Consider the following 42,952-nt stretch of genomic DNA (forward strand, 5'->3'; position numbering starts at 1 on the left):
CTGTGGCTCTACCGCCGGGTGATCTTCGGCGCGCTGACCAAGGACAGCCTGAAGGGCCTGCTGGATCTGTCGCCGCGCGAGAAGGCGATCATCTACCCGCTGGTGGTGCTGGTCATCTTCTTCGGCGTCTATCCCGCACCCGTCTTCGACGCGACGGCTGAATCAGTCAAGTCGCTCGTCACCAATGTCACTGCATCCATCGGCGCCGCGCAGACCGCGGCGGCGAACTGACCAGAGGTTTTGCGAACCATGACGCCGGACCTTCTCTCCAGCCTGTCGCTCTCGACGCCAGAGCTGATCCTTGCCATCGGTGCACTGGCGCTGCTGATGGTCGGCGCCTATTCGCGCGCCAACACCGCCAACACGGTGACCGGCCTTGCCGTCGCCGTGCTGGTGATGTCAGGCGCCTGGCTGATCTTCCACACCGGGCAGGGCAGCGCCTATGGCAACGCCTTCATCCAGGATTCCTTCGCCCACTTCATGAAGGTGCTGGCGCTGATCGGTTCGGCGGTGACGCTGGTGATGTCGATGCGCTTTGCCAAGGCGGAGCATTTCGACAAGTTCGAATATCCGGTGCTGATCCTGCTTTGCACGCTCGGCATGATGCTGATGATCTCGGCCAACAGCATGATCGGGCTCTATCTCGGCCTCGAACTGCAGTCGCTGGCGATCTACGTGCTGGCGGCGATCAACCGCGACAATCTGCGTTCGACCGAGGCTGGCCTGAAATATTTCGTCCTCGGCGCGCTGTCGTCGGGCATGCTGCTCTACGGCATCAGCCTGGTCTACGGCTACACCGGCAACACCGGCTTCCAGGAGATCGCCTCGGCGCTGGGCAGCGGCGAGCGCCAGCTTGGCCTGGTCTTCGGCCTCGTCTTCGTGCTGGCCGGCCTTGCCTTCAAGATCTCGGCGGTGCCGTTCCACATGTGGACGCCCGACGTCTATGAGGGCGCGCCGACCCCGGTGACGGCCTTTCTGGCGGCCGCACCCAAGATGGCGGCGATGGCGCTGATCGTGCGTGTCACCATGGGCGCGTTCAAGCCGATCGCCGCCGACTGGCAGCAGATCATCGTCTTCATCTCGATCGCCTCGATGGCGCTTGGCGCCTTCGCCGCCATCGGCCAGACCAACATAAAGCGACTGATGGCCTATTCCTCGATCGGCCACATGGGCTACGCGCTGGTCGGCCTTGCCGCCAACAGCCAAGCCGGCGTGCGTGGCGTTGCCATCTACATGCTGATCTACCTGGTGATGACGCTCGGCACCTTCGCCTTCATCCTCGCCATGCGGCGCAAGGAAGGCAATGTCGAACAGATCAGCGACCTGGCCGGCCTGTCGTCGACCAACCCGATCATGGCGACGATCCTGACCATCCTGATGTTCTCGCTGGCCGGCATTCCGCCGCTCGCCGGCTTCTGGGGGAAATGGTACGTCTTCCTTGCCGCCATCAAAGCCAATCTCTACGCGCTGGCGATCATCGGCGTGCTGGCCTCGGTGGTGGGCGCCTATTATTATCTGCGCATCATCAAGATCATGTGGTTCGACGAGCCGGTCGGCGGCTTTGTGCCGATGGCGACGGAACTGCGCCTGGTGCTCGGCGTCAGTGGCGCCTTCGTGCTGTTCTATGTGCTGATCGGCGGGCCGATCGGCACCTACGCCGAAGCCGCCGCCAAGACATTTTTCTAGACGGCATGGCATTTCGGCTGGCTCCAACCTCGGCGTCGGAAGGGTTCCGGCTCGAGGCGCATGATAGCGTCGGCTCCACCAATGCGCTGGCGCTGGACCATGCCCGGGCAGGCGATCCGGGCAGATTGTGGGTCGTTTCCAAGAAGCAGGAAAGCGGGCGCGGACGGCGAGGCCGCGTCTGGGCGACGCCCGAAGGCAATCTGGCGGCGACGCTGCTTGTCATGACCACTGCCGAGCTTCGCCTAGCCGCAACGCTGGGCTTCGTCGCCGGACTGGCGCTGGCCGATGCACTGGACGCGGTCGTGCCGAAGGGCCGGATCGCCATCGGCCTCGATGGTGCAAGCGCGGGCAAAAGCCGTTTCGAGCTGAAATGGCCGAACGACGTGCTTGCCTCCGGCGCCAAGTTGGCCGGCATCCTGCTGGAATCGGCGATCCTGGACGGTGGCCGCTTCGCGGTGGCGGTCGGCATCGGCGTCAATGTTGTGGCTTATCCCGAGGATTTGCCTTATCCGGCAACATCATTGCGCGCGCTTGGCGCGACATGCGATGCGGAAACACTGTTTCTGGCGCTGTCGGATGCCTGGAGCGAGAATGCCCGGCTGTGGGACGAAGGGCGCGGACTTGCCGCCGTCAGGCAACGCTGGCTGGCACGTGCAGCAGGGCTCGGCGGCGAGGTTGCTGTCAGAATTGACGGTAATGTGGTGCGTGGGGTGTTTGAAACCATTGACGAGGACTGCCGTTTCGTGATCCGCGACGATGAAGGTTCGGTTCTGACGATCGCCGCCGGCGACGTGCATTTCGGCGCGGTCGCATCGGCCAGGGTCTAAAGGGCTTGGCCTGAGGGCCAGGAAGGGAAAAATCATGGCGAAAGCGGAAAACGCCGAACTCGTCTTCGTGCCGCTCGGCGGCGTCGGCGAGATCGGCATGAACTTCGCCCTCTATGGCTACGGCCCGCCAAGCGCGCGCGAGTGGATCGTCATCGATGTCGGCGTGACCTTTCCCGACGCGGCGCATCCGGGCGTCGATCTGATCTTGCCCGATACGCGTTTCATCGAGGAGAACCTCGCCAATCTGCGCGGCATCATCATTACGCACGCGCATGAAGACCATTATGGCGCGCTGCTCGACACCTGGCCGAAGCTGAAGGCTCCGGTGTGGATGACGCCGTTCAGCGCCGGCCTGCTGGAGGCCAAGCGACAGGGCGAGCAGGGCGCACCGAAGATCCCGCTGACGATCTACCGGGCAGGCGAGAAATTCACCGTCGGTCCGTTCGAGATCGAAGCTATCCCGGTCGCACACTCGATTCCCGAGCCGATGTCGCTGGCAATCACCTCACCGGCCGGCACCGTCATCCACACCGGCGACTGGAAGATCGATCCGGAACCGACGATCGGCCCGAAAACCGACGAGGCGCGTTTCCGCGCCTATGGCGACAAGGGCGTTCTGGCGCTGATCTGCGATTCGACCAATGCGCTGCGCGAAGGCGAGTCACCCTCGGAAGTCGCCGTCGGCGAAGGACTGAAGGGCGTCATCCAGGCCGCCAAGGGCCGCGTCGCCGTCACCACATTCTCCTCCAATGTCGGACGCATCGTCTCCATTGCCAAAGCGGCGCGTGATGCCGGCCGCCAGTGCCTGGTGCTCGGGCGCTCGCTGAAGCGGGTCATCGATGTCGCCGATGAACTCGGCTACATGGACGGTCTGCCGGAGTTCATCGCAGAGGAGGATTTTGGCTTCATCCCGCGCGAAAACTTGGTGATCATCTGCACCGGCAGCCAGGGCGAGCCTTTGGCGGCGCTTGCCAAGCTGTCGCGCGAAGAGATGAAGTCGGTGTCGCTGACGGCCGGTGACACGGTGGTGTTCTCCTCGCGCACGATTCCCGGCAACGAGAAGGCGATCCTCGAAATCAAGAACCGCCTGATCGACCTCGGCATCAAGATCATCGAGGACGGCGACGCTCTGGTGCATGTCTCCGGCCATCCGCGGCGCAGCGAATTGCGCAAGATGTACGAATGGGTGCGCCCGCAGATCGGCGTGCCGGTGCATGGCGAGGCCGCGCATCTGGTGGCGCAGGGGTCGCTGATGTCGACCTCTGGCATCGGCCAGGTCGCGCAGGTGCGGGACGGCGACATGCTGCGGCTCGCTCCCGGCCCGGCCACGATCATCGACCAGGTGCCGTTCGGACGCGTCTACAAGGACGGCAATCTGATCGGCACCGATCAGGCGATGGGCATCCGCGACCGGCGCAAACTGTCCTTTGCCGGCCATGTCGCGGTCAATGTCGTGCTCGACGACAAATATGAACTCGCCGGTGATCCCGATCTGGTCGCCATCGGCGTCGCCGAGGCAGATGCCAGCGGTGAGACGCTCGAGGATCTGATGATTGATGCGGCAGTCGGCGCGGTGGATTCTATTCCCCGCCAACGTCGAAAAGATCTCGACCTGGTGCAAGAGGCGGTACGGCGCGCCGTACGCGGCGCCGCCAACGAAGCCTGGGGCAAGAAACCGCTGGTGACTGTATTCGTCACAAGGTGAGGGCGGCAGCGTTCGCTACGCGTTCAGCTGATAGCTGACGGGAAGCCAGCGAAAAGAACCGTTCACCGGCTCGATGTAACCCAGGCCTGGAAATGGCATGTGATGGCCAGCGATCAGCAGACGCCGCTTTGCGGCCATCGTTAACAGTCGCTTGCGGGTCTCGACGGCTTGCTCCTTGTCATCATCGAGATCGGCACGCCACTCCGGCCGTTGGATGGACACGACATAGTGCAGGAAGGCGTCCGACCAGATGAGCAATTGCTGCCCGTCACTTTCGACGAGAAACGCCAAGAGTCCTGGGGAATGACCGGCCGCGTCGATGGCGGTAATGCCTGGCACAACCTCATCTCCGGGCGCTATGAATGTTGCCTGGTCAGCCAGGTTGCTGCAAATTTGCCTGAATAGATCACGGTTCTTCAATCTGGCCTCGCGCACCGCATTTCCCTTGGTCCAGAAGCTGAATTCCGCCGCGCCGAATACATGGCGTGCCCGCCTGAAAACGGGTTCGCCATTCTTCACAAGCCCTCCGATGTGATCCGGGTGCCCGTGGGTGATAATCACAAAGTCAATGTCATCAGGCCCGAGCCCAAGGTCCTGCAGACACTCCAGAAGTAAACTATCCTCGTCTCCGCATCCTGTGTCGAACAGGATTTTTTCGGAACCGGTGTCGATTAGCGTTGGGATGAAGCAGTGCTCGTAACGATCGCGGTCGATAAAGTTCGAGATTGCGAGTTCGTGCACTGCGGTTGGCGACTGTCCAGGCGCCAGGGCCGACGCAAGGTTGTCGCGAACATCGACGGCATCGAGCAAAGCGGCAACTTTGAACGACCCAAGACCAAATGTGAAAACGCGTGGGCGAGCAGGGTGGGTGTCGAACATTGCCGTTTGTACTTCGCAGCTGTCGATAGGAACAGCCTGGGTCGTAATTTTGAATCCCTCTGCTTGTCCGAGGGAGGTCGAAGATCGCTCATCAAAGTGCGACAGTGCGCGCCTCGTGAAAGGCTGTTGATATCAGTCGATTTGACGTATGACGCCAGCCATTGGACCCGGGAGGGAAAGCTCGGATATGCTCGGACGCCTGAACCATGTCGCGCTTGCGGTGCCGGACCTGACCGCTGCCGTTGCCGCCTACCGCAACACGCTCGGCGCCGAAGTGACGGAGCCGCAGGCACTGCCGGAGCATGGCGTCACCGTGGTGTTCGTCAATGTCGGCAACACCAAGATCGAACTTCTCGAGCCGTTGGGCGAGGGCTCGCCGATCGCGGCCTTCCTGGCGAAAAATCCTTCCGGCGGCATGCATCATCTCTGCTATGAGGTCGACAATATCCTGGCCGCGCGCGACCAGCTCAAGGCTGCCGGCGCGCGCGTGCTGGGCGACGGCAACCCGAAGCTGGGCGCTCATGGCAAGCCGGTGCTGTTCCTGCATCCGAAGGATTTCTTCGGCACGCTGATCGAACTGGAGCAATCATGAGCTGGGTTTCGTTCACCGCACTTTTCTTCGCCACCTGGTGGATCGTCCTGTTCGTCGTGCTGCCGTTCAGCGTCAGGACACAGGACGACGATCACGATGTGACGCTGGGCACGGTTCCAAGTGCGCCGCGCGGCCCGCATATGCTGCGCGCTATCCTGCGAACCACCGTCGCGACGGCGGTTCTGATGGGCATTTTCTATGGCCTGACGAAGGGGTTGGGGTACAGCCTCGACGAGGTCCCGCACATCATTCCGGAATTCAGTCAGACCCCGGGGAAATAGACCGTCTTCAGGCCCGCGCTTCAGCGCATTCGAGGTCGACACGATATCGCCTGAAGGCCCGCGGCTATGCCTTGCGCCGGCTGACGTTAGGTCAAGTGGTTTGTCAATCTCCGGTGCTAACTAGATGTTTGCACAAAAAAAATGCAAGGCACGAGGCCTTGCAATTTAAACGCGTCCGATCTGTTTCCGGTTTCCGGCGGCAGCGAATAACCGCGCCTAGATCGCATCCTCCCAAGACTTTGACCGCGTAGGAGAGCAGATTTTTCTCTACCCTCTCGGTTATCGGGGCACACTAGCCCAAGGCGAATGAAAATGTCACGAAGAATTTTGCCTTGAAACGGGCATTCTCGTGCTGCAGTGCACAATAGTGTGGCAGGCTATGCTTGGGAAACAACCAGTAAGACGCGCGCGGGCACCGCGGCGCCTTGGAGCGCCGCGCGTCAGTGGGACGCGCGAAGGAAGCCCCGACAGTTTCGACCCCACGCATCGTGCTTTTCCGAAAACCGACTCCCGATTTTCAGGCCGATGCGTCCGGGTTTCCATTCCGCCATGAAATGGCTATGAAGCCGGGGCAAGCAGCCCGTGTCGCGCCGATTCCCGCGCGGCATCCTCACTCACGGACCAGTCCATGCGTTTGTCGCGCTATTTCCTGCCTATCCTCAAAGAAAATCCGCGCGAGGCCGAAATCGTCTCGCACCGGCTGATGCTGCGCGCCGGCATGATACGCCAGCAGGGGCAGGGTAGCTTCTCGTGGCTGCCACTCGGCAAGCGGGTGCTGGACAAGGTTTGCCGGATCATCCGCGAAGAGCAGAATCGCGCCGGTGCGCTGGAAATCCTGATGCCGACCATTCAGTCGGCGGATCTGTGGCGCGAAAGCGGCCGCTATGACGATTACGGCAAGGAGATGCTGCGCATTAAGGACCGGCAGGACCGCGACATGCTCTACGGCCCGACCAATGAGGAAGTGGTCACCGAGATCGTCCGCGCCTATGTGAAGTCCTACAAGGACCTGCCGCTCAATCTCTATCACATCCAGTGGAAGTTCCGCGACGAGGTGCGGCCGCGCTTCGGCGTCATGCGTTCGCGCGAATTCCTGATGAAGGACGCCTATTCCTTCGACCTCGACTTCGAGGGCGCCAAGGCGGCCTACAACAGGATGTTCGTGTCCTATCTCAGGACGTTCACCCGCATGGGCCTGCAAGCGATTCCGATGCGGGCCGACACCGGACCGATCGGCGGCGATCTCAGCCATGAATTCATCATCCTCGCCGACACTGGCGAGAGCCAGGTCTACTGCCATCGCGACTATCTTTCGCTCAATGTACCCGGAGAGACCACCGACTTCGCCAACGACGCCGAGATCGGCGACATCGTCAAGACATGGACGACGCCCTACGCGGCCACCGACGAGATGCATGACGAGGCGGCGTGGGAGAAGATCGGCGACAACGACAAGGTTTCGGCGCGCGGCATCGAAGTTGGTCACATCTTCCATTTCGGCGACAAATATTCCAAGCCGATGGGCGCCAAGGTGACCGGGCCCGACGGCAAGGATCATTTCGTCTCCGGCGGCTCCTACGGCATCGGTCCGTCGCGGCTGGTCGCGGCGATCATCGAGGCCAGCCATGACGACAACGGCATCATCTGGCCGGAAGCGGTGGCGCCGTTCGACATCGGGCTGATCAACATGAAGGCGGGCGATGCCGATTGCGACCGCGTCTGCAATGAGCTGCATGCCGCTTTCATCGCCGCCGACAAGGACGTGCTTTACGACGACACCGAACAGCGGCCCGGCGGCAAGTTCGCCACCGCCGACCTGATCGGCCTGCCGTGGCAAGTGATCGTCGGGCCACGCGGTGTGGCTAGCGGCGAGATCGAGATCAAGAATCGCAAGACCGGCGAGCGCGAGACGCTGCCGATCGCCGATGCGAAAAAGCGCTTCGGTGTCGCCGCATGAGCGAACTGGCGGCGGCAAGATCGGCGGGCGCCGGACCCTTTTCCATGTTCGAGCGCATGGTTGCCTGGCGCTATTTGCGCTCGCGGCGCAAGGAGACGGTGATCTCGGTGATCGCCTCGATCTCCTTCCTCGGCATCATGCTGGGGGTCGCCACGCTGATCGTGGTGATGGCGGTGATGAACGGCTTCCGGGCGGAACTGTTGACGCGCATCCTCGGCGTCAACGGCCATCTGATCGTGCAGCCGCTCGATTCGCCGCTTGAGGACTACGCGCAGGTCGCCAGCCGCATCAACGGTGTGCCCGGCGTCAAATACGCCATCCCGCTGATCGACGGCCAGGTGCTGGCGCAAGGCAATGTCGGCGGCGGAACCGGCGCGCTGGTGCGCGGCATACGCGGTGAGGATCTCGGCAAGATCGCCATCGTTGCCAGCAACGTCAAACAGGGCTCGATCGCCGGTTTCGACACCGGCGAGGGCGTCGCCATCGGCAAGCGCATGGCCGAGAATCTCGGCCTGGCGCTCGGCGACACCATCACCTTGATTTCGCCCGACGGCGACGTGACGCCGCTTGGCACGACACCGCGCATGAAGGGCTACAAGATCGCGGCGATCTTCGAGGTCGGCATGTCGGAATATGACAGTTCCATCGTCTACATGCCGTTCTCGGAGGCACAGCTCTATTTCAACATGGACGGCCGCGCGCAGACGATCGAAATCTATGTCGATAATCCCGACGACGTCGACGCGCTGAAACCGAAGGTGGAGGAGGCGGCGCAGCGGCCGATCGATCTCGTCGACTGGCGCCAGCGTAACGAGACCTTCTTCTCCGCGCTGCAGGTCGAGCGCAACGTCATGTTCATGATCTTGACGCTGATCGTGCTGGTGGCGGCGCTGAACATCATTTCCGGCCTGATCATGCTGGTGAAGGACAAGGGGCATGACATCGCCATCCTGCGCACCATGGGGGCGTCGCGCAGCGCTATCCTGCGCATCTTCCTGATGACGGGCGCGGCGATCGGCGTGACCGGCACGATCGCCGGCGTGCTGCTCGGCGTGCTGATCTGCACCAACATCGAATCCATCCGCCAGTTCTTCTCCTGGATGACCGGCAAGGTGCTGTTCAACCCGGAGCTCTATTTCCTCAGCCAGCTGCCGGCGAAGATGGACCCGCGCGAGACGACCTATGTCATCCTGATGGCGCTCGGGCTTTCCTTCCTGGCGACGGTGTTTCCGGCGTGGCGGGCCGCCCGCCTCGATCCCGTCGAAGCCTTGAGGTATGAATGATGGCCGAGGCCATTATCGAGCTGAAGAGCGTCGAGCGGCACTACGTCCAGGGGCCGCGCAAGCTCACCATCCTCAATGGCGCCGATTTCTCGCTGAAACGCGGCGAGATGGTGGCGCTGGTGGCGCCGTCGGGCACCGGCAAGTCGACGCTCTTGCATACCGCCGGCCTGCTGGAGCGTCCCGACGCCGGCGACGTGATTCTGGCCGGCCGTGCCTGCGGACGGCTCTCCGATGACGAGCGCACGGCGATCCGCCGCAACGATGTCGGCTTCGTTTACCAGTTCCATCACCTGCTGCCGGAGTTCTCGGCGCTGGAAAACATAATGATGCCGCAGCTGATCAAAGGGCTGAGCCGCAAGGAGGCGGCCGAACGCGCGGCGCAACTGCTCGACTACATGCAGATCGGCAAGCGCGCGTCGCACCGTCCGTCCGAGCTTTCCGGCGGCGAGCAGCAGCGCGTCGCCATTGCCCGTGCGGTTGCCAATGCGCCGCTGGTGCTGCTGGCCGACGAGCCGACCGGCAATCTCGACCCTGTCACCGCGTCTTATGTGTTCGAGGCGCTGGCGGCGCTGGTCAAGCAATCGGGCCTCGCGGCGCTGATCGCCACCCACAATCACGAACTGGCATCGCGCATGGACAGGCGCGTTACGCTGGCCGACGGCAAAGTGGTGCCGCTCGGTTCGAGCTGATCTTGGCCTCGACAGATCTGGCGGGCTGGCGGGACAGTCCGCCACCAGAGCGTGTCGTCGCTCCATTGACGGCTGTCGCACGCCCGTCAACCTTTCCTTAACCCTGCCGATTTGATCGCCCGGAAATCCCGGACGCGGCCGGATTCTGGTCGTTGACATTCGAACAAACTTAGAACAAATTACGAACATATCAACAACAGGAGAGAGTTATGACCGATCTGGTTCAGGATGTCATCTCACTGGTTTGCATGAGCACCTTTCTCATTTCCATGGCGATCTGGATCGGTGCCATGTGATTTCGCGTTGAGGTAGGGTGCCGCCGTCCGCGTCCCTCCGTCGCGCGCCGCTCCTCACGCCTACCCTCTCCCCGTTACGAGAACGGGGAGAGGCTTAACATCGGCGCCATGCCTTTCATTGGGCGCTGGCGCGGAGGGTTTGCTGCCGCGAATCCGAGTTTTCCCGTTAAGCCTTTCTTGCCGCCGCGACGTTAGGGTGTGCCTCCAAGGCAGGGAGCAACGTCGCGTGTCGCCCATCGTCACGGCCATCCTCGTGGCCAGCAATCTCGGGCTGATCTTTCTCTTGATGACCGCGCCGCTCGGTTTGCGCACGGTCCGTCTCAGCCGCGTGATCGCGATGGACCGGCAACGCCTGTGGCAGGCGCTGTGGCCGCTGGGCAGCGATGCCGGCTGGTCCGGTGAGATCCTTTCGGCACAGCCGCTGGGCGGGGAGGGCACGGCCCGCATTGTGCTGTCCTGGGAAGGCCGCGACGGCAAGCCGATCGAGCGCAAGTCCCGGTTCGAGGACGTTGTCGAGGGCAGCCGCTTCTCGATGCGCGTCATCGAGGATACCGCACTCGACACCTCGTTCTGGAAGGATTTTCGCGAGACCACTGAGCTCGTTTCCGAGGGCAGCGGCACGTGGGTGACCCTCAGCCAGACCGATCGCTATCGCGGCTTCGCCTTCCTGGTGTTCCGCTACTTCGCCATGCGCCGCGAACTCGGCAAGCTGCAGCGCTGGGCAAGGACCGGACAGTACCGCAAGGGCGGCTGGTTCGAGCATCCGCTCAGCCAGGTGGGCTTCGCCGCGCTGTCGGCATTGATCCTGTGGCCGTTCTTCGGTCTTCATCTCGGCGGGCTGGCGCTGGCCGCGATCCTGACGTCGGTCGTGGCCTTGCACGAGCTCGGCCATATGGCGGCATTTCGCCTGATGGGTCACAGCAAGGCGCGCATGATCTTCATTCCGCTGCTCGGCGGCATCGCGATTGGCGGGCGGCCGTATGACAGCTGTTTCGAAGTCGCCTTCGTGGCGTTGATGGGCGCCGGCTTCTCGGCCTTCCTGGTGCCGATCGCAATCGCCGCCAGCACCTTTGCCGGCGCGGAAGGGCACCGGCTGGCAGCAGCGCTGCTGGCGGTGCTGGCGGGCTTTGCCGCCCTGTTCAACATCGCCAATCTGGTCCCGGTGTGGAAGTTCGACGGCGGCCAGGTGCTGCGCCAGATCTGCCCGGGGCCGATCGTGCTGGCGGTGGCCTCGTTCTCCCTGCTTTCGGCCTTCCTGGCACTTGGCCGGCAGGCCGGCTTTTCGCCGGGCTTCCTGCTCGCCGCGGGCGCGGTCTTTTCAATCCTCAGCCTGCTGACGATGCGCAGCGGGGTCAAGCCGCGCCACGAGCTGAAACCAATCCGTACCATCGACCGCTTCGTCATCGCCGGCGCGCTGCTGGCGGTGTTCGCCATCCATGGCTACGGCGTCCTGTGGGCATCCGCGCAGCTCATCTAAGATGTGTTGATATTGAGCCGGCCTGCGAATGGCGGCTTCCTGCGCTTCCGGTGCTCACGTACCAAAAGTAGCGCCGCTCCGGTTCTCGGAATCCATCATTCTCGGCGCGGCCTGACCTGAATCTCAATACACCTTGAGCCGTTCCCGGGCCCGAAACTTCAACCGGCCTTGCGGGCCGCTTCGACGGGCAAAGTCGTGGCAGGACCGAACACGTCCTCGAAGGCGGACTTCAGCGCCAGGTCGAGATCAGCCATGGTCAGGGGTAGGCCGAGGTCGACAAGGCTGGTGACGCCATGGTCCTGTACGCCGCACGGCACGATGCCGCTGAAATGGTCGAGGTCCGGCTCGACATTGATGGCGATGCCGTGAAAGCTCACCCAACGCCGCAGCCGGATGCCTATTGCCGCGATCTTGTCCTCGGCCGGCGAGCCGTCCGGCAAGGCGGGGCGATCCGGCCGCACCACCCAGACGCCGACCCGGTCCTCGCGGCGTTCGCCGTGCACGTTGAAGGCGGCGAGCGTGCCGATGATCCACTGTTCGAGCGCGGCGACAAAGGCACGGACATCCTCGCGCCGCCGCTTCAGATCGAGCATCACATAGGCGACCCGCTGGCCCGGGCCATGATAGGTGTATTCGCCGCCGCGTCCGGCCGCGAACACCGGAAAACGGCTCGCGTCGATCAAATCCTCGCCGCGGGCGCTGGTGCCGGCCGTGTAAAGCGGCGGATGTTCGACCAGCCAGACCATTTCGCCGGCGGCGCCGCTTCGGATCGCCTCGGCGCGCGCCTCCATGAAGGCCAGCGCATCGGGATAGGCGGTGAGGCCGGGCTCGATGCGCCATTCGACCGGTGCCGAACCGGGGAGCGGCAGGAACGACGTGGCGATCTGGCTGCGTTCTGGCATGGCTTTTCGTTTTTTCGTTGATGTACGTCGTGATCCCAAACCGACTTGCACTTTTGGGCGACATGCATTCGCCTTCCATATGGCAATATCGGGCCGAAACGTCCAGTTCCGGCCCTGCATCCCAACCCCGTGGAGCATTATGCCAATCGCTGGCGATTATTGCTCGCCGCGCACTTGTTTCGCCGGAAACGATTTGCTACACGCCGCGAGCCGGTCGGTTCCGGCTCCTACCACGTGCGGTCGTGGCGGAATTGGTAGACGCGCAGCGTTGAGGTCGCTGTGGGGCAACCCGTGGAAGTTCGAGTCTTCTCGACCGCACCAAAATTTCCCTGACAGATTGCTTCTGGCGAGCTCTGACGGCAAGCGATGACACCATCGCGGCCACGGGGCTTCCCAGGGGGTAAAACGGCAGCGGCGCGTCATTCAGACCACGCCGCAGCTTCGCTTTCGCCAGCCTCTTTCAGGATCTCGACCTCTCCTGCGCCGACTTGTAGGGCGCTCGGCAAAAGCCGGGCCTATCCCGTCCAGCCAAGGCCAGCCGAGATACAATTGATCGATACAAGCAGGGCGTCGGTCGCCCGCTTTTGATCCGCCGCGCCGGTATTTGCCCGAACTTCACGCAGCAGATCGACCTGCAGTCGGTGAATGTCATCCATCTGTCGCCGCAGATTGTCGAAACGCCGCTTGAACATCGGAAAGCGCGCGGAAAGATCGCCTCCCGTGAGGTCACCAATCAGGCGTCGCGTCAACTCGTATTCGGCGGCGATGCGGGCGTAGATTCGTCGAGCCGCATCGCTGTCGGACACCAGGCGGGCGTAGAGCCCCGCGATTTCCATGTCGGACTGGTAAAGCGTCTTCTCGGCCTCGTCGACGATCAAGCGGAAGAAGCGCGAGTGCTCGAACATGCGAGCCAGAAGTTCGCGCCCGGCCTCGCCGCGCACGGCGACGAAAGAGCTAAGCGCGCTGCCGATGCCATACCAGCCGGTCAGCAGATGACGGTTTTGGCTCCAGGCGAACACCCATGGAATGGCGCGCAGGTCAGCAATGCCGCTGGCGCCGAAACGGCGCTCCGGCCTTGACCCCATTTTCAGGAGCGCCAGCTCCGCGACCGGGCTCGCCTGGTTGAAATAATGGAGGAAACCGGGCTCGGCCATCAACCTGGCGTAGGATGCCTGCGACATGCCTGCCAGTGCTTCCAGCGCTTCGTCGAACTCCGGCGTTTCCTTCGGCTCGACATCACCGGGCGATCCGACACCGTGGGCCAGCACGCCAGCGGCGAGAACCTCGAGCTGGTTGAGGCCGGTGCCGCGATTGGCGAATTTCGACGATACGACCTCGCCCTGCTCCGTGACCCGCATGGTTCTGGCGACGGTGCCTTCCGGTTGTGCCGCGATCGCCCGGCCGGTCGGCGCGCCGCCACGGCTGACTGAGCCGCCGCGACCGTGAAAGAAACTGATCCTGACGTTGTGCTTGCGCCCGACGGCAGCGAGGCGCTTCTGCGCTTTTGCCAGTTCCCAATTGGAAGCCAGGAAACCGCCGTCCTTGTTGGAATCTGAATAACCGAGCATGATTTCCTGGCGCGCGCCGAAATCTCGCACCGTCCGCCTCACCAGCGAAACGCCGAGCAATCCATTCAGGATGCCCGGTGCGGCCTGTAGATCGGCGATGGTCTCGAACAGTGGCACGATCCGCAGCCTGATTGTGCCGCCGCCACCGGGCGCGGTTGAAAGTCCGCAATATTGCGCCAGCAGATAGACCGCGAGGAGATCGTCGGCCGAGCGGGTCATGCTGAGAACGAAAGAGCCGACAGCGTCGGCATCCGAGCTGGCGATGTGCTCGCGGATGACGGAGAATGTCGAAAGCAGTTCACCTGCTTCAGGCGACAGCCGGCCTGCGTCGATCTCCAGCCGCTCGCCCTGGCTGACGGCTGCGCGAATGCGCGCCGACCATTGCGGCGTGCCGGCTGCGACCGGATCGGCCGGATTTGCCAGCGCAAACAGCTGGGCCAGCACCCGGTTGACGACCGTGGAGTTCTGCCGGATGTCGAGCGAGACCGTGCGGAAGCCGAAGCTTCCGACTTGCCAAACCAGAGGCTGGATGAAACGCCTGGCTACCGAGCGCCCGCCGATCGCTTCGAGAACGGAAGACAGCCCGTTCAGATCAGCACAAAACGCCTCTGCCGAGAGATACGCCGCCGTACCGCCGTCTCGCGTGGCCTCCAGCCGGGCAAACAGGGCCGAAGCGAACTGGCGAAGCGGTTCGTCAGGGTTGCGGGCCGCGATCTCGTGCGCCAGTCCGCTTTTATCAAGCGCTGTTTGCAGCACCGGCTTGAAGGTGGCCGGCAGGTCGATGACGTTAGAGCTGGCGCTGAGCACCGTCACCAGCCGCTGCACCTGCGTCAGATACCAGCCTATGGCGGTATTGCGGTATTCGGCCATGGCATGGGCGGTGACCGCGGCGGTCACATTTGGATTGCCATCGCGGTCGCCGCCGATCCACGAGGCATAGCGCATGAATGGGGGAATTCTGATCGGCTCTCCCGGATAGTGACGCTCGAAGGCGCCCTGAAGCTTGCCATAGAGCTGCGGCGTTGCCTCGAAGATGACTTCGCGAAAGAAATGCAGACCCCAGGCGATTTCGCGTTCGACCGTCGGACGCTCAAGCCGCAGCTCGCCCGTCATCCACAGAAGCTCGATCTCGCTTTCCAGATCGGCGACCAACAGAGAGCGTTCGCGTGGCGCCCAGCGCGGCTGGTCGAGCTCGGTCAGCTTGCGATAGATACGACGGTGGATCTCCAGCACCGTGACGCGTTTGGCCTCCGTCGGGTGCGCGGTCATGGTCGGGCCGACGCAAAGCTCATCGAGCGTCGCTTGGACTTCCTGCGCGGAGTGGCCGTTTGCTGCCATCTGCGCGATCACGCTGGCGAAGGACCCGGGCACTTCATCGACACCCGCGCCTTGTTCGAGTTCGCGGCGCGCCCGCATGGCAAGCAACTCGTCTGCTATCGCCAGCAACTGGAACCATACGCCGCTCGCCTGAAGCGCCGGGATGCGCTGCTCCGCGGCGAGGGAGACAAGCGACCTGCGTCCGGCCAGAACGGCGGCGATCTCGGGCTCACGCGCGCTTGCGACCTGAAGCAGCAAGCGCAACAAAAGGCTGCGCTCGTCCTCACGAAAGTTGATGCGTCTGCTCTGTTCCAACCGCTTTGCTGACTCGTCCGCATCGATCGCCGCTGTAGCCGCGCCCTGAAGCGAGGCGGCGCCTGCTGTCAGGCGACCCGGTCGGGGACCGGGCGACCCTCGAAGAAGGCGGTCAGGTTCTCCACCACCTTCATGCCCATTGCCACCCGCGTTTCCTCGGTCGCACTCCCGAGATGCGGCAACAGCACTACGTTCTCCAACCGCTTCAGCGCCTCTGGAACGGCCGGCTCGTCGGCAAAGACGTCGAGACCCGCTCCCGCGATCTCGCGCCTTTGCAGCGCCCCGATCAGGGCATCCTGGTCGACGACGTCGCCGCGTGCCGTGTTGATCAGGAACGCGTCGCCTTTCATCAACCGCAAGCTTCGAGCGTTGATGAGATGGTGGTTTTCCGCGCCGCCCGGACAGTGCAGCGACACGAAATCGGATGCTGCGAGCACATCATCCAAAGTTGGCGTCTGCACCGCGCCCATGGCGCGCGTCTCTTCATCATCGACCGGCGACCGATTGAAGAACACGATCTTCATACCGAAGCCGAAATGCGCGCGCCTGGCTGTCGCCTTGCCGATGCGCCCCATGCCGACAATACCCAAGGTTTTGCCCGACACCTTCGCGCCGGCCATATGGGTTGGCGACCAGCCCCGCCACTCTCCGGCCCGCAGCTGCCGCTCGCCCTCACCGGTCCGGCGCGCGACAGCCAGCAGCAAGCTGAGGGCGAGGTCGGCGGTGCAATCGGTCAGCACGCCTGGGGTGTTGGTCACCACGATGTCGCGGTCGCGGGCCGCCGCGACATCGATATGGCTGAAGCCGACGCCGAAATTGGCGATGATCCGGGTGCGGGTGGCGCTCTCGGGAAACACCGCACCAGGCAAGCGGTCGCTGACCGTTGCCAGGATCGCGTCAAAATGCGCGAATGCCGATGTCATCGCGGCAGGGCTCAACGGCGTATCGCTGGCGTTGAGCGTCGTGTCGAAGCGTTCGGCGAGGATCGCTTCAACGGGGGCCGGCCATCTCCGGGTGACAATCAAACGCGGTTTCATCGAATTTCCTGCCGATCGATGGGCCGCGATGCATCCGCCAACCCGAAACAGACTTCACATTTTGCGCTATGCGCCCTTCGCTCGGTCGGCCATCACGCCGCCTTCTTCATCCGCGCCAGGGTATCGGCCACGACCTCGCCGAAGGACGATGGCGTCGGCACGATGACGACGCCGGCCTCTTTGAGGATTTCAACCTTTTCCTGCGCCGACTCGCCGAAGGCCGAGATGATGGCGCCGGCATGGCCCATGCGCCGGCCTTTCGGCGCGGAAAGCCCGGCAATGTAGGCGATCAGCGGCTTGCGCATGTTGTCACGAGCCCAGATCGCGGCTTCCGCCTCCTGCGGTCCGCCAATCTCGCCGATCATCACCACGGCGTCGGTTTCGTCGTCCTGTTCGAACAGCTTCAGCATGTCCTTGAAGGACGAGCCGTTGATCGGATCGCCGCCGATGCCGACGCTGGTCGAGACGCCGATGCCAAGTGCCTTCATCTGCGAGGCCGCCTCGTAGCCGAGCGTGCCCGAGCGCCCGACGATGCCGATGCGGCCGGGGAGATAGATGTTGCCCGGCATGATGCCCATCAGGGCCTGCCCGGGCGTGATCACGCCGGCGCAGTTCGGCCCGATCAGCCGCATGCGGTCCTCGAAACGGTAGCGAAGCATGTAGCGCTTCACCTGCATCATGTCCTGCGAGGGAATGCCGTCGGTGATGCAGACGCATAGTTTTATGCCGGCGTCAGCCGCTTCCATGATCGAGTCGGCGGCGAAAGGCGGCGGTACGAAGACGATGCTGGCCTCGGCGCGGGTTTCGCGAACGGCGCCCTTGACGGTGTTGAAGATCGGCAGGCCGAGATGCGTCTGCCCGCCCTTGCCGGGCGTCACGCCGCCGACGAGCTTGGTGCCATAGCGCTTCATGTCCTCGGCATGGAAACTGCCGATCTTGCCGGTGAAGCCCTGGACGATGACCCGCGTGTTGCGGGTGAGCAGGATTGCCATTTTTTCGACCCCCTCAGTTTGCTTTTTTCTTGGCGGCCGAGCGCCATGCGGCGACGGCTTTTTCGGCGGCTTCCGCCAGCGTTTCGGCGACGATCACCGCCTCGCCGGAATCGGCCAGGATGCGGCGTCCCTCCTCGACCTTGGTGCCGGCAAGCCGCACCACCAGGGGCACGTTGACACCGACTTCGCGGATTGCCTTGACGACGCCCTCGGCGACCCAGTCGCAACGGTTGATGCCGGCGAAGATGTTGACCAGGATGGTCTCGACATTCTTGTCGCCAAGCACGGCGCGGAAAGATTTGGCGACCCGCTCGGGCGAGGCGCCACCGCCGATGTCGAGGAAGTTCGCCGGCTCGCCGCCAGCGATCTTGATCATGTCCATCGTCGCCATGGCGAGGCCGGCGCCGTTGATGATGCAGCCGATATTGCCGTCGAGGCCGACATAGGAGAGGCCGCGGTCGCTGGCGAAGGTCTCGCGCGGGTCTTCCTGGCTCTTGTCGCGCAGCTCGGAGATTTCCGGCCGCCGGAACAACGCGTTCTCGTCGAACGACATCTTGGCGTCGAGCGCGACGAGGTTGCCGTCGCGGGTCACTACCAGCGGATTGATCTCCAGCATCGAGGCGTCGTAGTCGCGGAACACCTGGTAGCAGCTGAAGATGGTTTCGGTCGCCTTGCCGATCAGGTTTTGATCCAGGCCGAGCCCGAAAGCGATTTCGCGCGCCTGGAAGCGCTGCATGCCGACGCCCGGATCGACCGTGGTCCGGATGATGGAATCTGGCGCCCTCTCGACGATATCCTCGATCTCCATGCCGCCGGCGGCCGACGCCACGATCATGACGCGCTCCTCCTTGCGGTCGAGAACGAAGCCGACATAGAGCTCCTGCGCGATGTCGACGGCCTCCTCGAGATAGAGCCGCGATATCAGCTTGCCGCGCGGGCCGGTCTGCTGGGTCACCAGCTTGCGGCCGAGCATTGCCTCGGCCGCGTTGGAGATCTCCTCGTCATTGGCGCAGAGCTTGATGCCGCCGGCCTTGCCGCGGGCACCGGAATGAACCTGCGCCTTGAGAACCCATTTGCCGCCGCCGATCTCGCGCGCCCGATAGGTTGCCTGCTCGGGGCTGTAGGCCAGGCCGCCGCGCGGGACATGAATCCCGTGGCGGGCAAGCAGTTCCTTGGCCTGGTATTCGTGAATGTCCATCTTGTCCTCCCAAAAACCTTCAGTGCGTGGCGAGTGCCTGGCCGGCGCGCTCGATGGCCTCGTTGACCACCAGCACATTGCGCGCCATGCGTTCCGACGCCGCGTCGATCATTTTGCCGTCGAGTGCCGCCGCGCCCTTGCCGAGCGCCTCCGCTTCCTTGAGTACTTCCAGGATGCGCCTGGCGCGGACGACTTCCTTTTCCGGCGGCGAGAACACGCTGTTGGCAAGCGCGATCTGCGAGGGGTGGATCGCCCATTTGCCTTCGATGCCAAGGGCCGCGGCGCGCCTTGCCGCCGCCGTGTAGCCCTCGGGGTCCGAGAAATCGCCGAACGGCCCGTCGATGGCGCGCAGGCCGTAGGCCCTGCAGGCGACCGTCATCCTCGACAGGGCGAAATGCCACTGGTCGCCCGGATAGTCGGGATTGAGGCCGCCGATGTTGACGGTGCGCGCCTTGTTCGAGGCGGCATAGTCGGCGACGCCGAAATGCATCGCCTCCAGGCGGCCGGGCGTGGCGGCGATCGCCTCGACATTGGCCATGCCGAGCGCCGTCTCGATGAGGGCTTCGAGGCCGACGCGGGTCTTGTAGCCTTTCGCCATCTCGATCTGGTTGACCAGGGCCTCGACCATATAGAGGTCGGCCGGAACGCCGACTTTCGGCACCAGGATGGTGTCCAGCCGGTCGCCGGCCTGTTCCATCACGTCGACCACGTCGCGGTACATGTAGTGCGTGTCGAGGCCGTTGATGCGCACCGAAACGGTCTTGCCCCTGGCGCGCCAGTCGATGTCGTTGAGCGCCTGGATGATGTTCTTGCGGGCGCGTTCCTTGTCCGGCGGCGCCACCGCGTCCTCGATATCGAGGAAGACAAAGTCGGCGGCGCTGTTGGCCGCCTTTTCGATCATCTCGGGACTGGAGCCGGGAACCGCCAGTTCGCTGCGCTGCAGCCGGAGTTTCTTCAGGTGGTTGATCGTGTGGCTCATGGTCGCGTTCCTCTCACGCCGCTTCTGCGACAGGCACCTCGGCCGAGGCACAGAAGTGCTGGATGGCGGCGCCGACGCCCGAGCCCGGCGCCAGCCGGACGCCGCAATCGAGCAGCGCCATTTCCGCCGCCGACAGCGAGGCGAGCACCATGACCTCGTTCAGCCAGCCGAGATGGCCGATGCGGAAGACCTTGCCGAGCACCTTGTTGAGACCGCCTCCGAGCGAGGTCCGGTAGGTCTGGTAGGCGCGCTTGACGACGTCGGCACTGTCGATGCCTTCCGGCACCAGGATGGCGCTGACGGTGTCGGAGTGCCATTTCGGCGCCTTCGCGCAAAGCTTCAGGCCCCAGGCGTCGACCGCCTTGCGCACGCCTTCGGCGAGGCGGTGGTGACGGACGAAGACGTTGTCCAGCCCTTCCTCGGCGATCAGATCGAGCGAGGCGCGCAGGCCGCGCAGCAACTGCGTCGCCGGCGTATAGGGGAAATAACCGGAGTCGTTGGCGCGGATCATGTCCTCGAACGAGAAGAAGCAGCGCCGGTGGGTCGCGACCCTGGAAGCGACGAGCGCCTTCTTGCTGACCGAGAGGAAGCCGAGGCCGGCCGGCAGCATGAAGCCTTTCTGCGAGCCGCTGACGGCGCAGTCGACCCCCCATTCTTCCTGCCGGAAGTCGATCGAGCCGATCGACGACACGCCGTCGACAAAGAGGAGGGCAGGGTGATCGGCGGCGTCGAGCACGGCGCGACAGCCGGCAACGTCGCTGGTGACGCCGGTCGCGGTCTCGTTCTGCGTGCAGAAGACAGCCTTGATGCGGTGTGCCTTGTCCGCCTTCAGTCTTTCCGCGTAGAGGTCGAGCGGCACGCCGGTTCCCCACTCGCAGTCGATCACGTCGACCTCGAAGCCGAGGCGCTCGGCCATGTCGACCCACAGATGCGAGAACTGGCCGAAGCGTGACATCAGCACGCGATCGCCGGGGCTGAGCACATTGGTCATGGCCGCCTCCCAGGCGCCGGTGCCCGACGACGGGTAGATGAAGACGCGGCCGGTTTCGTTCTTGAAGACTTTTTTGATGTCCGCGAACAGCGGCAGCGTGAAATCTGGGAAGGATCCGGCGCGCATGTCCTCCATCGGGAGGTTCATCGCTTGCCGGACCTGCTCCGGAATGTTGGTGGGTCCTGGAATAAAAAGGTGGGTGAACCCAGCCATGCGCGAACTCCTCCGAGGTTAGAGATTTGTGGAGGGAGTGTCGTTTGGAAGGCGAGGGGCAACAACACCTTGGTGGGTAAGTTCTCGCCGCGCGCGGGTGGGGCTCGCCTACCCACTTGGCCTACCCGCTCGGCCTACCCGGCCGTCCTACCCGAAAGGCTGTTTGGGACTGCGACGCTTCTCGCTCGAATAGAGGGCGACGGCCATCGCCCGATTGCGCACGTCAAGCTTGTCATAGAGATTCTTGAGGTGGTATTTCACCGTATTCTCGGAAATTCCCGTGCGCGTCGCGATCTGAAGGTTGGTCCAGCCGTCGGAAAGCACCGCCAGCAGCTCGCGCTCGCGAACCGTGAGCTGCGCCAAGGGCGTGTCGTTGACCTTGTTGATGTCGATGTAGGGGATGCAGATGCGGCCGTGCGCGACCGCCAGGATCGTCTCGAAGATGATATGCGGGTCGTCGAACTGGAAGCAGTAGCCTTGCGCGCCAAGCCGCACGCACTGCTTCAGGATGCCGATGTCATGGTCGTTGGAAAACACCGTGACGCGCACATCGAGCTTGCGGCCCTGGACTTCGGCCAGGACATCCGCGCCGTCCATGTCGGCGAGCCTCCAGCCGATGACAGCGACATCGAACTTGGTCTTCGCCGCCAGTTCCAGGAGTTGTTTGCCGCTCTGCACGGCGCTCAGCAATTCGAAACGTCCGTCGCATTCGAGCATTTCGCGCAGTGCCGATATGACAAGCGGATTGCGCTCGGCGACAACGACGCGAACGCGTTGCTGTCCTGATGGTGCCTCGTTCGTTCTCGCCGACCTTGCGTTCAAGGGCTTCCGTTCTGGACTGGTTGCGGACATGGGCGGATCCGGCTGATATCCGGACCTGTGCCATGACAATCGCCGCAACCGCACAAGGGTGCTCTTTCCCCAGCGACATGCGCTGTCGCGCCACCTGAACCGGTATCCTGTGGTTTTGACGGGATCGGCATGTCAGCCCGGGGCTCGGCGATGTCCGCCTTCCGGCAAAGTCAACCTGGCGGGAGAGCGCGCATTTCGTTTGATATTCCGTGCGTTAGAGCGACAGGTTCGCACATCGAATCGTGCTGCCGCGCTATCTCTGGATTGAACATCGGATTTCCCCAAAAGCGGTTTCCACTTTTGCGTCCGATGCTCTAGACCTGAGACGCACCTTTACCGGGATTGCGATGGCGGGAGGCGCTGGTGGAAGGCCAGGACGAACGGACGACCGGCGCCAGGGCCGCCGAAGACGCCCACGCCGATATCTATGGCGAGGACGGCGCTGTCCTTTCGACCTTCCTTGCCCAGATCGGCGCGGCGATCGCCGACCGCGACACGCTCACGCTCAAGCACGAAGTCGACCACCTGCACCAGTCGGAACTCGGCGACCTGCTCGAGGCGCTGCATCCCGAACAGCGCCGCGCGCTGGTCGAATTGTTGGGCGCCGATTTCGACTTCTCCGCGCTGACCGAGGTCGACGAGGCGATCCGCATGGAGATCGTCGATCACCTGCCCAATGCGCAGATCGCGCAGGCGGTGCAGGAGCTTGATTCCGACGACGCGGTCTACATTCTCGAAGACCTCGAAAAGGAAGATCAGGACGAGATCCTGTCGCAACTGCCGTTCACCGAGCGGATCAGGCTGCGCCGCTCGCTCGACTATCCGGAAGAGACGGCCGGCCGCCGCATGCAGACCGAGTTCGTCGCGGTGCCGCCGTTCTGGACGATCGGCCAGACCATCGACTACATGCGCGAGGACAAGAACCTGCCTGAGCGCTTCAGCCAGATTTTCGTCATCGATCCGACCTTCAAGCTGCTCGGCGCCATCGACCTCGACCAGATCCTGCGCACCAGGCGGGCGGTCAAGGTCGAGGAGGTCATGCACGAGACGCGGCACGCCATTCCCGCCACCATGGACCAGGAAGAGGCGGCGCGGGAATTCGAGCAGTATGACTTGCTTTCCGCGGCCGTCGTCGACGAGAACGAGCGGCTGGTCGGCGTGCTGACCATCGACGACGTCGTCGACGTCATCCAGCAGGAAGCGGAAGAAGATCTCCTGCGCATGGGCGGCGTCGGCGACGAAGAGCTTTCCGACAGCATCTTTTCGACCTCGCGCTCGCGCGTTCCCTGGCTGCTGGTCAACCTTTTGACCGCATTCCTGGCGGCGTCGGTGATCGGCCTGTTCGACCGCACGATCGAGCATATCGTCGCGCTGGCGGTGCTGATGCCGATCGTGGCCGGCATGGGTGGCAATGCCGGCTCGCAGACCATGACCGTCACCGTGCGGGCGCTGGCGACGAAGGATATCGACATCTACAATGCCGGCCGCATCATTCGCCGCGAGATGGGTGTCGGCTTCATCAACGGCATCGTCTTTGCCATCCTGATCGGCATTGTCGCCGCGACCTGGTTCCACGACAGCAATTTGGGCGGCATCATCGCGGCGGCGATGATCATCAACATGTTCGCGGCCGCCCTGGCCGGCATCCTGATCCCGCTGCTGCTCGACCGTTTCAAGATCGATCCGGCGGTCGCTTCGGCGGTCTTCGTCACCACGGTCACCGATGTCGTCGGCTTCTTTGCCTTTCTCGGCATTGCGACGTGGTGGTTCGGGGTGCCCTGAAGGTGCGCCCTCAATTGACTTTTACGTAAACGCCGTGCGAGGCTTGCGCGCGGGGCGTCATGTCGATTCCGGCATGGCAATGGGTTTGGTTCGGGACGGAAGGGCGACGCCGCAGGGCGATCGCCCGGGATTCCGGCGTGTGGGAGTGACAATGCGGGAATATTATTCGATCACCGAGCTGACCCGCGAATTCGACGTGTCGACGCGGACGCTGCGCTTCTATGAGGATGAAGGGTTGGTGCAGCCGGTGCGGCGTGGCCGCACGCGGCTGTTTCGCCCCTCCGACCGCCACCTCATCCGCCAGATCATGCGCGGTAAGAGACTCGGCTTCTCGATCAACGAGATCCGCGAAATCATCCAGATGTACAAGGAGCCGCCCGGCGAGGTCGGCCAACTCAAACTGATGATCAAGCGCATCGAGGAAAAGCGCGAGGACCTCCGGCAGAAGCGCCGCGACCTCGAGGAGACGCTGGCCGAACTCGACCAGGCCGAGGAATCTTGTGTGGAGCGGCTGGTGGAACTCGGCGTCAATACATAGCGCGGCTCAAATCCAGCGACGCACTCTTTTCGCGTAGTCCCGGTATTTCTTGCCGAACTTCGCCGCTAGCACCTTTTCCTCGCCCTCGATGGCGACCTTCTGCGTGGCGAAGGCCGCGATGAACGCCAGCGGCAGGAACCATGCGATCCCCGAGACAAAGGCGACGCCGATCAACAGCAGCGTGTTAGCCAGATACATCGGATTGCGGGTGATGCCGAAGGGGCCCGTGGTGACCAGGTGATCGGGCACCGCATTGGGGTTGAGCGTGGTCTTGGCCCGGATCATGGTGCGGATCGCGGTGAACCAGAGTGCCGCGACGCCGAACAGAGCCACCCAGCCGGCGGCGAAAAGCAGGTCGCCCAGAAGGTCGCCTATCCAGGGCAGGGGATAGATGAGGCCAAGCCCGATGCTGATGGCGATGGCTGCGACGTAGATCACCGGTGGCCACGGTATGAGCCCCGGTTTGGGCTGGCTGTCAGTCATTGTGTCCCTCCCTCCGTCATCTTGTCGTCGATCTTGGCGGTGCACATGCCGGCGAGATCGCCCAGATGCGCCCTCCATTCCGCAGTCTGGTCGTTGTTGTAGAGCCGATCAAGCGTGGCCTCGCTCTCGAGTGTATCGAGCATGCAGACACAGTAGCTCGAACAGAATTCGGTGTCGCGCGACTGCTCGCAGGACAGCTGGCAGGTTTTCAGGAAGTTCACCTGCGGGGTTTCGACCTTGGCCGGCATGACTTGCGATAACAGCCACACACTGCCGATCAGCAGCGGCTGGTGGATCAGGTAGAAGGCCAGGCTGTGGCGGCCGATGAAGACCAGCGGGTTGGCCCAGCGACCGGGCTTGAGGTTCGCCAGCCACGTCAAAACACCCGCGGCCGCGCCAAGCTTTGTGACGCCGATGCCGAGAAGCACAGCGCCGAACCACGGAAACAGCGGCACATAATCATTGGAGCGCGGATTGACCGCCGACAGGCCGACCCACCACAGCCACGGATGGTCGAAGGCCTCGAAGCGCAGATAGATGGGCGCCGCGATGACCAGCGCTGCGACAAGCAATGTCAGCAGCGCCGGCAGTCGCAGGAAGGCGAGGCCGAGCAGGCTGGCCAGCGCGATCTCGTGCAATATGCCGAAGAAGATGAAGCCGTCAGGCGTGGCGACGCGGGTGACGACTGAAATGGCGATCGCTGCTCCGGCGACCATGGCGAAACGCTTCCAGAAGCCATTCCAGCGGATTTTTCGGCAATGGGCGAGGTACAGGCTGACGCCGACAAGGAACAGGAAGGTCGATGCGATGCAGCGCGCGTAGATTTTCCACCAGCCGAAGGCGGTGAGGCCGGGATCGGTGTAGCCGAAAAATTCCAGGTCCCAGGTGAAATGGTAGCTCGCCATGGCGATGAGCGCGATGCCGCGCACGATGTCGATGGCGACGATGCGCTTCGATTGATCCTGAACGGATGCGGTCGGCGTGTGGATGCTCATGGTCTCGCATTCTGATTCAGCCCCGCAAGACGATTATCACGGTTGCCCCGGACAAAAGAAGACCGGCAGCTTCGGGATGGGCCGTGCTGCGGACGCTGGATCAGGCGCCGCTTTAGGCCAGTGCCGGAAAGCCTTTGGCCGACTTCGCTTTTTGCCGGGTAGGCGTCGGTTTCCTGTTACCGGCCAAGCAATCACCACGGCAGATTTGACTGGTGATTCTGCTTTGGGGAAGCGATGTCCACCCATGTGCGCCATCCGATCTGGCTACCGGCCCTGCGGCCGGCCGACGCGCGCACCTTCGCTTCGCTCTATGCGGTCGAATCCTTCGCCCGCGCCACGGTGTCGAGCGTCATCCCGATCCAGGCCTACGAGATCCTCCACAACGAGCAGATCGTCTCGATCCTCTACACTGTCGTGGCGATGCTCGGCCTGTCGGTGACGCTGTTCATGCCGATGCTGATCCGCCGCTTTGCCCGGCGCTGGGTCTACACGGCGGGCGCCTGCCTGCTGGCCATCGGCTCGCTGTTCTTCGTCACCCATACGCTCGCCGGACAACTGGCCGGCATGCTGTGCCGCGTCATGGGCGCCAGCGCGCTGTCGATAACGCTCAACCTCTACATCATGGACCACATCCGCAAGACCGACTTCATGCAGGCCGAATCGCTGCGCATGGCGTGGTCGATGTTCGCCTGGACCGGCGGGCCGACGCTCGGCATTTTTCTCTACACACGCTTTGGCATCTATGCCGCGCATGGCGCGGTGGCGGTGTTCGCGGTTGCCCTGCTGGCGCTGTTCTGGACCTACCGGCTGGGCGACAACCCGTCGATCCGCCCGGGCAAGGCGCGTCCGGCCAATCCGCTCGCCAATGTCGGGCGCTTTATCGCCCAGCCCAGGTTGCGGCTGGCCTGGCTGATCGCCTTCGGCCGTTCCTGTTTCTGGACGACATTCTTTGTCTATGGGCCGCTGTTCATGGTGATCACCGGCGAGGGCAAGCTGGCCGGCGGCCTTTTGGTGTCGGCCGGCAACGCGCTGCTGTTCATGGCCATCTTCTGGGGCAAGGCGGGCAAGCGCTTTGGTGGCCGGCGAACCATGACATTTGCCTATTTCGCCATGTCGGCCATGCTTTTGGCGGCGGGTGCGGTCGGCGAAACCGTGCCGCTGCTGACCGGTGGCTTGCTGCTCTGCGGCGCCTTCTTCACCATTGCGCTGGACGCCCTGGGCTCGACCGCCTTCATGCGCTCGGTGCGCTCCTATGAAAGGTCGCAGATGGCGGCGGTGTACCGCACCTATCTCGACTTTTCCGAGCTGACGCCGCCGCTGGTCTATTCGGTGGTGCTGGCGTTTTTCGGGCTGGGGTCGGTGTTCGTCACGCTCGGCCTGCTGGCGGCGGTTTGCGGCTTCGTGACCTGGCGGTATCTGCCGAAGTCGCTGTGACCTTCAGGGCTTGGGCGAAACTGCCGCGTGCCGTTCACGGACCCAGTTGTGGAAGCGGAACAGGTCGTATTCCTCGGGCATCAGCACACCGGCCACGTGGCGCATCGAGCGCAGGCCTTTCTGGTTGACCTCGCAGACTGCGGCATCCTCCTCCAGCACCTGTTTGCCGAAGGCGACGATGTTGTCGATATCGGTTGCATCGAGCGCCTCGGGGGCAAACAACCATTCGGCGACAAGCTCGGTCTGCTCGGGGCCGAGCGGCACCAGCCGCACGGTTCTGACATAGTCGACATGGCCGACGACGAACATCGAGGGCAGGTTGGTGGCGTAGGTCTGGCCGGCGGCGCGCTCGGCAGGTGTCAGGCCGCCAAAGACCGGCCCCCCGTGCGCCTGGCCGTCGCGTGACCATGTCTGCGCGCCGGCGCGCAGGCCGCCGGAAAATTCCGGCGCGTCATTGTCGGCGTGGCGGGACCATTCCGGATCGTCATGGCGACCCATCAGGCCGCGGCCATAGATCGGCACCAGCCGCGACAGGTCCTTGTGGACGCCCGGACAATGCAGGCATTCGTTGAAGTTTTCCCAGAAGATCTTCCAGTTGCAGTTCATCACCTTGCGCAGCACGTGGCCGGTCACCAGCGTTTCCAGCGGCCAGTTGGCGAGACCACCTGACGCCGGATCGAAGGATGTTTCCGCCGAGCCGGCGGCGTCCTCTTGCAGATTGACGAAGACAAAGCCGCGCCACACCGACAGCGCTACGCGATAAAGCGGGTGATCCGCCTTGTCGAAGCCGTCCGGCAGCGCTTTCGACGGAACGCGCACAAGCTCGCCACGCAGCGAGTAGGACCAGGCATGATACGGGCAAGTGATCAGCCGTGCCTTCAGCCGGCCCTCACTTTCCTGGCAAAGCTGCGAACCGCGATGGCGGCAGGTGTTATGGAAGGCGCGCAGTTCACCGGTCTCGTCGCGCAGCACGACGATTTCCTGCGTGCCGATGCGGAAGGTGCGGAAAGAAAGCGGCTGCGCAAGATCGGCCTCGCGGCAGACGAGCAGCCAGCTTCTGTACCAGATGGCGTCGAGGTCGCGCTGATAGGTTTCGATGTCCCAATAGGCGGAGGACGGCAGCGTCGATTCGGCCCGGGTCAGGCCGTTATAGCGATCGCGCTCGCCGGCGATGGGCTGCATGGCTGGCTTCCTGTGACGACGCCAGCCGACACCCGACCACGGGAATTGTCAATTGTCGTGCCGGAGAACCGATTTATCCGCATGGCGCAATCGCGCTGGTTGTCGGCGGAATTTGGTTTGCCGCGCACGGCGATTTTCCTTATAGTCGCGCTGTCGTCGGTTCCGTTTTGGAGCCAAGAGGGAATGCGGTGCGGGCGAACGTCTTGCCCAATGCCGTGGCTGCCCCCGCAACTGTGTGCGGTAGTCCTCTCCATATGCCACTGAAGGTTTTTTCTTCGGGAAGGTGGGGAAGGGCGCTGATCCGCGAGCCAGGAGACCTGCCGGCGACAGGAAACTGACTTCGATGCCCTCGGGTGGAGGGCGAAAGGACAAGACATGACTACCGCTTCCGTCTCCCTCGGCGCCTCCGTCTCCTCGCAGTCGCGCTTCATGCAGCTTGCACTCGTCGCGCTGCTCGGCATCTTCGTCGTCGGCTTTGTCGGCTTCTCGCATATCGATGCGGTCCACAATGCGGCTCACGACTATCGCCATTCGATGGCATTTCCCTGCCACTGACGAGGATTTGACATCATGAACCTGTTTCGCAACGTCGTGTTCATCGCGGCGATCGCAGGGCTCGTGGCCGGCGTCGTTCTCGCCTGCATGCAGGCCTTTGCAACCGTGCCTTTGATCCTCAAGGCGGAAGTCTACGAACAGGCCGGCGGCGGCCATCACCATGACCATGCCGCTCCGGCCGCAACGGATACCAATGCCATGACCACAGCCGCTCCGGCGGGGAACGTCATGAGCTCAGCCGCCCCGGCGCCGGCGCAAGCAGCCGTTCCGGCAGCGGAAGACGAAGGCTGGGCGCCGGCTGACGGTTTCGAGCGTTTCGCCTTGAGCGTGGTTGCCAACATCGTCACCGGCATCGGTTTCGCGCTTGTCCTGGTCGCGGTTTCGGAATTCGCCGGCGGCATCGGCAATTGGCGCCAGGGCGTGTTTTGGGGCCTGGCCGGCTTTGCCGTCTTCACGCTGGCGCCTGGCCTCGGCCTGCCACCGGAATTGCCGGCCATGCCGGCGGCCGATCTCACGCAGCGCCAGATCTGGTGGTGGGCAACCGTGGCGGCGACCGCGGCGGGTCTCGGCCTGATCGCGTTCCGCAAGTCGCTGCCGCTTGCGATCCTTGCGGTCCTGCTGATCGTGGCGCCGCATATCGTCGGCGCACCGCAGCCCGACAGTTTCGAGACGCCGATCCCGGAAGGCCTGCACCATCAGTTCGTGGTGGCGGTGACGGTGACCAATCTGGTGTTCTGGCTGGTGCTCGGAGCGGTCGTCGGCGTGGTGCGCGGCCGCTTCACCGGCACCGCGACCAGCCTGCGCGACAGCTTTGCCTGATCGAAGCAAGCTGACCTTCATCATCGGCGGTGCGCGCTCCGGCAAGAGCGCGCATGCCGAAGCCCTGGCGACGGCCTTGCCGCCGCCATGGACCTATTTCGCCACGGCGCAAGCCTATGATGACGAGATGCGTGAGCGCATCGCGTTGCACCGCTCGCGGCGCGGTGAAGGCTGGGCGACCATCGACGCACCGCTTGATCTCGCCGGCGCGCTTGAGGCCTTGCCCGACAACCAGCCGGTGCTCGTCGACTGCCTGACACTGTGGCTGACCAATCATATGCTGGCCGAACACGAGCTCGAGCTTGAATGCCGCCGGCTGGCGGGCGTGCTATCACGGCCGCGCGGGCCCTGGTTCGTCGTGTCCAATGAAGTCGGCCAGGGCATCGTGCCGGACAACGCATTGGCGCGCCGCTTTCGCGATGCCGCCGGCCGGCTCAACCAGCAGGTCGCCGCCGTCGCCGATACGGTGTTGCTGATGGTGGCGGGGCTGCCGCTCAAGGTGAAATGAGATGACTGGGATCGACGACAACACCATCGACGACCGGGATGAAGAACGCCACCGTGCCAAGATGGCCAAGCGCAAGGCGGTGCAGGATGCCGAGGTGGCGAGCAAGACAGTCGAGAAGGGGCTGCTCATCGTCAACACCGGCCCGGGCAAGGGCAAGACCACCGCCGCCTTTGGTCTGGCGCTCAGAATGCTCGGCTACGACAAACGTGTCGGCGTCGTCCAGTTCATCAAGGGCAAATGGCATACCGGCGAGAAGGATGCGTTCGCTGCCTTTGGCGACCGCGTCGTCTGGCACGCGATGGGCGAGGGGTTCACCTGGGAGACCCAGGATCTGAAGCGCGACATCGCCGCCGCCGAAGCCGCATGGACCAAGGTGCTCGAGCTGATGGCCGATCCGTCGATCAGCCTGCTGGTGCTGGACGAACTGAACATCGCGCTGCGCTACGACTATCTCGATCTCGACAAGGTGGTTGCGGCGCTGAAGGCGCGGCGCGAGGGCCTGCATGTCGTCGTCACCGGCCGCAACGCCAAGCCGGCGCTGGTCGAGGCGGCCGACCTCGTCACAGAGATGGGCGTGACCAAGCACCATTTCTCGGCGGGCGTGAAGGCACAGCAAGGCATAGAATTCTGAACGTTCTTACCCTCCCCACATGGGGGAGGGTGAGATCACGCCACAATGACGATCACCGAGATCACTCCGAACAGCGCGATCAGCAGATAGTCGGCGACACGATAGAGTTTCAACGCCTGCCTGATATCGACGCTGTCGGCTTCGCGGCGGCCTCCTTCGCCCATGAAGACATCGTCGATCAGTACGCCGCCATAGCTGCGCGGGCCGGCGAGCGCCAGGCCGAGCGCGCCGGCCATCGCCGCTTCCGGCCAGCCAGCATTGGGCGAGCGATGCTTTTTCGCGTCGCGCCACACCGCGTGCCAGGCATTTTTCGCATCCACGCCTTTGACGAGGAATGCAGCCGACACGATCAGCAGTGCCGTCAGCCGCGATGCGGGCAGGTTGATCCAATCGTCGAAGCGCGCCGCTGCCCAGCCGAAGGCTTCGTGGCGCGGGGTGCGGTGGCCGATCATCGAATCGGCGGTGTTGGCGGCCTTGTAGGCGGCGCCGCCGGCCAATCCGCCGACGCCGGTCCAGAAGGCGGGGGCGACAATGCCGTCGGAAAAATTCTCGGCCAGGCTCTCAATCGCCGCGCGGCAGACACCGGCCCTGTCCAGCGTTTCGGGATCGCGGCCGACGATTCGCGAGACGGCGACACGGCCAAGAGCGAGACCTCCGGTGTCGAGGGCGTCGGCCACGGCCTCGACATGCTCGTAGAGGCTCTTCTGCGACAGAAGCGATGTCGCCAGAAGGACGGTAATGATCAGCCCCAGGGGCACGAACCAGAGCAGGACCTGCACGCCGAGCCCGATCGCCGCAGGCACCAGCACGATGACCAGCAGCGCCTGGACGCCACGCTTGCGACGCAGCGCGTCGGGATCAGTGGCGCGGTTGAGTCGGCGGTCGAGAAAGGATATCAGCCTGCCGAACCACGTCACCGGATGGCCGATAGCGCGAAACAGCCAGTCCGGGTAGCCGAGGGCGAATTCGACGGCCAGTGACAGGAAAGCGATCAGGACTGACATGAAGCTTCTTGAAGCGGCGGCGGTGGATCATGGTGGAAGTCTCGGCCGGGCGAGGGCGCTTTTCCCCAATGCTTCGCGACCTTTCGTCGACCTCTCGACCGGTATCAATCCGCACTCCTACCCGCTTTTCGACCTGCCCGCCACCACCCTGTCGCGGCTGCCGGAAGTCGGGCGCGCCCGCGAGCTGGTCGAGGTCGCGGCCAGCACCTATGGCGCGCCTTCGCCAGCCCATGTGGCGGCGGCACCCGGCACACAGATCCTGTTGCCGCGCGTTGCATCGCTGATCACGCCCGGCAAGGCGCTGGTGCTGGGGCCGACCTATGCCGAGCATGCGCGGGCAGCGACGATCGCCGGACACGATGTGACGGAGGTCGGCGATTTCGAAGCCCTGGCCGACGCCGACCTTGCCATCGTCGTCAATCCGAACAATCCGGATGGGCGCATCATCGAGCGCGACAGGCTGCTGGCACTGGCCGCAGGGATGCGCGCCAAAGGCGGGCTGCTGGTCGTCGACGAGGCGTTCATGGATGTCGGCCCGCGTCAGCACAGCCTCGCCGGCGATGTTGGTCAGGGTGGCATCGTCGTGCTGCGCTCGTTCGGCAAGTTCTTTGGCCTGGCCGGGCTGCGGCTTGGGTTCGCGCTTTCCGACGCAGCAACAGTCGACCGGCTGGACACGCAATTCGGACCATGGGCCGTCGCCGGCCCGGCGCTGGAATACGGCATCCGCGCGCTTGCCGATATCGACTGGCAGGACGCGATGCGCGCATCGCTGGCGGAGGCAGCGGCGCGGCTGGATAGGCTGTTCGGCCGCTTCGGCGTTTCCGTCGTCGGCGGAACCACATTGTTCCGCTATATCAGCTTGCCCGATGCCGCCGATCTGTTTTCCGCACTTGGCGAGCGCGGCATCCTGCTTCGCCATTTCACCGACCGACCGGATGTCTTGCGCGCCGGCCTGCCGGGGAGCGAGGTGGAATGGCAGCGGCTCGAATCCGCTCTTGCCGAATGGGCGTCGCGGCGCGAGGATCAATCGAAGGGCTCGAAACAATGATCCATGTCTGCTCGCTGGCAAAGGTCGAGGAAACGGTGGCAAGGACCGGCGCCGACCGCATGCTGTCGCTGCTCGCCGCCGGAACCGAGGTGGTGCGACCGGCCTCGATCGCCCGGGAAAACCATCTGCATCTGGTCATGCACGATATTGCGGTGGCGCAGGACGGCATGACCATGCCGGGCGAGGAGCATGTCCGCAACCTGCTCGATTTCGCACGCCGATGGGACCGCGCAAAGCCGATGGTCGTGCACTGCTATGCCGGCATCAGCCGCTCGACAGCTTCGGCCTATATCATCGCCGCCGCGCTGGCGCCGAAACGCGACGAGGCCGAACTGGCGCGGACGCTGCGGGCGCTGTCGCCCTCAGCGACGCCCAACCCGCGGCTGATTGCCGTGGCCGACAAATTGCTCGACCGCAACGGCCGCATGATCGAGGCGATCGAGGCGATCGGGCGCGGCGCCGACGCCTTTGAAGGCACGCCCTTCACGCTGAAGATCGACGGCTAAAAGCGGCTATCTCAGCCAGTCGGCGAGCTTTGCCTTGCGCACGTCGCGCAGCAGGTCGATGAAACCATCGGCCTGATGTTCTGACGTCAGCCGGCCTTTCTCCGCTGTCGCAATGCTGGCGTCGCCGACCACGCCGTTCGGGTTGAGGTCTCTGGCGATCCAGGCGAAGGCGTGGGTGCCGGTGTGGCGCAGCAGCGAAAATTCCTTTTCGGCCTTCGCGACATTGGAAACGAAATTGTCGACCTTGCCCATGTCGACGAGATCCGGCCGGAAATGCAGCATCAGCGACGTCTCGACATCGCCGCCATGGATGCCGTGGCGGTCCTCGAGCTCGGTGTACATGCCGGCCGGGCGGCCGAAGCGCTGCCAACTGGTCTTCACCGCCAGCATGTTTTCGCGCACGCGCAATTCGCGGGTGACGATGCCCATGATCTCCTCATTGCCGCCATGCGAATTGACGACGACCAGCTTGCGCACGCCGGCCCGCGCGATCGACAGGCCAAGTCCGGTCCAGGCCTCGATCAAGGTTGGCGCCGGCAGGGTGAGGGTGCCCGGTGCGTGAAGATGCTCGTTCGACTTGCCCACCGCCTGCACCGGCAGGATGCGGATGTCGAGATCGGCAGGCAGACGGGCAATCACCGTGTCGAGCATGCCGTTCATGATCGAGGTGTCGGTCGAAACCGGCAGATGCGGACCATGCTGCTCGATCGCCGCAACCGGCAGCACGGCGATCGTCGCCTCCGGATCGATCGAGGCATATTCGGTTGTGCGGTAGTCGCCCCACCACACGCGCTTCTTCGCAACAGTCATGTCATGCCTCTTCGATGAACGGACCAGACCTAGCGCGGCAAGCGCGGCCTGTCGATCACCCAGCCGCGATGGCCTCGACCTCGATCTTGAACTCCGGCCGGGCGAAACCGGAGACGATCATCAGCGTCGAGGCCGGCGCCGGGCTGGAAAACAGCCGGTCGCGGACATCCATATAGGGCCGCAAATGTGCGCGGTCGGTGACATAGGCGTTGATGCGGACGATGTCCTGCAGACCCAGCCCGGCCTCGCCGAGCACTGCCGCGATGTTGCTGAAGCAGAGCTCGGCCTGCGCGCCGGCCTCTTCCGGTATCTGGTCGTCCGCCGTGATGGCGACCTGACCCGAGCACAGCACCAGCCGCCTGCCGGGCGGCACCTCGACGCCATGGCTGTAGCGCGCAAAGGGCGGCTTGATCGACTTCGGGGTGAGGAACTTGAACATGGCAATCTCCGATTTGTCGGCAGCCTAGGACCGGATGCACTGTACCTTCAAGATGGCGGTGCATGTCGCAGGGGCGATTGTGGACAGGCGTTCAAAAAATAGGCACGATGCCTCCGGTGCAGCACGACCCGTCCGGCTTTCGCAGATGGCTGTGGTGCAGGCGGCGGTCCCGGCGCAAGACGCCGGTGGCATGTGTCTTGCTTCTCGAATCTTTGGTGTCGAGCCTGGCGCATGGCGCGCCGGAGCAAACAAAGGGTGGTGTCGATGTACGGAAAACAGAAGATCTCGGCGGCGGTGGTGGCCCTGCTTGCGGCCAGCACGCTGGGTGCCGCGGCGAATGAAAAAGTCACCTTCGGCACCAACTGGTTGGCCGAGCCGGAGCATGGCGGCTACTATCAGGCGGTGGCTGACGGCACCTACGCCGCCTGCGGCCTCGACGTCACCATCATGCAGGGCGGTCCGCAGGTCAGCGGCCGGCCGATGCTGCTTGCCGGCAAGATCGATTTCTACATGGGCGGCAATCTGCTGTCGGCTTTCGATGCCGTCCAGCAAGGCATTCCGATGCGCGTGGTGGCGGCGGATTTCCAGAAGGACCCGCAGGTCATCATGTCCCACCCCGGCGAGGGGCTCGACAAATGGGAAGACCTGAAGAACGCCGAGCAGTACATATTGGGCGACGAGGGCGTGCAGACCTTCTTCCAGTGGATGGTCATCGAGCTCGGCTTCGACGCCGCCAAGCGCGCGCCCTACACCTACAACACCGCTCCCTTCCTCGCCAACAAGAAGTCCATCCAGCAGGGTTACGTCACCTCCGAGCCGTTCGCGGTCAAGAAGGAAGGCGGCTTCGTGCCGAACCAGTTCCTGCTTGCCGACTATGGCTGGGACACCTACTCGACGACGATCGAGGTGATGCAGGACACGATCGACAAGAAGCCGGAGGTGGTCCAGTGCTTCGTCGATGGCTCGGCCAAGGGCTGGTACAAATATCTCTACGGCGACAACAAGGCCGCCAACGAGCTGATCAAGAAAGACAATCCCGACATGAGCGACGAGCAGATCGCCTTCTCGATCGAGCAGATGAAGAAGTTCGGCCTTGCCGATTCAGGCGACACCGAGAAACTCGGCATCGGCACCATGACCGACGAACGGATCAAGAGCTTCTACGACAAGATGGTCAAGGCCAAGGTCACGCCTGAAGGCATCGACATCAAGAAGGCCTACACGCTGACCTTCGTCAACAAGGGCGTCGGGCTCGAGCTGAAGAAGTAGGCCGTTCCGGCATGATGCAGCAGAATGTGGCGCAAGCGCCGGCGAGCACGTCGGATGTCGCTCCGACATTGCTGGCGCTGCGTGGCGTCGGCAAGGTTTTTTCCAACGGCGTGACGGCGCTCAGCGATGTCGATCTGACGATCCGGGAAGGCGATTTCCTCAGCCTGCTCGGACCGTCCGGTTGCGGCAAGTCGACAGCGCTGCGGCTGATCGCGGGGTTGTCGACGCCGACCTCCGGCGTGATCGACTGGCGTGGCGGCGGCTCGCTTGACCGCTCCAACATCGGCTTCGTCTTCCAGGAGCCGACGCTGCTCCCCTGGGCCAGCGTCTTCGACAATGTCTGGCTACCGCTCAGGCTGAAAGGCGTTTCCCGCGCCAAGGCGGCACCGGCAGTGACGGAAATGCTGGCGCGGGTGCACCTGACCGGCTTCGAGGACGCGGTGCCGCGCGAACTGTCCGGCGGCATGAAGATGCGTGTCTCGATCGGGCGGGCCATGGTGACGAAACCGCGCGTGCTGTTGATGGACGAGCCGTTCGCCGCGCTCGACGAGATCACGCGTTTCAAGCTCAACAACGATCTTCTGGAACTGTGGCAGGACGAGCGCTTCACCGTCGTCTTCGTCACCCACAGCGTCTTTGAAAGCGTGTTTCTCTCCAACCGCGTCGTCGTCATGGCGGCGCGGCCGGGCAGGGTGTTCGACGAACTCGCGATCGCGGCGCTCTATCCGCGCGACGAGGTTTTCCGCACCTCGCCCGACTATGCGGCACTCTGCCGGCAGGCCTCCGATGTGCTGGTCAAGGCCATCAATTCAACAGCGGGCGCGCATCATGACGGTCATTGACGAGGGCGTGCTCAAACTCGACCCCGAGGAAGCGCGCCGCGTGCGCCAGGAGCGGCTCGAGCGGATCGGCCGCTGGGTGTTGCCGCTGGCGATCATGATCCTGGCGATCTGGCTGTGGGATCGCGTCTGCGTGTGGAACGCGATCCCGCAATACATCCTGCCGCGTCCCGGCGTGGTGCTGTGGACGCTCTACAGCGATGCCGGCCTGCTGTTCTCCGCGCTGCTGGTCACCTTGCGCATCACCTTCCTCAGCCTGGCTTTGGCCGTCATCGGCGGCGTCGGTCTGGCGGTGCTGTTCGCGCAATCGAAGTGGGTCGAGATGTCCTTCTTCCCGTTCGCCATCGTGCTGCAGGTAACGCCGATCGTGGCGATCTTTCCGCTGATCAACATCTATGTCGACAACCAGACGACCAAGCTTCTGCTCTGCGCCTGGATCGTCGCCTTCTTTCCGATCCTGTCCAACACCACGCTCGGCCTCAACTCGGTCGATCGCAATCTGCGCGACATGTTCAAGCTCAATGGCGCGACGCGCTGGCAGCAGTTGCGGTATCTCAGACTGCCGGCGGCGATGCCGTATTTCCTCGGCGGGTTGAAGATCGCCGGCGGCCTGTCGCTGATCGGCGCCGTGGTGGCCGAGTTCGTCGCCGGCGCCACCGGCCAGTCGTCCGGGCTCGCCTCACGCATCATCGAGGCCGGCTACCGGCTCAACGCACCGCGGCTGTTCGCGGCGCTGTTCCTGATCTCGCTCACCGGCATCCTGATCTTCCTCGTGCTGTCGCTGATTTCGCATCTCATCCTAAGGCGCTGGCACGAAAGCGCGCTGAAGCAGGAGCGTTAGTTTCTTGGTACCGAACACAGGTTCATACCGCCTCACCAACGCCCGGCTTCACGCGTCCCTGACGCCTGGGCTTGTCGCCACCTTCGATAGCGACGGCTTTGCACTTGCCGACATCGCCGTCGCTGACGGGAAAATCGCAGGCATTGCCGCACATGGCCGTAAAGCAGCACCGGCGGACGCCGTCGACCTCGGCGGCCGCATCGTCCTGCCGTGTTTCGTCGACTGCCACACCCATATCGACAAGGGTCATATCTGGCCGCGAAAGCCCAATCCCGACGGCACCTTCATGGGCGCGCTGAATGCCACCGGCGCCGACCGCGCCGCGCGCTGGAGCGCCGAGGACGTGGCGCGGCGCATGGATTTCTCGCTGCGCTCAGCCTACGCGCATGGCACCAGGGCGCTGCGCACCCATCTCGACAGCGTCGCGCCGCAAGAGGAAATCTCCTGGCCGGTATTCGAGACGATGCGCGAGACATGGCGTGGCCGCATCGAACTGCAGGGCGCCTGCCTGATCGGCATTGAAGGCGTGCGCGACAGGAAGTGGTTCGACAGGCTGGCAAAACGGGTTGCCGCGGCCAAGGGTGTTCTCGGTGTCGTCACCTATATGGTGCCCGACCTGGAAGAGCTGCTCGATCACGTCTTCGCGCAGGCGATCAAGCATGGCCTGGACCTCGATTTCCATGCCGACGAGACCGACGACGTCGCCGCGATCTCACTGAAGAAGATCGCCGAGGCGGCACTGTGGAACGGTTTCGAGGGCAACATCCTCGTCGGCCACTGCTGCTCGCTGGCGCGCCAGCCGGACCTCAATGTGCTGGACACGCTGGACAAGGTGGCGAAAGCCGGGCTCGCCATCGTGTCGCTGCCGATGTGCAATCTCTATCTGCAGGACCGGCGCGCTGACCACACCACGCCGCGCTGGCGCGGCGTGACGCTGCTGCACGAGATGAAGGCACGCGGCATTCCGGTCGCGGTTGCTTCCGACAACACGCGCGACCCGTTCTATGCCTATGGCGATCTCGACATGCTTGAGGTCTACCGCATGGCGACGCGCATCCTGCATTTCGATCATCCGGTCGCCGACTGGCCGCAAGCGGTCACCGCGACACCGGCTGGAGTCATGCGGCTTGAGGGTTTCGGCACGCTTGCCGCCGGCGGCGATGCCGACTTCATCGTGTTCAAGGGCCGGAGCTGGACGGAATTGCTGTCGCGGCCCGAATCGGATCGCATCGTCGTGCGCGCCGGGCGCGCGATCGACCGGCAATTGCCCGACTATGCCGAACTCGACGAACTGATGGTGGAATGATGGACGTTTCGGCGCTCAAGCGCGATCTCGAAGGGCTGAAGCTCGACGACAATCCGGCCATCGTCCAGCAGAAGAGCCGCGACTTCTACTGGTACAGCCCGGTGCTGAAGCAGCAGCTCGACCATGTCACCGGCGACTTGATCGTGACACCGAAGGATGAGGCCGAACTGATCCGCGTGCTTGCCGCCTGCCATCGGCATGGCGTGCCGGTCACACCGCGCGGCAGCGGCACCGGCAATTACGGTCAGGCGATGCCGCTCTCCGGCGGCGTGGTGCTCAACCTTGCAGAGATGAACGAGATCAAGTCGATCGCGCCGGGCCGTGTGGTGACCGGACCGGGTGCGGTTCTGGCCGACATCGACAAGGCAACGCGGGCGCATTCCGGGCAGGAGCTGCGGCTGTCGCCCTCCACCTACAACACCGCCTCGATCGGCGGTTTCATCGCCGGCGGTTCGGGCGGCGTCGGTTCGATCAATTTCGGCGGCCTGCGCGATTTCGGCAATGTGCTTCGCTTGCGCGTGGTGACCATGGAGGCAGAGCCGAAAGCGCTCGAACTCACCGGCGAGGATCTGCACAAGGTGACCCATGCCTATGGCACCAACGGTATCATCACCGAGGTCGAGATGCCGCTGACATCAGCCTATGACTGGGTCGACGTCATCGTCGGCTTCGACGCCTTCATGGATGCTGCCCGCTATGGCAACGCGCTGGCGTGCCAGGACGGCATCCTGACCAAGCTGATCACGCCGATAGCGGCACCCGTGCCGCAGCTCTATTTCAAGCGACACCAGAAGTTCCTCGGCGATGGGCGGAGCATCTGCGTCGTCATGGTGGCGCAGCATGGGCTGGATGCCTTCCTTGCCTTCACCCGCCGGGCCGGTGGCGCGGTGATCTTCAATGCCGCCATCGCCTCGCCGGACGAGAAGAAGGGCCTGCCGCCGGCCTATGAGCTGGCCTGGAACCACACGACGCTCAGGGCGCTGCGCGTCGACCCCTCGATCACCTATCTGCAATCGCTCTATCCCTTTCCCAACCAGCTTGCGCTGGTCGAGAAGATGGACGTGATGTTTCCCGGCGAGGTGTTCTCGCATCTCGAATTCGTGCGGCTGGACGGCAACATCACCTGCTTTGGCCTGCCGCTGGTCAAGTTCACCACCGAGGCGCGGCTCGACGAGATCGTGCGCCTGCATGAGGACAATGGCTGCCCGATCTTCAACCCGCACCGCTACACGCTGGAAGAGGGCGGCATGAAGCAGACGGACGCGGTGCAGCTTGCCTTCAAGCGCGAGACCGACCCGCAAGGCCTGCTCAACCCCGGCAAGATGATCGCCTGGGAAAACCCGGGCTACGACTACCGTTCGGGCCGGACATTCCTGTTCAAGGGGCTGCAAAAGGCAGGGTGAGTCGATGAAAAGCGTGTGGCGCTTTACCTCTCTCCGGCCTGCCGGCCATCTCCCTCTCAAGGGGGGAGATCGACAGCTTCAGCGTCTTGCCTCTCTCGCGCCGTCGGTGGTTGGCGAAAACGAAAGTGAAGGCCAATCTCCCCCCTTGAGGGGGAGGTGCCCGGCAGGGCAGAGGGGGGTGCCGCGCGCTGACCTTCGGGATGTTTTCCTGTGAACGTCCTCGTCCTCCATGCCCATCCGGTTGGGGCCAGCTTCAATGCCGGCCTGCACCGGATGATCGTCGAGCGGCTGACGGCGGCGGGCCATACGGTCGACGACTGCGACCTCTACGCCGAGGATTTCGATCCGCGGATGACGCGGCAGGAACGGCTGGATTACCACAATGCGCGCGGCCCGGCCGATCCTGTCGCTTCTTATGTCGGGCGCCTGTTGCGGGCCGATGCGCTGGTGCTTTCCTATCCGGTCTGGAACTACGGCTTTCCGGCGATCCTGAAGGGCTTCTTCGATCGCGTCTTCCTGCCCGGCGTGTCGTTCAAGCTGGTCAATGGCAAGGTGCAGCCGTCGCTTCACAACATAGTCAAGGTCGCGGCGGTCACCACCTATGGCGGCAGCCGGTTCCGCGCCATGCTGATGGGCGACCCGCCGCGCAAGCTGATCAAGCGCATGCTGCGCGCCACCGTAAAGCCGGGCGCGCCGGTGTCCTATCTCGCGCATTATGCGATGAACCTGTCGACCATTGAGACGCGCAAGGCATTCATGGCCAAGGTCGCGGCCAGCATGGACGCTTTCTGATGCGCGCGCTGGTGGTCTATTGCCATCCGGTGCCGGAGAGTTTTTGCGCCGCTATCCGGGATACTGCCATCGACGTGCTGAAGGCACGGGGCTGGGAGGTGCGGCTGCTCGACCTCTATGCCGAGAAATTCGATCCGGTGATGGGCTGCGACGAGCGGCGCTCCTACAATGACCAGGCGCCGCAGGACCCGGCGCTGAAGCCGCATTTCGAGCTGCTCAACTGGGCCGAAGCAATCCTGTTCGTCTATCCGACCTGGTGGTACGGGCTGCCGGCGATGCTGAAGGGCTGGCTCGACCGGGTGTGGGCGACGGACGTCGCCTTCAAGCTGCCGGCGGGCAAGGGGCGGATCAAGTCGCTGATGACGCATGTGACCAAGGTCGGCGTCATCACCACCTGCGGCGCGCCGACCTGGTGGAGCGTCGTCGTCGGCCAGCCCGGACGCAAGACCCTGCTGCGCGGCATGCGGGCGCTGTGCGCGACGCGCTGCCGGACCTTCTTCCTGGCGCACTACCTGATGGATGCCTCGACGCCGCAGACACGGGCGGCGTTTCTGGCGAAGGTGCGAGGGAGGCTGGAGCGGTTTTGAGGGGCTTACCCTCCCCCTTGTGGGGAGGGTCGCGCAGCAAATGCCGCAAAGCGGCTTTTGCGAAGCGGGGTGGGGTCCTCGTAGGGCGCACCCCCACCCCGTCTCGCAATCCTCGCTTCGCTCCGACTGCGAGCCGACCCTCCCCACAAGGGGAGGGTAAGAACGCTACATCCTCGTCCGCTCCGACTTCGGATCGTACATCGGCTTAAGCGACGCTTCCGCCGCGAAACGCTCGCCGGCGATCTCGATTTCGTAGGATGAGGCCAGCACATCCGCCTCGCTCTCGCCCTGGCACGGCACATAGCCCAGCCCAACGGCGCCGCAGAGATGATGGCCGTAATTGCCCGAGGTGATCGGGCCGACGATCTTGCCGTCACGCAGGATCGCCTCGTTGTGGAAGAGCAGGGGTTGCGAATCTTTCAGCCGGAACTGCACCAGCCGGCGCGACAGGCCGGCTTCCTTCTTGCGCAGCACCGCATCACGACCGATGAAGTCGGCCTTGGCCGTCTTCACGGCAAAGCCGAGACCGGCTTCGAGCACATTGTCCTCATCGGTGATGTCATGGCCGAAATGCCGGAAGGCTTTTTCGATGCGGCAGGAATCCAGCGTGTGCAGGCCGCAGAGCCCACCATTGGCATCGGCGCGTCGCCGGCTTGTGACGGGCAGATCCTGGTTTGTCGATGACATGCTGGGCCTGTTTGGAACCTTCCGGCCGAAATTTCGTCAAGCGCTATGCCGAGCTTGCCGGGACCGCCGAGGCAGCAATCGCGACGTATGCGAGCGAGGTGCGCGAGCGCCGCTTCCAGCGGTCGAGCACGTCTTCGGCGACCGTGCCACGTCCTGTCAATGGAGGAGAAGCTGCATGAGCATTCCGATTGTCCGGATCGTTGCCGAACTGCGCAGCATCGTCGCCGCGTGGGCGCCGGCAAGGCTTTCAAGGTCGCGTTGTGCCGACCATGGGCGCCCTGCACGAGGGTCACCTGAGCTTGGTCCGTGCCGCACTTGCAAAGGCCGACGGGGGGGGGTGGGGGGGGGGGGGGGTGGGGGGGGGGGGGGGGGGGGGGGGGGGGGGGGGGGGGGGGGGGGGGGGGGGGGGGGGGGGGGGTGGGGGGGGGGGGGGGGGGGGGGGGGGGGCGGGGGGGGGG

41 protein-coding genes, 1 tRNA gene, 2 pseudogenes and 1 riboswitch (1 of these 45 cut by a window edge) are annotated in these 42,952 nt (G+C 64.0%); of the genes and pseudogenes, 28 read left to right on the plus strand and 16 right to left on the minus strand.

What is annotated here, in order from left to right; all coding sequences use genetic code 11:
• The 4 genes in view from ACFSQT_RS30930 to ACFSQT_RS30945 are tightly spaced (at most 34 nt apart) and all read left to right on the plus strand, a layout consistent with a single transcriptional unit that may run on beyond the window.
• On the plus strand, positions 1-231 hold the end of the coding sequence (locus tag ACFSQT_RS30930; RefSeq protein WP_379025263.1) for an NADH-quinone oxidoreductase subunit M. The gene continues 1,275 nt to the left of window position 1, outside the view; 231 of the gene's 1,506 nt are visible here — the last part of the coding sequence; the start codon falls outside the window, past its left edge; its stop codon occupies positions 229-231.
• A gap of 18 nt (positions 232-249) precedes the next feature.
• A complete protein-coding gene (nuoN, locus tag ACFSQT_RS30935) occupies positions 250-1,686 on the plus strand; it encodes an NADH-quinone oxidoreductase subunit NuoN (RefSeq protein ID WP_379025265.1) in 1,437 nt (478 codons plus the stop codon).
• A 5-nt stretch (positions 1,687-1,691) separates the two neighbouring features.
• Positions 1,692-2,513, plus strand: coding sequence for a biotin--[acetyl-CoA-carboxylase] ligase (locus ACFSQT_RS30940; RefSeq protein ID WP_379025267.1), 822 nt, complete (start codon positions 1,692-1,694; stop codon positions 2,511-2,513).
• A gap of 34 nt (positions 2,514-2,547) precedes the next feature.
• Entirely contained in the window at positions 2,548-4,218 is a 1,671-nt protein-coding gene (locus tag ACFSQT_RS30945; protein ID WP_379025269.1) for a ribonuclease J, read from the plus strand.
• Positions 4,219-4,233: 15 nt separating this feature from the next.
• Here the strand turns inward: ACFSQT_RS30945 and ACFSQT_RS30950 are convergent, their stop codons facing one another.
• Entirely contained in the window at positions 4,234-5,097 is an 864-nt protein-coding gene (locus ACFSQT_RS30950) for an MBL fold metallo-hydrolase (RefSeq protein ID WP_379025271.1), read from the minus strand.
• A 187-nt stretch (positions 5,098-5,284) separates the two neighbouring features.
• On the opposite strand from ACFSQT_RS30950, the gene mce reads away from it, so the two are divergent.
• The 6 genes from mce (at position 5,285) to ACFSQT_RS30980 (ending at position 11,672) form a co-directional block, all read left to right on the plus strand.
• Positions 5,285-5,689 (plus strand): methylmalonyl-CoA epimerase, encoded by a 405-nt coding sequence (mce, locus tag ACFSQT_RS30955; protein WP_379025273.1) that lies wholly within the window; start codon positions 5,285-5,287, stop codon positions 5,687-5,689.
• Positions 5,686-5,970, plus strand: coding sequence for a DUF1467 family protein (locus ACFSQT_RS30960; RefSeq protein WP_379025275.1), 285 nt, complete (start codon positions 5,686-5,688; stop codon positions 5,968-5,970). Before mce ends, ACFSQT_RS30960 begins: the two co-directional genes overlap by 4 nt.
• 628 nt (positions 5,971-6,598) lie before the next feature.
• Positions 6,599-7,927, plus strand: a complete 1,329-nt coding sequence (gene proS / locus ACFSQT_RS30965) for a proline--tRNA ligase (protein ID WP_379025277.1) — start codon at positions 6,599-6,601, stop codon at positions 7,925-7,927.
• Positions 7,924-9,210: a lipoprotein-releasing ABC transporter permease subunit gene (locus ACFSQT_RS30970; protein ID WP_379025279.1), complete on the plus strand. Its 1,287-nt coding sequence runs from the start codon at positions 7,924-7,926 to the stop codon at positions 9,208-9,210. Before proS ends, ACFSQT_RS30970 begins: the two co-directional genes overlap by 4 nt.
• The gene (locus ACFSQT_RS30975; RefSeq protein ID WP_379025281.1) at positions 9,207-9,899 is read left to right on the plus strand and encodes an ABC transporter ATP-binding protein; all 693 of its coding nucleotides are present in this window, start codon (positions 9,207-9,209) and stop codon (positions 9,897-9,899) included. The genes ACFSQT_RS30970 and ACFSQT_RS30975 overlap by 4 nt, the downstream gene beginning before the upstream one ends.
• 522 nt (positions 9,900-10,421) lie before the next feature.
• The gene (locus ACFSQT_RS30980) at positions 10,422-11,672 is read left to right on the plus strand and encodes a site-2 protease family protein (RefSeq protein ID WP_379025283.1); all 1,251 of its coding nucleotides are present in this window, start codon (positions 10,422-10,424) and stop codon (positions 11,670-11,672) included.
• A 158-nt stretch (positions 11,673-11,830) separates the two neighbouring features.
• On the opposite strand, the gene lipB is transcribed toward ACFSQT_RS30980, so the two are convergent.
• The gene (gene lipB, locus ACFSQT_RS30985; protein WP_379025285.1) at positions 11,831-12,574 is read right to left on the minus strand and encodes a lipoyl(octanoyl) transferase LipB; all 744 of its coding nucleotides are present in this window, start codon (positions 12,572-12,574) and stop codon (positions 11,831-11,833) included.
• A gap of 236 nt (positions 12,575-12,810) precedes the next feature.
• On the opposite strand from lipB, the gene ACFSQT_RS30990 reads away from it, so the two are divergent.
• Positions 12,811-12,895, plus strand: a tRNA-Leu gene (locus tag ACFSQT_RS30990).
• Positions 12,896-13,089: 194 nt separating this feature from the next.
• Here ACFSQT_RS30990 and ACFSQT_RS30995 read toward each other — a convergent pair.
• The 7 genes from ACFSQT_RS30995 to ACFSQT_RS31025 form a co-directional block, all read right to left on the minus strand.
• Positions 13,090-15,774, minus strand: coding sequence for a phosphoenolpyruvate carboxylase (locus tag ACFSQT_RS30995; protein WP_379025287.1), 2,685 nt, complete (start codon positions 15,772-15,774; stop codon positions 13,090-13,092).
• A 68-nt stretch (positions 15,775-15,842) separates the two neighbouring features.
• A complete protein-coding gene (locus tag ACFSQT_RS31000; protein WP_379025289.1) occupies positions 15,843-16,811 on the minus strand; it encodes a 2-hydroxyacid dehydrogenase in 969 nt (322 codons plus the stop codon).
• A 92-nt stretch (positions 16,812-16,903) separates the two neighbouring features.
• Positions 16,904-17,803: a succinate--CoA ligase subunit alpha gene (sucD, locus tag ACFSQT_RS31005; protein ID WP_379025291.1), complete on the minus strand. Its 900-nt coding sequence runs from the start codon at positions 17,801-17,803 to the stop codon at positions 16,904-16,906.
• A gap of 13 nt (positions 17,804-17,816) precedes the next feature.
• On the minus strand, positions 17,817-19,001 hold the full coding sequence (locus ACFSQT_RS31010; RefSeq protein WP_379025293.1) for a malate--CoA ligase subunit beta: 1,185 nt from the start codon (positions 18,999-19,001) through the stop codon (positions 17,817-17,819).
• A gap of 19 nt (positions 19,002-19,020) precedes the next feature.
• The gene (locus ACFSQT_RS31015) at positions 19,021-19,980 is read right to left on the minus strand and encodes an HpcH/HpaI aldolase/citrate lyase family protein (RefSeq protein ID WP_379025295.1); all 960 of its coding nucleotides are present in this window, start codon (positions 19,978-19,980) and stop codon (positions 19,021-19,023) included.
• A 13-nt stretch (positions 19,981-19,993) separates the two neighbouring features.
• Positions 19,994-21,184 (minus strand): aminotransferase class V-fold PLP-dependent enzyme, encoded by a 1,191-nt coding sequence (locus ACFSQT_RS31020; RefSeq protein WP_379025297.1) that lies wholly within the window; start codon positions 21,182-21,184, stop codon positions 19,994-19,996.
• Positions 21,185-21,331: 147 nt separating this feature from the next.
• Entirely contained in the window at positions 21,332-22,006 is a 675-nt protein-coding gene (locus ACFSQT_RS31025) for a LuxR C-terminal-related transcriptional regulator (RefSeq protein WP_379025299.1), read from the minus strand.
• A 393-nt stretch (positions 22,007-22,399) separates the two neighbouring features.
• On the opposite strand from ACFSQT_RS31025, the gene mgtE reads away from it, so the two are divergent.
• Both mgtE and ACFSQT_RS31035 read left to right on the plus strand, forming a co-directional pair.
• Positions 22,400-23,818 carry a magnesium transporter gene (gene mgtE / locus ACFSQT_RS31030; RefSeq protein WP_379025301.1) on the plus strand — a complete coding sequence of 473 codons (1,419 nt, stop codon included), beginning with the start codon at positions 22,400-22,402 and terminating at the stop codon, positions 23,816-23,818.
• 151 nt (positions 23,819-23,969) lie between these two features.
• On the plus strand, positions 23,970-24,356 hold the full coding sequence (locus ACFSQT_RS31035) for a MerR family transcriptional regulator (RefSeq protein ID WP_006203215.1): 387 nt from the start codon (positions 23,970-23,972) through the stop codon (positions 24,354-24,356).
• A 6-nt stretch (positions 24,357-24,362) separates the two neighbouring features.
• Here the strand turns inward: ACFSQT_RS31035 and ACFSQT_RS31040 are convergent, their stop codons facing one another.
• On the minus strand, positions 24,363-24,839 hold the full coding sequence (locus ACFSQT_RS31040; protein ID WP_379025303.1) for a methyltransferase family protein: 477 nt from the start codon (positions 24,837-24,839) through the stop codon (positions 24,363-24,365).
• Complete coding sequence (locus ACFSQT_RS31045; protein ID WP_379025305.1) at positions 24,836-25,834, minus strand: heparan-alpha-glucosaminide N-acetyltransferase; 999 nt, start codon at positions 25,832-25,834, stop codon at positions 24,836-24,838. The genes ACFSQT_RS31040 and ACFSQT_RS31045 overlap by 4 nt, the downstream gene beginning before the upstream one ends.
• 234 nt (positions 25,835-26,068) lie before the next feature.
• Here ACFSQT_RS31045 and ACFSQT_RS31050 point away from each other — a divergent pair, with 234 nt between their 5' ends.
• On the plus strand, positions 26,069-27,268 hold the full coding sequence (locus ACFSQT_RS31050) for an MFS transporter (RefSeq protein WP_379025307.1): 1,200 nt from the start codon (positions 26,069-26,071) through the stop codon (positions 27,266-27,268).
• Between the two features lie 3 nt (positions 27,269-27,271).
• Here ACFSQT_RS31050 and ACFSQT_RS31055 read toward each other — a convergent pair whose 3' ends face one another.
• Positions 27,272-28,450: an aromatic ring-hydroxylating oxygenase subunit alpha gene (locus ACFSQT_RS31055; protein ID WP_379025309.1), complete on the minus strand. Its 1,179-nt coding sequence runs from the start codon at positions 28,448-28,450 to the stop codon at positions 27,272-27,274.
• Positions 28,451-28,590: 140 nt separating this feature from the next.
• Positions 28,591-28,789: riboswitch (cobalamin riboswitch) on the plus strand.
• Positions 28,790-28,825: 36 nt separating this feature from the next.
• On the opposite strand from ACFSQT_RS31055, the gene ACFSQT_RS31060 reads away from it, so the two are divergent.
• Genes ACFSQT_RS31060 through cobO form a run of 4 tightly spaced genes read left to right on the plus strand, consistent with a single transcriptional unit; the run spans position 28,826 to position 30,963 of the window.
• On the plus strand, positions 28,826-29,005 hold the full coding sequence (locus ACFSQT_RS31060; protein ID WP_095087280.1) for a CbtB domain-containing protein: 180 nt from the start codon (positions 28,826-28,828) through the stop codon (positions 29,003-29,005).
• 15 nt (positions 29,006-29,020) lie between these two features.
• Positions 29,021-29,824 (plus strand): CbtA family protein, encoded by an 804-nt coding sequence (locus tag ACFSQT_RS31065; protein ID WP_379025311.1) that lies wholly within the window; start codon positions 29,021-29,023, stop codon positions 29,822-29,824.
• A complete protein-coding gene (gene cobU, locus ACFSQT_RS31070; RefSeq protein WP_379025313.1) occupies positions 29,817-30,332 on the plus strand; it encodes a bifunctional adenosylcobinamide kinase/adenosylcobinamide-phosphate guanylyltransferase in 516 nt (171 codons plus the stop codon). The genes ACFSQT_RS31065 and cobU overlap by 8 nt, the downstream gene beginning before the upstream one ends.
• Before the next feature lies 1 nt (position 30,333).
• Complete coding sequence (gene cobO / locus ACFSQT_RS31075; protein WP_379025315.1) at positions 30,334-30,963, plus strand: cob(I)yrinic acid a,c-diamide adenosyltransferase; 630 nt, start codon at positions 30,334-30,336, stop codon at positions 30,961-30,963.
• 35 nt (positions 30,964-30,998) lie between these two features.
• Here cobO and cbiB read toward each other — a convergent pair whose 3' ends face one another.
• Positions 30,999-31,967, minus strand: coding sequence for an adenosylcobinamide-phosphate synthase CbiB (gene cbiB, locus ACFSQT_RS31080; protein ID WP_379025317.1), 969 nt, complete (start codon positions 31,965-31,967; stop codon positions 30,999-31,001).
• On the opposite strand from cbiB, the gene cobD reads away from it, so the two are divergent.
• Both cobD and ACFSQT_RS31090 read left to right on the plus strand, forming a co-directional pair.
• A complete protein-coding gene (gene cobD, locus ACFSQT_RS31085; RefSeq protein ID WP_379025319.1) occupies positions 31,966-33,015 on the plus strand; it encodes a threonine-phosphate decarboxylase CobD in 1,050 nt (349 codons plus the stop codon). The genes cbiB and cobD overlap by 2 nt on opposite strands.
• On the plus strand, positions 33,012-33,521 hold the full coding sequence (locus ACFSQT_RS31090; RefSeq protein WP_379025321.1) for a tyrosine phosphatase family protein: 510 nt from the start codon (positions 33,012-33,014) through the stop codon (positions 33,519-33,521). The genes cobD and ACFSQT_RS31090 overlap by 4 nt, the downstream gene beginning before the upstream one ends.
• A gap of 6 nt (positions 33,522-33,527) precedes the next feature.
• Here ACFSQT_RS31090 and ACFSQT_RS31095 read toward each other — a convergent pair whose 3' ends face one another.
• Together ACFSQT_RS31095 and ACFSQT_RS31100 are read right to left on the minus strand one after the other, a co-directional pair.
• A complete protein-coding gene (locus ACFSQT_RS31095; RefSeq protein ID WP_379025323.1) occupies positions 33,528-34,331 on the minus strand; it encodes a creatininase family protein in 804 nt (267 codons plus the stop codon).
• A gap of 55 nt (positions 34,332-34,386) precedes the next feature.
• The gene (locus ACFSQT_RS31100) at positions 34,387-34,770 is read right to left on the minus strand and encodes a RidA family protein (RefSeq protein ID WP_379025325.1); all 384 of its coding nucleotides are present in this window, start codon (positions 34,768-34,770) and stop codon (positions 34,387-34,389) included.
• 264 nt (positions 34,771-35,034) lie between these two features.
• Between ACFSQT_RS31100 and ACFSQT_RS31105 the strand changes: the two genes are divergently transcribed.
• From ACFSQT_RS31105 to ACFSQT_RS31135, 7 genes are all read left to right on the plus strand, one after another.
• The gene (locus ACFSQT_RS31105; protein WP_379025327.1) at positions 35,035-36,039 is read left to right on the plus strand and encodes an ABC transporter substrate-binding protein; all 1,005 of its coding nucleotides are present in this window, start codon (positions 35,035-35,037) and stop codon (positions 36,037-36,039) included.
• Between the two features lie 11 nt (positions 36,040-36,050).
• Entirely contained in the window at positions 36,051-36,881 is an 831-nt protein-coding gene (locus ACFSQT_RS31110; protein WP_379025329.1) for an ABC transporter ATP-binding protein, read from the plus strand.
• A complete protein-coding gene (locus ACFSQT_RS31115; protein WP_379025331.1) occupies positions 36,868-37,719 on the plus strand; it encodes an ABC transporter permease in 852 nt (283 codons plus the stop codon). The genes ACFSQT_RS31110 and ACFSQT_RS31115 overlap by 14 nt, the downstream gene beginning before the upstream one ends.
• Before the next feature lie 4 nt (positions 37,720-37,723).
• Positions 37,724-39,025, plus strand: coding sequence for a cytosine deaminase (locus tag ACFSQT_RS31120; RefSeq protein WP_379025333.1), 1,302 nt, complete (start codon positions 37,724-37,726; stop codon positions 39,023-39,025).
• A complete protein-coding gene (locus ACFSQT_RS31125) occupies positions 39,025-40,428 on the plus strand; it encodes an FAD-binding oxidoreductase (protein ID WP_379025345.1) in 1,404 nt (467 codons plus the stop codon). Before ACFSQT_RS31120 ends, ACFSQT_RS31125 begins: the two co-directional genes overlap by 1 nt.
• Positions 40,429-40,638: 210 nt before the next feature.
• Complete coding sequence (locus ACFSQT_RS31130) at positions 40,639-41,220, plus strand: NAD(P)H-dependent oxidoreductase (RefSeq protein ID WP_379025335.1); 582 nt, start codon at positions 40,639-40,641, stop codon at positions 41,218-41,220.
• Positions 41,220-41,807: an NAD(P)H-dependent oxidoreductase gene (locus ACFSQT_RS31135; RefSeq protein WP_379025337.1), complete on the plus strand. Its 588-nt coding sequence runs from the start codon at positions 41,220-41,222 to the stop codon at positions 41,805-41,807. The genes ACFSQT_RS31130 and ACFSQT_RS31135 overlap by 1 nt, the downstream gene beginning before the upstream one ends.
• A 165-nt stretch (positions 41,808-41,972) precedes the next feature.
• Here the strand turns inward: ACFSQT_RS31135 and ACFSQT_RS31140 are convergent.
• Positions 41,973-42,437, minus strand: a pseudogene (locus ACFSQT_RS31140) (glycine cleavage T C-terminal barrel domain-containing protein); the annotation flags it as partial.
• A gap of 232 nt (positions 42,438-42,669) precedes the next feature.
• On the opposite strand from ACFSQT_RS31140, the pseudogene ACFSQT_RS31145 reads away from it, so the two are divergent.
• A pseudogene (locus ACFSQT_RS31145) lies at positions 42,670-42,823 on the plus strand (pantoate--beta-alanine ligase); the annotation flags it as partial.
• Positions 42,824-42,952 lie beyond the last annotated feature (129 nt).

The sequence above is a fragment of the Mesorhizobium calcicola genome (assembly GCF_042682105.1).
Classification (GTDB): Bacteria; Pseudomonadota; Alphaproteobacteria; order Rhizobiales; family Rhizobiaceae; genus Mesorhizobium; species Mesorhizobium calcicola.

What these genes read in the sequence shown, in the direction of transcription:
- nuoN (WP_379025265.1), top strand. Translation starts at nt 250, where the DNA reads ATGACGCCGGACCTTCTCTCCAGCCTGTCGCTCTCGACGCCAGAGCTG.
- ACFSQT_RS30940 (WP_379025267.1), top strand. Translation starts at nt 1,692, where the DNA reads ATGGCATTTCGGCTGGCTCCAACCTCGGCGTCGGAAGGGTTCCGGCTC.
- ACFSQT_RS30945 (WP_379025269.1), top strand. Translation starts at nt 2,548, where the DNA reads ATGGCGAAAGCGGAAAACGCCGAACTCGTCTTCGTGCCGCTCGGCGGC.
- ACFSQT_RS30950 (WP_379025271.1), bottom strand. Translation starts at nt 5,097, where the DNA reads ATGTTCGACACCCACCCTGCTCGCCCACGCGTTTTCACATTTGGTCTT.
- mce (WP_379025273.1), top strand. Translation starts at nt 5,285, where the DNA reads ATGCTCGGACGCCTGAACCATGTCGCGCTTGCGGTGCCGGACCTGACC.
- ACFSQT_RS30960 (WP_379025275.1), top strand. Translation starts at nt 5,686, where the DNA reads ATGAGCTGGGTTTCGTTCACCGCACTTTTCTTCGCCACCTGGTGGATC.
- proS (WP_379025277.1), top strand. Translation starts at nt 6,599, where the DNA reads ATGCGTTTGTCGCGCTATTTCCTGCCTATCCTCAAAGAAAATCCGCGC.
- ACFSQT_RS30970 (WP_379025279.1), top strand. Translation starts at nt 7,924, where the DNA reads ATGAGCGAACTGGCGGCGGCAAGATCGGCGGGCGCCGGACCCTTTTCC.
- ACFSQT_RS30975 (WP_379025281.1), top strand. Translation starts at nt 9,207, where the DNA reads ATGATGGCCGAGGCCATTATCGAGCTGAAGAGCGTCGAGCGGCACTAC.
- lipB (WP_379025285.1), bottom strand. Translation starts at nt 12,574, where the DNA reads ATGCCAGAACGCAGCCAGATCGCCACGTCGTTCCTGCCGCTCCCCGGT.
- ACFSQT_RS31000 (WP_379025289.1), bottom strand. Translation starts at nt 16,811, where the DNA reads ATGAAACCGCGTTTGATTGTCACCCGGAGATGGCCGGCCCCCGTTGAA.
- sucD (WP_379025291.1), bottom strand. Translation starts at nt 17,803, where the DNA reads ATGGCAATCCTGCTCACCCGCAACACGCGGGTCATCGTCCAGGGCTTC.
- ACFSQT_RS31010 (WP_379025293.1), bottom strand. Translation starts at nt 19,001, where the DNA reads ATGGACATTCACGAATACCAGGCCAAGGAACTGCTTGCCCGCCACGGG.
- ACFSQT_RS31015 (WP_379025295.1), bottom strand. Translation starts at nt 19,980, where the DNA reads ATGAGCCACACGATCAACCACCTGAAGAAACTCCGGCTGCAGCGCAGC.
- ACFSQT_RS31020 (WP_379025297.1), bottom strand. Translation starts at nt 21,184, where the DNA reads ATGGCTGGGTTCACCCACCTTTTTATTCCAGGACCCACCAACATTCCG.
- ACFSQT_RS31035 (WP_006203215.1), top strand. Translation starts at nt 23,970, where the DNA reads ATGCGGGAATATTATTCGATCACCGAGCTGACCCGCGAATTCGACGTG.
- ACFSQT_RS31040 (WP_379025303.1), bottom strand. Translation starts at nt 24,839, where the DNA reads ATGACTGACAGCCAGCCCAAACCGGGGCTCATACCGTGGCCACCGGTG.
- ACFSQT_RS31045 (WP_379025305.1), bottom strand. Translation starts at nt 25,834, where the DNA reads ATGAGCATCCACACGCCGACCGCATCCGTTCAGGATCAATCGAAGCGC.
- ACFSQT_RS31050 (WP_379025307.1), top strand. Translation starts at nt 26,069, where the DNA reads ATGTCCACCCATGTGCGCCATCCGATCTGGCTACCGGCCCTGCGGCCG.
- ACFSQT_RS31055 (WP_379025309.1), bottom strand. Translation starts at nt 28,450, where the DNA reads ATGCAGCCCATCGCCGGCGAGCGCGATCGCTATAACGGCCTGACCCGG.
- ACFSQT_RS31060 (WP_095087280.1), top strand. Translation starts at nt 28,826, where the DNA reads ATGACTACCGCTTCCGTCTCCCTCGGCGCCTCCGTCTCCTCGCAGTCG.
- ACFSQT_RS31065 (WP_379025311.1), top strand. Translation starts at nt 29,021, where the DNA reads ATGAACCTGTTTCGCAACGTCGTGTTCATCGCGGCGATCGCAGGGCTC.
- cobO (WP_379025315.1), top strand. Translation starts at nt 30,334, where the DNA reads ATGACTGGGATCGACGACAACACCATCGACGACCGGGATGAAGAACGC.
- cobD (WP_379025319.1), top strand. Translation starts at nt 31,966, where the DNA reads ATGAAGCTTCTTGAAGCGGCGGCGGTGGATCATGGTGGAAGTCTCGGC.
- cbiB (WP_379025317.1), bottom strand. Translation starts at nt 31,967, where the DNA reads ATGTCAGTCCTGATCGCTTTCCTGTCACTGGCCGTCGAATTCGCCCTC.
- ACFSQT_RS31090 (WP_379025321.1), top strand. Translation starts at nt 33,012, where the DNA reads ATGATCCATGTCTGCTCGCTGGCAAAGGTCGAGGAAACGGTGGCAAGG.
- ACFSQT_RS31095 (WP_379025323.1), bottom strand. Translation starts at nt 34,331, where the DNA reads ATGACTGTTGCGAAGAAGCGCGTGTGGTGGGGCGACTACCGCACAACC.
- ACFSQT_RS31100 (WP_379025325.1), bottom strand. Translation starts at nt 34,770, where the DNA reads ATGTTCAAGTTCCTCACCCCGAAGTCGATCAAGCCGCCCTTTGCGCGC.
- ACFSQT_RS31105 (WP_379025327.1), top strand. Translation starts at nt 35,035, where the DNA reads ATGTACGGAAAACAGAAGATCTCGGCGGCGGTGGTGGCCCTGCTTGCG.
- ACFSQT_RS31110 (WP_379025329.1), top strand. Translation starts at nt 36,051, where the DNA reads ATGATGCAGCAGAATGTGGCGCAAGCGCCGGCGAGCACGTCGGATGTC.
- ACFSQT_RS31115 (WP_379025331.1), top strand. Translation starts at nt 36,868, where the DNA reads ATGACGGTCATTGACGAGGGCGTGCTCAAACTCGACCCCGAGGAAGCG.
- ACFSQT_RS31125 (WP_379025345.1), top strand. Translation starts at nt 39,025, where the DNA reads ATGGACGTTTCGGCGCTCAAGCGCGATCTCGAAGGGCTGAAGCTCGAC.
- ACFSQT_RS31135 (WP_379025337.1), top strand. Translation starts at nt 41,220, where the DNA reads ATGCGCGCGCTGGTGGTCTATTGCCATCCGGTGCCGGAGAGTTTTTGC.